This window comes from Catenulispora pinisilvae (genome assembly GCF_015356865.1).
Taxonomy (GTDB): domain Bacteria; phylum Actinomycetota; class Actinomycetes; order Streptomycetales; family Catenulisporaceae; genus Catenulispora; species Catenulispora pinisilvae.
Genome location: NZ_JAAFZA010000059.1, coordinates 1 through 50,094 on the forward strand (window position 1 = coordinate 1; position 50,094 = coordinate 50,094).

Annotated in this window: 47 protein-coding genes; 20 read left to right on the forward strand and 27 right to left on the reverse strand. The window is 70.5% G+C overall.

Annotation, left to right across the window (positions count from 1 at the left end; all coding sequences use genetic code 11):
- Window positions 1-371 precede the first annotated feature (371 nt).
- The gene (locus IZR01_RS18255) at window positions 372-1,196 is read right to left on the reverse strand and encodes an SDR family oxidoreductase (RefSeq protein WP_194924514.1); all 825 of its coding nucleotides are present in this window, start codon (window positions 1,194-1,196) and stop codon (window positions 372-374) included.
- A 63-nt stretch (window positions 1,197-1,259) separates the two neighbouring features.
- On the opposite strand from IZR01_RS18255, the gene IZR01_RS18260 reads away from it, so the two are divergent.
- Window positions 1,260-2,132: a helix-turn-helix domain-containing protein gene (locus IZR01_RS18260; RefSeq protein WP_194924515.1), complete on the forward strand. Its 873-nt coding sequence runs from the start codon at window positions 1,260-1,262 to the stop codon at window positions 2,130-2,132.
- 90 nt (window positions 2,133-2,222) lie between these two features.
- Here IZR01_RS18260 and IZR01_RS18265 read toward each other — a convergent pair whose 3' ends face one another.
- Complete coding sequence (locus tag IZR01_RS18265) at window positions 2,223-2,903, reverse strand: O-methyltransferase (protein ID WP_194897747.1); 681 nt, start codon at window positions 2,901-2,903, stop codon at window positions 2,223-2,225.
- Between the two features lie 85 nt (window positions 2,904-2,988).
- Between IZR01_RS18265 and IZR01_RS18270 the strand changes: the two genes are divergently transcribed.
- On the forward strand, window positions 2,989-3,561 hold the full coding sequence (locus IZR01_RS18270) for a TetR/AcrR family transcriptional regulator (protein ID WP_228555586.1): 573 nt from the start codon (window positions 2,989-2,991) through the stop codon (window positions 3,559-3,561).
- A gap of 10 nt (window positions 3,562-3,571) precedes the next feature.
- A complete protein-coding gene (locus tag IZR01_RS18275; protein WP_194897745.1) occupies window positions 3,572-4,153 on the forward strand; it encodes a hypothetical protein in 582 nt (193 codons plus the stop codon).
- Window positions 4,154-4,246: 93 nt separating this feature from the next.
- Here the strand turns inward: IZR01_RS18275 and IZR01_RS18280 are convergent, their stop codons facing one another.
- Entirely contained in the window at window positions 4,247-5,911 is a 1,665-nt protein-coding gene (locus tag IZR01_RS18280; protein ID WP_194897744.1) for a DUF8823 domain-containing protein, read from the reverse strand.
- 177 nt (window positions 5,912-6,088) lie between these two features.
- Here IZR01_RS18280 and IZR01_RS18285 point away from each other — a divergent pair, with 177 nt between their 5' ends.
- Window positions 6,089-6,598, forward strand: a complete 510-nt coding sequence (locus IZR01_RS18285; protein ID WP_194897743.1) for a MarR family winged helix-turn-helix transcriptional regulator — start codon at window positions 6,089-6,091, stop codon at window positions 6,596-6,598.
- Window positions 6,599-6,819: 221 nt separating this feature from the next.
- A complete protein-coding gene (locus IZR01_RS18290; protein WP_194897750.1) occupies window positions 6,820-8,106 on the forward strand; it encodes an MFS transporter in 1,287 nt (428 codons plus the stop codon).
- A 66-nt stretch (window positions 8,107-8,172) separates the two neighbouring features.
- On the opposite strand, the gene IZR01_RS18295 is transcribed toward IZR01_RS18290, so the two are convergent.
- The gene (locus tag IZR01_RS18295; RefSeq protein ID WP_194924516.1) at window positions 8,173-9,981 is read right to left on the reverse strand and encodes a serine/threonine-protein kinase; all 1,809 of its coding nucleotides are present in this window, start codon (window positions 9,979-9,981) and stop codon (window positions 8,173-8,175) included.
- Between the two features lie 128 nt (window positions 9,982-10,109).
- Window positions 10,110-11,378 (reverse strand): flavin-dependent oxidoreductase, encoded by a 1,269-nt coding sequence (locus tag IZR01_RS18300; protein WP_194924517.1) that lies wholly within the window; start codon window positions 11,376-11,378, stop codon window positions 10,110-10,112.
- Window positions 11,379-11,496: 118 nt separating this feature from the next.
- Between IZR01_RS18300 and IZR01_RS18305 the strand changes: the two genes are divergently transcribed.
- The 5 genes from IZR01_RS18305 (at window position 11,497) to IZR01_RS18325 (ending at window position 14,977) form a co-directional block, all read left to right on the forward strand.
- Window positions 11,497-11,913, forward strand: a complete 417-nt coding sequence (locus IZR01_RS18305) for a hypothetical protein (protein ID WP_194924518.1) — start codon at window positions 11,497-11,499, stop codon at window positions 11,911-11,913.
- A 150-nt stretch (window positions 11,914-12,063) separates the two neighbouring features.
- Window positions 12,064-12,981, forward strand: a complete 918-nt coding sequence (locus IZR01_RS18310) for an SPFH domain-containing protein (protein ID WP_194897739.1) — start codon at window positions 12,064-12,066, stop codon at window positions 12,979-12,981.
- 18 nt (window positions 12,982-12,999) lie between these two features.
- Window positions 13,000-13,254: a type II toxin-antitoxin system antitoxin gene (locus tag IZR01_RS18315; protein WP_194897738.1), complete on the forward strand. Its 255-nt coding sequence runs from the start codon at window positions 13,000-13,002 to the stop codon at window positions 13,252-13,254.
- Window positions 13,251-14,207, forward strand: a complete 957-nt coding sequence (locus IZR01_RS18320) for an ABC transporter ATP-binding protein (RefSeq protein ID WP_194924519.1) — start codon at window positions 13,251-13,253, stop codon at window positions 14,205-14,207. The genes IZR01_RS18315 and IZR01_RS18320 overlap by 4 nt, the downstream gene beginning before the upstream one ends.
- Window positions 14,204-14,977, forward strand: coding sequence for an ABC transporter permease (locus IZR01_RS18325; RefSeq protein WP_194897736.1), 774 nt, complete (start codon window positions 14,204-14,206; stop codon window positions 14,975-14,977). The genes IZR01_RS18320 and IZR01_RS18325 overlap by 4 nt, the downstream gene beginning before the upstream one ends.
- Here IZR01_RS18325 and IZR01_RS18330 read toward each other — a convergent pair.
- Window positions 14,955-15,968, reverse strand: coding sequence for a LysR family transcriptional regulator (locus IZR01_RS18330; protein ID WP_194924520.1), 1,014 nt, complete (start codon window positions 15,966-15,968; stop codon window positions 14,955-14,957). The genes IZR01_RS18325 and IZR01_RS18330 overlap by 23 nt on opposite strands.
- Before the next feature lie 75 nt (window positions 15,969-16,043).
- Between IZR01_RS18330 and IZR01_RS18335 the strand changes: the two genes are divergently transcribed.
- The 3 genes from IZR01_RS18335 (at window position 16,044) to IZR01_RS18340 (ending at window position 17,095) form a co-directional block, all read left to right on the forward strand.
- Window positions 16,044-16,598: a cupin domain-containing protein gene (locus tag IZR01_RS18335; protein WP_194924521.1), complete on the forward strand. Its 555-nt coding sequence runs from the start codon at window positions 16,044-16,046 to the stop codon at window positions 16,596-16,598.
- A 112-nt stretch (window positions 16,599-16,710) separates the two neighbouring features.
- Complete coding sequence (locus IZR01_RS52405) at window positions 16,711-16,845, forward strand: hypothetical protein (RefSeq protein ID WP_267254839.1); 135 nt, start codon at window positions 16,711-16,713, stop codon at window positions 16,843-16,845.
- A 34-nt stretch (window positions 16,846-16,879) separates the two neighbouring features.
- Complete coding sequence (locus IZR01_RS18340; RefSeq protein WP_194924522.1) at window positions 16,880-17,095, forward strand: hypothetical protein; 216 nt, start codon at window positions 16,880-16,882, stop codon at window positions 17,093-17,095.
- 105 nt (window positions 17,096-17,200) lie between these two features.
- Here the strand turns inward: IZR01_RS18340 and IZR01_RS18345 are convergent, their stop codons facing one another.
- From IZR01_RS18345 to IZR01_RS18365, 5 genes are all read right to left on the reverse strand, one after another.
- Entirely contained in the window at window positions 17,201-17,659 is a 459-nt protein-coding gene (locus IZR01_RS18345) for an Lrp/AsnC family transcriptional regulator (RefSeq protein ID WP_194924523.1), read from the reverse strand.
- A 97-nt stretch (window positions 17,660-17,756) separates the two neighbouring features.
- Entirely contained in the window at window positions 17,757-18,122 is a 366-nt protein-coding gene (locus IZR01_RS18350; RefSeq protein ID WP_194924524.1) for a VOC family protein, read from the reverse strand.
- 57 nt (window positions 18,123-18,179) lie between these two features.
- The gene (locus IZR01_RS18355; RefSeq protein ID WP_194924525.1) at window positions 18,180-18,725 is read right to left on the reverse strand and encodes a GNAT family N-acetyltransferase; all 546 of its coding nucleotides are present in this window, start codon (window positions 18,723-18,725) and stop codon (window positions 18,180-18,182) included.
- Between the two features lie 13 nt (window positions 18,726-18,738).
- Complete coding sequence (locus IZR01_RS18360; protein WP_194893509.1) at window positions 18,739-19,623, reverse strand: SDR family oxidoreductase; 885 nt, start codon at window positions 19,621-19,623, stop codon at window positions 18,739-18,741.
- Between the two features lie 156 nt (window positions 19,624-19,779).
- Entirely contained in the window at window positions 19,780-20,466 is a 687-nt protein-coding gene (locus tag IZR01_RS18365) for an NADPH-dependent F420 reductase (RefSeq protein ID WP_194924526.1), read from the reverse strand.
- Between the two features lie 86 nt (window positions 20,467-20,552).
- On the opposite strand from IZR01_RS18365, the gene IZR01_RS18370 reads away from it, so the two are divergent.
- Both IZR01_RS18370 and IZR01_RS18375 read left to right on the forward strand, forming a co-directional pair.
- Complete coding sequence (locus tag IZR01_RS18370; RefSeq protein WP_194924527.1) at window positions 20,553-21,551, forward strand: MarR family transcriptional regulator; 999 nt, start codon at window positions 20,553-20,555, stop codon at window positions 21,549-21,551.
- A gap of 232 nt (window positions 21,552-21,783) precedes the next feature.
- Complete coding sequence (locus IZR01_RS18375; protein WP_194924528.1) at window positions 21,784-22,872, forward strand: Glu/Leu/Phe/Val dehydrogenase dimerization domain-containing protein; 1,089 nt, start codon at window positions 21,784-21,786, stop codon at window positions 22,870-22,872.
- A gap of 67 nt (window positions 22,873-22,939) precedes the next feature.
- Here the strand turns inward: IZR01_RS18375 and IZR01_RS18380 are convergent, their stop codons facing one another.
- The 11 genes from IZR01_RS18380 to IZR01_RS18430 all read right to left on the reverse strand — a co-directional run bounded on the left by IZR01_RS18380 (window position 22,940) and on the right by IZR01_RS18430 (window position 36,964).
- Window positions 22,940-23,872, reverse strand: a complete 933-nt coding sequence (locus IZR01_RS18380) for a dioxygenase family protein (RefSeq protein ID WP_194924529.1) — start codon at window positions 23,870-23,872, stop codon at window positions 22,940-22,942.
- On the reverse strand, window positions 23,869-24,510 hold the full coding sequence (locus IZR01_RS18385; RefSeq protein WP_194893534.1) for a 3-oxoacid CoA-transferase subunit B: 642 nt from the start codon (window positions 24,508-24,510) through the stop codon (window positions 23,869-23,871). The genes IZR01_RS18380 and IZR01_RS18385 overlap by 4 nt, the downstream gene beginning before the upstream one ends.
- 11 nt (window positions 24,511-24,521) lie before the next feature.
- Complete coding sequence (locus IZR01_RS18390; protein ID WP_194924530.1) at window positions 24,522-25,208, reverse strand: 3-oxoacid CoA-transferase subunit A; 687 nt, start codon at window positions 25,206-25,208, stop codon at window positions 24,522-24,524.
- Between the two features lie 132 nt (window positions 25,209-25,340).
- Window positions 25,341-28,175 (reverse strand): carbohydrate-binding protein, encoded by a 2,835-nt coding sequence (locus IZR01_RS18395; protein WP_194924531.1) that lies wholly within the window; start codon window positions 28,173-28,175, stop codon window positions 25,341-25,343.
- A gap of 187 nt (window positions 28,176-28,362) precedes the next feature.
- Window positions 28,363-31,128, reverse strand: coding sequence for an alkaline phosphatase family protein (locus IZR01_RS18400; RefSeq protein ID WP_194924532.1), 2,766 nt, complete (start codon window positions 31,126-31,128; stop codon window positions 28,363-28,365).
- Between the two features lie 12 nt (window positions 31,129-31,140).
- Window positions 31,141-32,505, reverse strand: a complete 1,365-nt coding sequence (locus IZR01_RS18405) for an ABC transporter permease (RefSeq protein WP_194924533.1) — start codon at window positions 32,503-32,505, stop codon at window positions 31,141-31,143.
- Complete coding sequence (locus IZR01_RS18410) at window positions 32,502-33,596, reverse strand: ABC transporter ATP-binding protein (protein WP_194924534.1); 1,095 nt, start codon at window positions 33,594-33,596, stop codon at window positions 32,502-32,504. The genes IZR01_RS18405 and IZR01_RS18410 overlap by 4 nt, the downstream gene beginning before the upstream one ends.
- Before the next feature lie 137 nt (window positions 33,597-33,733).
- Entirely contained in the window at window positions 33,734-34,990 is a 1,257-nt protein-coding gene (locus IZR01_RS18415; protein ID WP_323747034.1) for an NAD(P)/FAD-dependent oxidoreductase, read from the reverse strand.
- A gap of 5 nt (window positions 34,991-34,995) precedes the next feature.
- On the reverse strand, window positions 34,996-35,346 hold the full coding sequence (locus IZR01_RS18420) for a non-heme iron oxygenase ferredoxin subunit (protein ID WP_194893522.1): 351 nt from the start codon (window positions 35,344-35,346) through the stop codon (window positions 34,996-34,998).
- Window positions 35,343-35,828, reverse strand: coding sequence for a hypothetical protein (locus IZR01_RS18425; RefSeq protein ID WP_194924535.1), 486 nt, complete (start codon window positions 35,826-35,828; stop codon window positions 35,343-35,345). The genes IZR01_RS18420 and IZR01_RS18425 overlap by 4 nt, the downstream gene beginning before the upstream one ends.
- A complete protein-coding gene (locus IZR01_RS18430; RefSeq protein WP_194893524.1) occupies window positions 35,825-36,964 on the reverse strand; it encodes a molybdopterin-dependent oxidoreductase in 1,140 nt (379 codons plus the stop codon). Before IZR01_RS18430 ends, IZR01_RS18425 begins: the two co-directional genes overlap by 4 nt.
- Window positions 36,965-37,187: 223 nt before the next feature.
- Between IZR01_RS18430 and IZR01_RS18435 the strand changes: the two genes are divergently transcribed.
- Window positions 37,188-37,712, forward strand: coding sequence for a hypothetical protein (locus IZR01_RS18435; RefSeq protein WP_194924536.1), 525 nt, complete (start codon window positions 37,188-37,190; stop codon window positions 37,710-37,712).
- Between the two features lie 41 nt (window positions 37,713-37,753).
- Here IZR01_RS18435 and infA read toward each other — a convergent pair whose 3' ends face one another.
- Window positions 37,754-37,975 (reverse strand): translation initiation factor IF-1, encoded by a 222-nt coding sequence (gene infA, locus IZR01_RS18440; RefSeq protein ID WP_194893526.1) that lies wholly within the window; start codon window positions 37,973-37,975, stop codon window positions 37,754-37,756.
- A 276-nt stretch (window positions 37,976-38,251) separates the two neighbouring features.
- Here infA and IZR01_RS18445 point away from each other — a divergent pair, with 276 nt between their 5' ends.
- Window positions 38,252-38,650, forward strand: a complete 399-nt coding sequence (locus tag IZR01_RS18445; RefSeq protein ID WP_194893527.1) for a carboxymuconolactone decarboxylase family protein — start codon at window positions 38,252-38,254, stop codon at window positions 38,648-38,650.
- A gap of 55 nt (window positions 38,651-38,705) precedes the next feature.
- Window positions 38,706-39,833, forward strand: coding sequence for an NADAR family protein (locus tag IZR01_RS53330; RefSeq protein WP_323747035.1), 1,128 nt, complete (start codon window positions 38,706-38,708; stop codon window positions 39,831-39,833).
- Between the two features lie 56 nt (window positions 39,834-39,889).
- On the opposite strand, the gene IZR01_RS18455 is transcribed toward IZR01_RS53330, so the two are convergent.
- The 4 genes from IZR01_RS18455 to IZR01_RS18470 all read right to left on the reverse strand — a co-directional run bounded on the left by IZR01_RS18455 (window position 39,890) and on the right by IZR01_RS18470 (window position 47,053).
- Window positions 39,890-40,906 (reverse strand): sugar phosphate isomerase/epimerase family protein, encoded by a 1,017-nt coding sequence (locus IZR01_RS18455; protein ID WP_194924537.1) that lies wholly within the window; start codon window positions 40,904-40,906, stop codon window positions 39,890-39,892.
- On the reverse strand, window positions 40,903-42,204 hold the full coding sequence (locus IZR01_RS18460; RefSeq protein WP_369125488.1) for a Gfo/Idh/MocA family protein: 1,302 nt from the start codon (window positions 42,202-42,204) through the stop codon (window positions 40,903-40,905). The genes IZR01_RS18455 and IZR01_RS18460 overlap by 4 nt, the downstream gene beginning before the upstream one ends.
- Window positions 42,205-42,236: 32 nt before the next feature.
- Window positions 42,237-46,262, reverse strand: coding sequence for a glycoside hydrolase family 3 C-terminal domain-containing protein (locus IZR01_RS18465; protein WP_194924538.1), 4,026 nt, complete (start codon window positions 46,260-46,262; stop codon window positions 42,237-42,239).
- A gap of 161 nt (window positions 46,263-46,423) precedes the next feature.
- Window positions 46,424-47,053: a histidine phosphatase family protein gene (locus tag IZR01_RS18470; protein WP_194893530.1), complete on the reverse strand. Its 630-nt coding sequence runs from the start codon at window positions 47,051-47,053 to the stop codon at window positions 46,424-46,426.
- 154 nt (window positions 47,054-47,207) lie between these two features.
- Between IZR01_RS18470 and IZR01_RS18475 the strand changes: the two genes are divergently transcribed.
- Window positions 47,208-47,942: an alpha/beta fold hydrolase gene (locus IZR01_RS18475; RefSeq protein WP_194924539.1), complete on the forward strand. Its 735-nt coding sequence runs from the start codon at window positions 47,208-47,210 to the stop codon at window positions 47,940-47,942.
- Window positions 47,943-47,975: 33 nt separating this feature from the next.
- Window positions 47,976-48,818, forward strand: a complete 843-nt coding sequence (locus IZR01_RS18480) for a M55 family metallopeptidase (RefSeq protein WP_194924540.1) — start codon at window positions 47,976-47,978, stop codon at window positions 48,816-48,818.
- Window positions 48,819-50,094: the final 1,276 nt, after the last annotated feature.

The following is a 50,094-nucleotide window of genomic DNA, read 5'->3' on the forward strand; positions in this document are numbered from 1 at the left end:
AGGACGGTCCCGAAGGGCCACAAAACCTTCATCTCCCGTGGAACACCACATCACGAAGCAACTACCTACACATCAGCTCCGATCCATGTTCGTGACACACTTGATCTTGCTCTTGATCTGGCTCTTGTTCCAACTTGCCGGGGTTGAAGAGGCCTGAGGTGCGGCGGGGTCGTGAACGCGAAGACCGGCAGCCAACAAACACACCCGCCACCCCGAACCCCGAACCGGCACAACCATGACCGAAGGCCGTAAAAAGCATTTAAAACCCACAACACAACCGCAACCCGGCCCGCAAACCCCAGCCCCAAAAGAAGACCCGAACCCAAAAACCCATAGGTAGGCCGGGACCGCGGTCGATCCCTCGTCGCCGGTCAGGCCTTGGTAGCCAGCTCCCGCCAAGCCTCCCAGGTCTCCATCCGCTTCCGGTACGCCGCCTCGACGATCGGATACGGGTAGGCGCCGAGGAACAGCCGAAGCGGCGGCTCCTCAGCATCCACCAGTTCCAAAATAACGTCGGCGGTCGCCCGTGGGTCCTGCGGCGCGCGGGCGGTGGCGCTGGCGCGACGGGCTTCGCGGATCGGCTCGTAGGCGGCGATCGGCTCGGTGTGGACCGCCGAGGCGGTGGACCAGTCGGTGCCGTAGGGGCCAGGCTCGACGATGGTCACGCGGATGCCGAGCGGGCCGACCTCTTGGGCCAGCGCCTCGCTCATGCCCTCCAGGCCCCACTTGGAGGCGTTGTAGAGGGCGAGCGTCGGGAACGCGGCGAGGCCGCCGATGCTGGACACCTGGAGGATGTGGCCGCTGCCTTGCTCGCGCAGGTACGGCAGCGCGGCCTGCGTCACCCATAGCGGGCCGAGCAGGTTGGTTTCGACCTGCGCGCGGGCCTGCTGCTCGGTGGTCTCCTCGACCATGCCGAACAGGCCGTAGCCGGCGTTGTTGACGACCACGTCGAGGCGGCCGAAGGTGGCCACGGCCCGGCCGACGGTGGCGACGGCCGCGTCCCGGTCGGTGACGTCGAGGGCGAGCGGGAGGATGGCGTCGCCGTGGGCGTCGACGAGGGGTTGCAGGATTTCGGGACGGCGTGCGGTCGCGGCCACGCGGTCTCCGCGCTTGAGGGCTGCTTCGGCCCAGATGCGGCCGAAGCCGCGGGATGCGCCGGTGATGAACCAGGTCTTCGTGCTTCGATCTGTACTCATGTCCTGAATCCTCCGGCGGCCGCCGATCTGCAACCAGCACCCCGGGAGGGTTAGCCTCGCACTATGGCCGCCGACAACCTCTTGGGAGACTTCCTGAAGGCCCGACGTGCGCGGATCGCGCCTTCCGGGCGGGAGGTGGCGCTGTCCGGACGGCGCCGGGTCGCCGGGCTGCGGCGGGACGAGTTGGCGCGGCAGGCCGGGATCAGCGAGCCCTATCTGACCCGGTTGGAGCAGGGCGTCGACCGACATCCGTCGTCGCAGGTGCTCCAGGCGCTCGCCCGGGCGCTGGAGTTGGACGCCGATACGGCCGCGTACTTCTACTCGCTCGCCGCGCCTGCTCCCGACCCGATGCCGGACGCCGCGCGGTCCGCGTCCCCGGGCGTCAGTCCCGGCGTCGGTCCAGGCGTCAGTCCCGACCTAAGTCCCGACCTCAGTCCCGGCGTCAGCGAGGATGTGCACCGGCTGCTCGACGCCTGGGCCGGCAGCCCGGCGTATGTGCGCGACCGGCGGTTCGACGTGCTGGCCGCCAACAAGGCGGCCCGGGCGCTGGCCTCGATGTACGAACCCGGACACAACCTGGCGCGGGAGGTGTTCTTCTCCCCCGAAGCACGCCGCCTGTTGCCGGACTGGCCGCTGATCGCCGAACAGACGGTGGCGGCGTTGCGGGCCGAGGCGGATCAGCGAGATCCGCAGACCGTGCGGCTGATCGCGGAGCTGGAGACCAGCGAGGAGTTCCGCCGGCTGTGGGCCAAGCACGACGCGCGGCCGTCCCGGGACGAGCTCAAGCGCTTCGCGCACCCGGACGTCGGGGAGCTGTCGCTGCGGCGGCAGGCGCTCACCGTCGGCGGTGCCGAACAGCTGGTCATCATCGTTTACCAGGCGGCACCGGGGAGCGCTTCCGCCGACGCGCTCGCCCGGCTGGTGTACGAACTCTGATCTACATGAGTTCTGATCTACATGAGTTCTAATCTGTATGAGTTCTAATCTGTATGACTTCTGATCTGCGTGACTTCTGATCCGCCCTCGTCACAGGCGGCAGCTGATCTCCATGCCGTCCTCGACCGGGAACGTGACCCCCTCGTACCCGTTGGCCGGATCGCGCACGTAATCCAGGTAGGGCTTCACCGATTCGAAGGTGATGTCGTCCGCGATGACCAGGGCGCCGGGAGCCAGCCGGGGTTCCAGGGCGCGCAGGACCGGGGTGTAAAGATCCTTCCATCCGTCAAGCAGCACGACGTCCACCTGCGACCCGGCCCCGTCGGCGGCCAGCGCCTCGGGGAGGGTCTGGAGCGCGTCGCCTTCGAGGACGGTGATGACGTCCCGCAGCCCGGTCTCCTCGAAGGTGCGGCGGGCCGCCTCGATCTTGGCCGCCGACATCTCGGTGGTCAGCACGCGTCCGACGCCGTTGTCGCGGACGGCCGCAGCCAGGTGCAGCGTGGAGATGCCGTAGGACATGCCGAACTCGACCACGGTCTTCGGCCGCACGGCCCGGATGAGCGTGTAGAGCAGGCGGCCGGCGTCGGCGGAGATCGGCATGTAGATCTCCGACCAGGCGTCCGCGCGCTGCTGGGAGTCGGTGTCGTCGAAGCCCTCGGGCTGCCGGCCCAGGGCCCGCTGGTAGGCGGCGTCGTCTTGCTGCGCGCGGGTGAACATGCGGTCCAGGGCTTGGGCGACGCGCGGGTCGCGCAGGGTGCTAGAGGAGCTCATGACAGCTACACTAGACGCACCGTTGCGTCTTGTCTATTGCATCCAGCCCTATCCTGGCCCCCCGTACTTCGAGGAGGTGGGCACCTTGGCACACCACGGCAACCGCCACGGCCGCAGCGAGGAGGCCCGGCGGGCGGTGCTCCGCGCCGCCGACGACCTGCTGGTGGAGAAGGGCTTCGCGGGCGTGACCATCGAGGGGATCGCCGCGGCGGCCGGCGTCGCCAAGCAGACGATCTACCGCTGGTGGGGCTCCAAGACGGACATCCTGCTCGACACGTTCCTGGAGGACGCCGCCCGGGACCTGGCCTCGCAGGAGCACGGAACCCTCGCCGAGGACCTGCGCGCCTATCTGCGCCAGCTGGCCGACTTCCTGACCGGCAACGACGCCGGCGCCGTGTTCCGGGCCCTGATCGGCCACGCCCAGCACGACGCCGTGTTCGCCGAGACCCTGCGGACCCACTACCTCGACGAGCAACGGCAGCGCGACCGGGCTCCGCTGGACCGGGCGATCGCCCGCGGCGAGCTCCCGAAGGACCTGGACATCCCGGCCGCCGTGGACATGCTGGTCGGACCGGTCTATCACCGGGTCCTGATGACCGGCGACCCGGTGGACGACGCGTTCATCGGCGAAGTGGTCGAGCACTTCGTCAAGAGGTGAGGAGCGGCTGATGGCAGTGCCGGAGGGACCGACGGGACCTGCGATCCCGGGACCCGCGATCCCAGGACCTGCGATTCCGGACGCCGTCTTCGCCGTGGCGGCCCGGGAGCGCCTGGGGGCTTTGCGCGGGGACTTCCGGCGGCAGCCGATACCGACGGCCGGGTATGTGGCGTTCGCCATCGCCAACATCCCGGTCACGCTGGCGCTGATTCCGCTGTCGATCGCGTTGGGGCGGCTGAGTCCACTGCTGGACATCCCGGCCGTCGCGCTGTTCGGGTACTACCTCTTCCTCGCGATACGCGGCATGCGCGGCCTGGGCGAATGGCGCCTGCTCGTCTTCGACGACGGCCTGATCGCGCTGCGCTCGCGGGGCCGGATCGCCGTTGTGCGCTGGGACCGCGCCGTGCTCCGGCGGAAGTCGAAGCTGATACCCACGGCCGGGCCCACGGGCTCGCGCATCGACACCTTCACCTTCGTCACGCCCGGCGAGCCTCCTGTCGTCCTACGAAGCAACTGGTTCGTGGGCGCGGCCGAATGGCGGCCGCTGATCGAAGGGCTTGTCGCCGCGGCCACGACCTCAGCAGAGCACTGAGACCGCAGCAGAGTGCTGAGACATAAACAGAGCGCTGAGACCTCAACAGGGCACTGAAATCAGGATCCGCATCACCTCAGGATCCGGTAGCCCTCAAGACCGCCGGCATCCCGTCCCCCGAGGCAGCTGGTAGTCGCCGTCGATCGTGTAGCGGCCCGGCGTCTTCACCACCAGCAGCGTCCAGTCGCCGTCTTTGCTCAGGCACGCGCCGGGCGGACCGTCGACCTGGAGCCACGGCGACCACTGCACGCGCACCGACACCGGTTCGGCGGTCGAGGGCACGTCCAGCACCACGTGCGCGGGGTCGGTGTACACGACGGTCGCCGGCGGCGAGGCCAGGGCGACGGCGTCGGTGAACTTCAGCAGCCGCCACGAGGAGTCCTGCCAGATCTGGCGCAGCCAGGCTGGATGGGAGTCGACGACCTGTTCCTCGGCGCGCGCCGAGTAGTCCAGCTGATCGGCGGACAGCACCGGGATCGCGACATAGCCGACGGCCCATTTCTGGAGCCAGTCGTGGTAGGTGGCGTCGGTGAGCCCGGCTTGGTAGAACAGCGGGTTGCGCTGCACGTCGGCCTGCCGGTTCCAGCCCCGGGCCAGGTCCGCGACGCCGACCAGGCCCCAGGACTCCCAGTGGTTCAGCATCGGGACGGCTTCCACGCGCAGGCCGGTGGCGGCCACGTCCAGGCTGCGCAGCTCGGTGACCAGGCCGGCGCCCTGCGCCTGCGAGGAGGGGGTCGGGATGCCGACGATGTCGCTGGTCACCGTCCAGTAGCCGGCGACGGCGAAGGCGACGGCCAGCGCGGCGTAGCGCAGGGGCGGCAGCCGGAACCAGGGCAGGTCGCCGCGGGCGCACAGGGCGGCGAGGAAGACCACGCTGCCGAAGATCAGCGCCAGCCGCTCCACGTTGCTGCCCAGCGGGGTGTCGATCAGCAGGGTCAGGCCCGCGCCGGCGGCGTAGAGCAGGGCCCCGACGCGCACCACGCGCCAGACCGGGGCGGCGGCCGGGCCGGAGGGGACCAGCAGGGCCGCGGCCAGGGCGCAGCCGGCGGTGATGACGATCGTCGAGCCCTCGACCGGGTCCACGCCGGCGAACGGGAACAGCAGGGCGGTCAGCAGGACCACCACCGGGCCCGGCACGCCGAGCGCCACGCCGGCCCGGCGCCGGCCGGTGAGCAGCAGGGCGACGGCGACGACCTCGACGAACAGCCCGGCCAGCGGGCTGGCGCAGACCGCGAGGAAGGACAGGACGAACGCGGCGGCGATCCGGCCCCAGTGCGGGGCGCGTCCGGTCCCGGCGGCCACCGCCGCGGCCAGGCCGAACATGAGCCCGATGGCGAAGGTGACCCGGCCGGCGGCCAGGTCGCACCACAGCGCGAAGGTCCCCCACAGCGCCACCGGCAGCGGCCAGCGCAGGCCGGCCCGGTTCAGGATGTAGGCGAGCAGGACCGCGGAGACGATGACGGACAGCACCCCGGCGGCCCGCACCCCGATCGCGGCCATCAGGAACGGGGCCAGCCAGCTGTAGGAGGCCGGGTGGATGCCGCCGTACCAGGCCAGGTCGTAGGCCGATCCGGGGTACTTCGCGGCGAAGTCGGCCCAGGACCACTGCGCGGCCAGGTCGCCACCGACCCCGGCCAGGTAGCGGGCCCAGATCACGGCCAGCACCACCGACATCAGCGCCGCGGCCCAGACCGGCGTCCAGCTCCGCAGCGCGCCCGGCGGCCGCACCACGGACTCCGCGTCTGCTCCGACAGCCATCGCCGACGGCCACCTTCCTGGACTGTTTGTACCCTGTGCCCAAGATAGTGATGGTTTGACTACTCGGCGTGGTGACACGCAGATCGGGGTGCCCGACACGAGCCGCCGGCGCGCCGCCCCCGCCGCTCGGCGCACAAAATACAACAGCACTTATAGAAGTGCTGTTACGATTGCCCCATGACCGATGAGCAGCCCTTCGAGGACCCGACCGGAGCCAGTCTGTGGCGTCCGCTCCACCTGCTGACAGTCGCCGTCGACAACGAGATCGCGCAGGTCTACGCCGAAGCCTCGATCCAGGGCGTGAAGCCGACCTGGGTACAGGAGCTGCTGCGGCTGCACCTGCACGGCCCGATGACGATCACCGAACTGGCCGAATCGGTGAACCGCACCCACTCCGCCCTGAGCCAGAAGGTGGCCGCCATGCGCGCCGCCGGCCTGGTCCGCACCACCCCGGGCCCCGACGCCCGCACCAAGCGCGTGGCGCTGACCGCCAAGGCCAAGCGGCTGGTGGGCCGACTGGCGGCGGAGTGGCGCGCCACCGAGGCGGTGCTGGCGGAGCTGGAGGCGGAGATCCCGTATCCGGTGAGCCGGGCTGTCGCGGACGCGGAGCAGGCGCTGGCTCGCAAGAGCTTCCACGACCGGCTCACCGAGCGGCTGAAGGAGGACCCGGCATGGCGTGGCGAATAGGGCGGCGGGCTCTGGCGGGCAAGGCCGAGGACCGGGAGCGCTCGGCCTGGGACGCCGCTAGTCGCGGATCGCATCCGGGCGAGTCGGGTCAGACCGTGCGCGCGGGCCGGAGCGCCGGCGGGCCGGAAGCCGAGCCGATCGAGCCGGGCGAGGACTCGGGCTCGGGCGAGGACTCGGGCGGCGGCGAGCGTGGCTCCCACCCACCGCGCCTGGCCCGCCGCATGACCGCGATGTTGGCCGACACCGCCCCGCTCCGCGAGTCGCCAGCCTTCCGGCGCCTCTGGCTGAGCGGGGTGTGCTCCAGCTTCGGCGGCCAGATGACCACGGTCGCCGTGCTGTTCCAGGTGTGGCACAGCACCGGCAGCGCCGCGTGGACCGGGGCGATCGGGTTGGCGCAGGCGGTGCCGTTGATCGCGTTCGGGTTGTTCGCCGGGGCGCTGGCCGACCGGCTGGATCGGCGCCGCTTCTACCTGGCGTGCACCGTGGGGCAGGGTGTGTGCTCGGCGCTGCTGGCGACGCAGGCGTTGCTCGGCACGTTCCCGGTGCTGCTCGTGCTGCTCGTCGTCGCCGGGCAGTCGCTGTTCGGGGCGGGCAGCGGGCCGACGTCGCGCACGTTCCTGCCGCAGCTGGTGCGCCGGGAGCACCTGGGGGCGGCGCTGGCGCTGAACCGGATCGCGTTCCAGGGGTCGATGATGGTCGGGCCGGCGATCGGCGGGTTGGTGGTCGCCGGGGTGGGGGTCGGCGGGTGCTATTCGATCGACGCCTTGTCGTTCGCGGCCGCCCTCTATGGCGCGTATCGGCTGCCGCGCATGGTGATGCGGACGGAGCAGGCGCCGCGGGCCGGGCTACGGGCCGTGGCCGACGGGCTCAGCTATCTGATGCACACCGCGCCGGTGCGCGGGGCGCTGCTCACCGACCTGGCCACCACCGTGCTGACGATGCCGATCAGCCTGTTCCCGCTGATCAACGCCGAGCGCTTCGGCGGCAACCCGCGCACCCTGGGCCTGTTCCTGGCCGCGATCGCGGTCGGCGGGGTCACCGCCTCGGTCTTCTCCGGCGCCTTCACCCGGCTCCCCCGCCCCGGCGCCGTCATGCTGCTCGGCTCCTCGATCTGGGGCGCCTCGCTGCTGCTGCTCGGCCTGGTCCCGAACGCCTGGCTGGGCCTGGGCTGCCTGGCGGTCGCCGGGGCCGCGGACACCCTCGCGGTGGTGTCGCGCAGCACGGTCGTGCAGTTGAACACGCCCAACGAGATGCTGGGCCGGGTCGCCGCCGCCGAGCAGATCGCCGGGCAGGCCGGGCCGGAGCTGGGCAACCTGCGGGCCGGCCTGACCGCCGCCGCGACGTCCGGCAGCGTGGCGCTGGTGAGCGGTGGCGTGCTGTGCCTGGCCGCGCTCGCGCTGATCGTGGTGAAGACGCCGCAGCTGCGGGAGTTCACGCGACCGGTGGCCGATCCGGAACCGGGACCGGAGCTGGAACCAGGGCAAGTGCACCCGGTCGGCGTGGCTTGAGTCAGCCGTCAGCCAGCAGCCAGCAGCCAGCAAGCGTCAGGCGTCAGGCAGAACCTCTCCGGGCCGTCAGGAACAGGGCGCCGTATTATTCGACATCCAGACCCAGTGATCGTTCGTGTTCGGATTCCCGCTCAGATCGGCGACGCTGCTGCCCGGGCTGATACACAACTCCGTACCGGGGCTGGTGTGGCTGTCGTTCGTCTGGAGCCACACCCGGTACGGCGTGGCGTTGGTATAGGACAGGATCGGTGGCGACATCCCCTGGAAGCCACGTGTACAGAACCATTCGCCGTGTTGCAGCGAGGCGTCCACGCAGCCGCCGGTGTCTCGGCCCGGCATACCGGGCTGGCTCCACCAACAGAAGTAGTGCTGGGGGCAGGTCCACGGCGCGGGTTGTGGCGGCGCGGCGGTGGTCGAGGTCACCGGCGGCGCCGGGGCGCTGGACGGCGGATGCGTGGCGACAGAGCTGTGTCCGCCGCCGCCCACCGCGGGCATCGACGACGACCCGCTCGGCGCCGGAGCGCTCTGGCTGCCGCCCGGACTCGTCGGCCCACCGCCGACCGCGCCACCGGAAGCAGCGCTCGTCGCTGCCAGGCTCGTGTCCGCCGAGCCGGGCCCGGCCACGGCAGCGGGAGCGCTGCCGGCCGAATCGCCAGACGTCACACCGGATCCGGCCGGCGGGATCCCCGCGCCACCCCGAGTCCCGGCACTCGTCCCCACGGCAGCGGGAGCCCCGGCCCGCACCGTTCCCCGGCTACTCCCGGTCCCCCACACCACCAGCGCCGCGATCAGAGCCACCGCCACCGCGACCGGGATGGCCACCGCCGGCCGGCGCACGCTCGCGAACCGGCCACGCGGCACCGGAGCGGCTTCGCCCCCGGTGACCACCCGCATCGGCGGCCCGGGCAGCACCGCGTCCACCGCCGCGCGCCGCGCCAGGACCAGGTCGGCCACCTCCGGCGGCAGCCACGGCGCCTCCCCGTCGAAGTACCACGGCGCTCCCGCCGACGGAGCACACGCGGCGACGACGGCCCGCGCGTCCGGGCGATCCTCAGGGTTCTTCCTCAAGCACGCCGCTATCAGCTCTCTGAGTCCGTCGCTGAGCTCGCCCAGGCCCGACAGATCCGGCTCGTTGTTCACCACCCGCGCGTAGAGCACCTGCGCGGCCTCGTCGCCGAACGGCGGCGTGCCGGTGGCGGCGTAGACCAGCAGCGCGCCGAGCGCGAACACGTCGGTGGCGGCGGTGACCTCGGCCCCGGTGATCTGCTCCGGCGCGATGAACGCCGGGGTGCCCACCGCGGCTCCGGTGGCGGTCAGCCGGGTCGCGGCGGCGATGTGCGCGACTCCGAAATCGATGAGCTTGGGCCCGTCGGCGTCCAGCAGCACGTTGCCCGGTTTGAGGTCGCGGTGCACGATCCCGGCGTCGTGCAGGTCGGCCAGCGCCTCGGCCAGGTGCGCGGCCAGCAGCCGGATGCAGGTCTGCGGCAGCGGCCCGTGCAGGTCCAGCGCCTGGTCCAGGGTGGGTCCGGGGATGCAGGCCATCGCCAGCCACGGCTGCTCGTCGTCCGGATCGGCGTCGATGATCGGCGCCCCGCGCTGGGAGCGCACCCGCCGGACCACCTCCAGCTCCCGCCGGAACCGGGCCCGGAACACCGGCGAATCAGCATACTGCGGCCGAATCGCCTTGACCGCCAGCGGCCGCCCCTGCCCGTCCCGCGCCAGGTACACCCGCCCGGACCACCCGGCGCCCAGCACCCCGACCAGCGGATACGGCCCGAGCCGATCCGGATCGCCGCGCCCCAGGGGACGCACCACGGCCCACGGATCGGCGCGGTCCTGCGCAGCCGGCTCGAACTCCTGATCCGGGTGCTCCACACCCCACCTCCGGGCCTCGCCTAGACACGCCGCAGGGCGGCCCCCGCCTTATCAGCGGCCTACATTGTTCACCTGTTCGCAGGTCATGTCACCGGTCTGGCTTGAGTCGGCACAGCGCGAAGTCCCGATCAGCCGCCCACCGACAACGACGCCCGCGCGTTCAGCCGCTCAGCATCAGTCCCCGTCGTACTCCCGAACGCCTCGCCGATCTCCACCAGCTCCGCCGCGCTCAGCACATCCTCGATCGCGTCGAACCCCCGCGGGGCCCGATCGGCGACCAGGTTCAGGATCCGGTCCATCGGGAACGAGCGGTTGGCCCGCACGATGTCCGCCGTCGCCGGCCGCCGTAGCGCCTCGTACGCGGCCAGCCCGGCGACCGGGTCGTCCCGGTGCTGGGCGAGCAGGTACGCCAGGTGGCGGGCGTCCAGGATCGCCTGCGAGCCGCCGTTGGACCCGATCGGATACATCGGGTGCGCGGCGTCCCCGAGCAGCGTGACCCGGCCCCGGCCCCAGGACGGCAGCGGGTCCCGGTCGACCATCGGGTACTCCAGGATCCGCGGGCTGGCGGCCATCAGCTCGCACACGTCCACACCGGCCATGTTCCAGCCCTTATAGTGCGGCAGGACGTCGGCCAGCTCGCCGGCGCGGTTCCAGTCCGGCGGCCGCACGTCCTCGGCGTCGACCCGGACCTCGGCGACCCAGTTGATCAGTACCCTTCCATGCTCGCCGCGCGGCGGGGACACCGGATACACCACGAACTTGGCGGCCCGGTTGGTCCCGGCCCACATCATCGTCCGGCCGGTCAGGAACGGATCGCCCTCGAGGCACCCGCGCCACATCGTGATGCCGCTCCACCGCGCCGGTCCCTCGTCCGGGTGCAGCTGCGCCCGCACCGCCGAGCGCAGGCCGTCGGCGCCGATGACGACGTCCGACGCGACGCTCCCCAGATCCTGACCCTCCCGGCCGCTCAGCCGGCTCACCACCCCATCAGCGTCCTGTGACAGGTCGACGAACGCCCTAGACGTCAGAACGCTGTCAGGCCCCAGCCGCTCCCGCACCACGCGCAGCAACATCGCCTGCAACTCGCCCCGGTGCACCGAATACTGCGGCCACTTGTACCCGGCCGCCACCCCGCGCGGCTCGGACCAGATCCGGTTCCCGAACACGTCCATGATGACGACCTCGGCGGCCGGCACCGCCATCGGCTCCAGTTCCGGCCCGAGCCCGAGCTCGGTCAGCTCGCGGGTGGCGTGTGGCAGCAGATTGATTCCCACCCCGAGCGGCAGCAGTTCGGCGGCGGCATCGACGACCTGGACCCCGGCCCCGAGTCCCGCGGCGTGCAGGCTCAAAGCCGTGGTGAGCCCGCCGATCCCGGCGCCGACGATCAGTATCTTCACAGTGCTCCCTCGATAGAACGATCAGCACCGGTATACCGCTCACGACGCCGCGCCGGGCGCGAAACGATCGATGGCCAGCCGCGCGCCCGCCAGCAGTTCCCCCCGCGTGGCTCCGAGGTTGGACTGGACCGACAAACCGTGCCAGACGGCCTGGACGAGCCCGGCGAGCGTGCTCGCGGACGTGGCGGCGGGCAGCTGCCACGTTCAAGCACTGCGCACGGACCGGCAGGGCTGGTCGACGCTGCGCCGCCTCAGTGAACCGCTCTACACGGAACTGGCGGCGCTCAACGCGTCCCCGCCGCCCGACACGCTCGCCCGCCAGGCCGAGCGGATCGACTTGATCATCGGGGAGACCAACCAGGGCACGGAACCCTATGGCACGTCGTTCGAACACGTACTGCAACGCCTGACACGGCAACCCCTGACACCGCAACGCCCGACAAGGCCCCAGATCCAGGTTCTGCCAGGTCAGGGCCACCTCGCCCACATCACCGGACCCGCACTGCTGGCCCGCGGCCTGGACGCTCTGGCCTGAACCACCGAACCACCACTCGGCGCGCGTCGCCCCCGAAGCACTTGCTTCGCTGTAAAAGTGATATCACTTTGCTAGAGTTTTCTTCGAGAGCACCAGCTCCCGCGAGAGCATCCAGCAGCACCTAGGCCACGGGTCCAAGGAGTCGTCCCCATGTCCACCAACCCCGCTCCACAGCTCCCCGCTCCGCAACCGTCCGGCGCGCTGGCACCGGCTGCGCCACCGGCCCTGACGGAGCGCCCCGCCTGGAACATCCCCGGCTGGGCCCCGCTGGTCCTGGCCGTCGCCGCGATCGTCGTCACCATCGCGGTGCGCGGCGCCGCCCCGGCGGTGCACGCCGTCCTGATCATCGCCGCCGTGATCCTGCTGCTCGGGCTCACCCCGGTCGCCCCGGGCCGGGCCCGGGTCATCGCGCTGTTCGGCCGCTACGACGGCACGGTCCGCACCACCGGCCTGCGCTGGGTCAACCCGATGACCACCCGCCGCCAGGTCTCCACCCGGGTCCGCAACCACGAGACGGCCACGCTGAAGGTCAACGACGCCGACGGCAACCCGGTGGAGATCGCCGCGGTCGTGGTCTGGCAGGTGCGGGACACCGCCGAGGCCGTCTACGCCGTCGACGACTTCGTGCAGTTCGTCGGCATCCAGGCCGAGACCGCGGTCCGGCACACCGCGACCAGCTACCCCTACGACGCCCGCGGCGAGGGCCAGATCTCACTGCGCGAGCACGCCGAGGAGATCACCTCGCAGATGTCGCGGGAGATCGCGGCCCGGGTGGCGCTGGCCGGGATCGAGGTCGTCGAGTCCCGGATCACCCGGCTGTCCTACGCCCCGGAGATCGCCCAGGTCATGCTGCGCCGGCAGCAGGCCGAGGCGATCGTGGCGGCCCGGCAGCGGATGGTGCAGGGCGCGGTCGGGATGGTGCGCGGGGCGTTGGAATCGCTCGGCGAGGAGAACATCGTCGAGCTCGACGAAGAGCGCAAAGCCACGATGGTCAGCAACCTGCTCGTCGTGCTGTGCAGCGAGCAGGCCACGCAGCCGGTGGTCAACACCGGCTCGCTCTACCACTAGGAAGGCGCCCGTCCGCCCATGGCCGACCGCAAGCAGATCCTGTTGCGCCTGGACCCGGCCGTCCACGACGCTTTGGCCCGCTGGGCCGGGGACGAGCTGCGCAGCACGACCGCCCAGATCGAGTACGTGTTGCGCCAGGCCCTGTCCCAGGCCGGCCGGCTGCCGTCGAACGTCGGGAAGATGCCCCGGCGCGGACGCCCGCCGAAACCGGCCGAGGACGAGCCCGGTTCGAATGACTCGAATGACATGAACGACCCCGAGGAGGGGCGATGACCGCCACGATGGACGACCCCGTACTCGTCGTCGACAAGCTCACCAAAACCTTCGGCTCCCGCACCGCCTACTCCGACGTCAGCTTCAGCGTCGGCCGCGGCGAGGTCTTCGGCTTCCTGGGCCCGAACGGCGCCGGCAAGACCACCACGGTCCGCAGCCTCGGCACGCTGATCACGCCGACGTCCGGCAAGGCGACCGTGGCCGGGCTGGCGTTGACCGCCGACAACGCCGTCGAGATCCGCAAGCGCATCGCGATCATGACCGAGGCGCCGGGCCTGTACGGCCGGCTGTCGGTCACCGAGAACCTGAAGTACTTCGTCGGGCTCTACCATCTGTCCGACGGCGAGCAGCGGATCAAGAAGGCGCTGGACGCCGTCAACCTGACCGACCGCGCGCAGGACATCTGCAGCAGCCTGTCCAAGGGCCTGCGCCAGCGCGTCGGCCTGGCCCGGACCCTGCTCAACGACCCGGAGATCCTGTTCCTGGACGAGCCCACCTCCGGCCTGGACCCGGTCGCCGCACGCGGGGTGCACGACCTGATCACCGGCCTGCGGGACCGCGGCGTCACGATCTTCTTCACCACGCACCGGCTGGCCGAGGCCGAGGCGCTGTGCGACCGCGTGGCCATCTTGAACACCACGCTGCGCACCATCGGGCGGCCCTCGGAACTGCGCGAGCAGCTGTTCAACCGGGGCCTGGTCGTGACCACCGCGACCCCGCTGGCCGATCCGGCCCGGGTGTTCACCGGGCTGCCCGGCGTCGAGGGCTGGGAGCCGGACCCGGCCGGCGGCTACCGCCTGGCTGTCAGCGATCCGGCCGTGGCCGCCCCGGAGGTCGTCAGGGCCCTGGTTCACGCCGAGGCCGACGTACTGTCGGTCGGGGAGTCCCGGCACTCGCTGGAAGACGTCTATCTGGAGCTGGTCAACGAGGACGTGGAGGCGAACCAGCGATGAGTGCGATCAGAGCGATCCAGGCGGTGCGGTCCGGCCGCATCGACAGCACCCGGGTGCGGGCCGTGGTCCGCAAAGAGGTGACGGACTACCGCCGCAACCGGTTCGTGCTGGGAACGATGACGGTCCTGCCGATCCTCTTCCTGGCCAACCCGATCATCAACATCTTCACCGCGCCGACCAACGTCTCGCACACCGCGCTGGACGCCCGGGTCGGCTCCACGATGCTGTTCCTGCTCCTGGTCCCGGTCATCCTGCCGGCCACGATCGCGGCCACGTCGATCGTCAACGAGCGCGAGCAGGGCACCCTGGAGCCGGTGCTGACCACCCCGGTCCGCAGCGAGGAACTGCTCATCGGCAAGGCCCTGGCCGCGCTGATCCCGGCGGTGACGATCGCCTACACGATGCTCGGCATCTTCCTGCTGATGGTGAAGCTGTTCGCGCACCAGCAGGTCGCCGACGTCACCCTGGAGGGGCCGCGGATCCTGGCCCAGGTGCTGTTCATCCCGCTGCTGGCCGGCTGGGCGATCTGGGCCGGGCTGGCGGTGTCGGTGCGGGCCAACGACGTCCGGGTGGCGCAGCAGTTGGGGACGCTGGCCAGCCTGCCGCCGCTGGCGATCACGGCGCTGATGGCGTTCAACGTGATCACGCCGTCGTTCCGGGTCGCGGTGCTGTTCGCGGTGGGACTGCTGCTGCTCGACGTGCTGGCCTACCGGCTGATCGCGCCGATGTTCGATCGGGAACGGCTGATCACGGCCCGGCGGGCGAAGTAGGGCGGGGGTCGTCTCGGCGGGGGTCGCCGGGGTTGTCCTGGCGCGGGTCGCCGGGATCGCCGGGATCACCGAGGTCGCCAGGGCCGCTGGGGTCGCCGGAGTCGCCGGGGTCGCCCTGGCGGGTCTCAAGGAGCGCATCGAGCAGCGCCTGCGCGAGCCCGGTCGGCGGTCGGCGGCCGGGCACGACCGCGCACAGGTCCCGATGGATCGGCGGCGTGATCGGGATGGCTTTGATCCCCGACGATCCGGCGGGGATCGCTCCCGGCGGCAGGATCGCCGCCCCCGCGCCGTGCCGCACGAACTCCACCAGGTACTGGAGGTTGACCACCTCGGCGACGATCCGCCGGGCCAGGCCGGAGTCGGCGCAGGCGACGGCGATCTGCGCCTCCATCCCGGAATCGAGCCGGTAGGCGACGAAGTCGTGGTCGGCCAACACCGGATCGCCCAAGCCGATCTCGGCGGCGCCGGCCAGCGGATCCCCCGCCGGGACGGCCAAGACCAGCCGATCGCGCCCCAGCCGGACCCGGGTCAGCCGGGAGTCGACCGGCCCGTCGACGAAGGCGATGTCCAACTCGGCCTCGGCGACGGCGCGCGCCAGGGCACCGGCCGCGTCGTGCGTGAGCCGGACGGTCACCGCCGGATGACGGCGCCGGAACCCGGCCAGCGCGGCCGGCAGATCCACCACGCCGAAGGTCTGGATCGCGCCGACGTGCAGCCGGCCGTGCAGCACCCCCCGCACCCCGGCCACCGCGTCCCGGCCGTCCTGGACCGCGGCCAGCGCGCGCCGGGCCGCGGGCAACAGCGCCTGTCCGGCCGCGGTCAGCGTCACCCGGCGGTTGTCGCGCACGAACAGCGCGTCGCCGAGCTCGTGTTCCAGCGCGGCGATGGCGGCGCTCAGCCCGGACTGGCCGACGTGGACGCGCGCCGCGGCCCTGGTGAAGTGCCGCTCTTCGGCGACCGCCACGAACTGCTCCAGCTGCCTGAGCTCCATGTATCGATCCTAGCGATGCACATCAGTGACAACATCTGTTGGACCGATGATGCGGCCCGCAGTGACGCTGGACCCATGACGAACCTCGCTCCCGACCACCGCAGCCCCGACCATCGCCCCCCAGGCCATCGCACCGGTGACCACCGCGCCCCCGACCCCCACCAGCCGGTCCTGATCCGCGCCGCCGAAGCCGAGCGCGTCCCCTTGATCGGCCACGTCCTGCTGGCCGACGCCGACGCCACCGGCGGGGCGCTGAGCTCGCACCGCGTCGAACTCGCCACCGGCGCGAACGGCGCGGTCCCGCACCACCACACCGCCTCATCAGAGCTCTTCTACATCCTCGACGGCCGGCTGGACGTGCTGGTCGGCACCGAGGTCCACACCGCCGACCCGGGCGACCTGCTGGTCGTCCCGCCGCACCTGGACCACGCCTTCGCCGCCCACCCCGGCTCCCCGGCCGAGGCGCTGATCGTGATCACCCCGGGCATCCAGCGCTTCGATTACTTCCGGCTGGTACAGCGGACGCGGGCCGGGCAGGAGCCGGCCGGGACGCTGCTCGCTTCGCAGGAGCGGTTCGACACGTACTTCGTGGACAGCCCCGCTTGGCAGGCGGCACGGGAGGCTGGGTGAGGCGAGGGAGGCTGGGTGAGGCGAGGGAGGCTCGGTGAGCCCCCGAGTGCGGGGCTCACAGGTCGACCGGCTACCGTTACGGCGATACCGACCTGCGAAAGGCATGAACCCCATGGCGTCGAAGAAGGCCCCGGCTCAGCAGAGCAGCGTCAACATGAGCTATGTCGGCGCGAAGGAGATCACCCTGATCTTCCTCGCGATGATCGTGCTGGCCGGCGCCGCGGCGGCGTTCGCGCTACTTGGCTGACCATCCGGGGATTCAACTCTGACGGGAGTGGACCATGGAAGGCATCATCGGCAAACGGATCCTCCGGTGCTCCGACGGGCACCTGTTCATCTCCTCCGAGTCCTCGCGCCTACTGCTGTCGCTGCACTTCGGCTCACGGCGGCTGATGAAGTGCCCGGTCGACGGCCGGCTGCGGATGATGTCGAACGTCGAGTCCAAGGACCTCCCGGAGAGCGAAGTGCTGCGGCTCATCGCGGAGAACGGCGGCTGAGGAGCGGACCGGCCGTTCCCCCGGCGGCCACGGGCCGAAAGCCCGCGCGGGAGCCGGCTCGCACCGACCGGCGCCGCGTACCGGTCAATCCGGCAGCCGCTCCGATCAGTCCGGCAGCCGCTCCGGCACCGCCTTGTGCACCTGCTTGAAGATCACCGAGGTCCGGAACCCGGTGACCTCACGCCGCTTGGCCAGCCGGTCGGCCAGGAACACGTGCAGCCGGTCCAGGTCGGGCACGCCGACGTGCAGCACGAAATCGTCCCCGCCGGACAGCACGAACGTGCTCAGCACCTCCGGCAACCCGGAGGCGAACTCCGAGAACGCGTCGATCACACTCCGACTCAGCGGCCTGATCTGCACCGCGACCAGCGCCTGCACGCTGCGGTTGAGAGCCGCGGTATCGATCTCGGCGTGATAGCCGCGGATGACGCCGCGCCGAGTCAGAGACCTGACCCGCTCCAGGCACGTCGACGGCGCGACGCCGAGCGCGCGGGCCAGTTCCCGGTTCGACTGCCGTGCGTCGGCCTGGAGGAGGCGGACGATCTCCGCATCGAGCTGATCCATGGTCCGATCCTGGCAAAGTCCGGCCGCCGGTGCCGCCTGCGCCTGCTAGCCAATTAGCCAGTCGGTCAGTCGGTCAGTCGGTCAGTCCAGCAATCCATCAGTCGGTCAAAGACTTCTTAGGCCGCAGCACACAGAACTCGTTGCCCTCCGGATCAGCGAGCACCACCCACGTCGCGTCAGGCCCCTGACCCACATCGACCCGCTGCGCGCCCAGCGCGATGAGGCGCGCCACCTCGGCATCGCGGTCGTCGGGCACCAGGTCGATGTGCAGCCGGTTCTTGCCTGCCTTCTCCTCCGGCACCGCCAGGAAGCACAGCCCGGGGTAGGTATCGGGGTCGGCGCCGACCACCGTCTCGTCCTCATCCTCGATCAGCACCCGGTAATCGAGGGCGGCGGCCCAGAACCTACCGAGTGCGGCGGGATCGGCGGCGTCGACGCTGATGTGGTAGATGCGGCTGGGCACGTGGTGCGCCTTTCGTCGGAGGCAGGGCGTGGCAGACGGGGACAGTGAAGCACACCCCTACAACAGCCCCGCGATCCCGGCCTCCGCCCAAGCGATCCGCAGCTTCCCCGGCGTCCCGACCAGCTGTCCCGGCGCCTTACCGGACGCCTCGACCAGCGCCTTCTCTACGTTCGTCCCGCCCATCGCGGCGTAGAAGCGCTGCGCGTCGTGGTTCTGCTCCAGCACCCACAGATACATCGCCTGCCTCCGCGCACGTTCCGCCACCGCTGCCGCGGCCCGCCGCACCAGCGCGCCGCCGACGCCGGTGCGCTGCCGGCCGTGCCGGACGTGGAGGTTGTCGACCAGGCTGCCCCAGCGTTCGTCCTCGTCCAGCACCAGGTGCAGGAAGCCGGCCGGGCCCGCCTCGTCCTCGGCCAGGACGGTCAGGGTTCCGGCCGGGGCCGCCAGCCGTGCCGACCACACCTGCTCGCGGTCGGTGAGGACGTCGCCGTCCAGGTACGCGTCGGAGTAGGCGCCGCGGTAGTGGCGGCGCCAGCTGGCGGCGTGGAGCTGCGCGACGGTCGAGGCGTCCTCGGTCAGGGCCGTGCGAAAGGTCAGTGCCACGCTGAAGTGGATATCACGTCCCGAAGTAGTGCCCCTCGTCCAAATCCGCGATCAGCCCCGGCCGCACCGGCGCCCACCCCAGCGTCTGCCGGGTCAGCGTCGCGGACGCGGGCTGGTCGGTGGCGAGCAGCGGGCCGAGGAAGCCGAAGTCCTCGGGTGGGAGCGCGGCGGTCGGGACGTTCAGGTGGCGTCCGATGGCCGCGGCGATGTCGCCGGTCGGCACGCCCTCGTCGCCGACCGCCTGGAGCACCGAGCCGGCCGTGGCCTTCTCCAGCGCCAGGCGGAACAGGACTGCGGCGTCCTTGACGTGGACCGCCGGCCAGCGGCTGCCGCCGTCGCCGACGTAGCCGGAGGTGCCGCGCTCGCGCGCCAGGCCGATCAGGCGGGCCACGAAGCCGTGCTCGTCGCCCGCGCCGTGGACCGAGCGGGGAAGGCGCACGACCGAGGGCCGGACGCCGCGCGCCGCGAAGTCCAGGGCCACGCGGGCGTTGGCGTCGCGGCCGGCCGCGGGGGTGTCCGGGGCCGCGGAGTCGAGTTCGGTGGCGACGCGGCCCGGGACCGCCGGCGTCCCGGACGTCACGACCAGCGGCTTGCCCGAGCCCTGGAGCGCGCCGCCGAGCGCCTGGATCGCGGTGCGGTCGGCGTCGATGGCGCCCTGGAAGTCGCTGAAGTCGTGGATGAACGCCAGGTGGATCACGCCGTCGCAGCCCTTGGCCGCGGCGGCCAGGGTGTCCGGATCACCCAGCTCGCCGCGCACCGCCTCGGCCCCGGCCGCACGCAGCGCCGCCTCCGACGCGTCGGAGCGGGCCAGGCCGAGCACCTGGTGCCCGGCCGCCAGCAGTTCCGGGACGACGGCCGAGCCGACCCAGCCGGACGCGCCGGTGACGAACACCCGCATGCGAGACCTCCCGATCCGGACCCCTGTGGACGCGATCAGGCTAAGCACGGCCGCGTTGCGCGGGCGCGCCGAGCGCCGCCAGCCGTGCGATGCGGGCGGGGCTGGCGGCGGGAGAACAGTCATCTAGGGCATTAGGGCATTAGGGCTTGAGGGTTCTCAGCCCTCGTCCGAGTGCTCCGAGTAGTCAGGCGTAGCGGGCAAAGCCTGCCCAGCCCGCAACGCAGCCACCGCCAGCTCCGCCTCAGCAGGCCGGTACTCCTCCCCATACAAAGCCCCCGCGCGCCGGGGCGCCTCCATCGGCCCGGCATCCGCCAGCCCGCCGAGGTCGGCGACGGCGAAGCCGGCGTCGTCGATCAGGCCGGCGACCACCTGCTTCGCGTCGGCGTCGTCGCCGGCCATGAACAGCACCACCCGCTGCTCCGCCGGGCGCCCGGCCTCGCTCGCCTGGAACGCGGCGGTCAGGGTGTTGAACGACTTCACCAACCGGGCGCCGGGCATCCGCCGCTGGTTGAACTCGGCGGCCGTCTGGCCGTCGGGCAGGGTCTGCGAGCCCTCGCGGCCGAACTGGTTCGTCGTGTCGATCACGATCTTCCCGGCCAGCGGGCCGGCCTCGGCCAGCGCCGCGTCGACCTGCGTCCACGGCACCGACAGGAACACCACGTCGCCGAACGCCGCGGCCTCGGCGACCGTCCCGGCCCTGGCGCGCTCGCCCAGTTTCGCGGCGTCGGCCTCCAGCCGTGCCTGGTCCCGGCTGAAGGACAACAGCACCTCGTGCCCGGCCGCGACCCACAGCCGCGCCGCGTTGCCGCCGATCCGGCCCGCTCCGATGACACCGATCTTCATGACGCCTCCACCCGTTCGGAAACACCCTGCAAATTAGCTTGGGCCCAAGCTAATGCACTAAGCGGTATCAGGGGTAGAGTCAGGCCGTGGGTACGAAACCGAGGCCTAAGCCCAGGCCGGGGCTGGATTCGGAGCTGGAGCCGGAGGCCGGGCCGGAACCCGGGCCGGAGCCGGAGCGGGAGCCGGGGCCGAGCCAGCCGGCGGCGCACGGCGAGGCCGCCGCGGACTCCGTCGACCGCCTCCTCGCCTCCTGGAACGAGACCAGACCCGACCTCGACCTGTCCCCGGTGGCGATCTTCGCCCGCGTCAACCGGCTGAACCGCACCTTCGACGCCGAACTCGAGACCACCTTCAACGAGCACGGCCTGAACGCCGCCGAGTTCTACAGCCTCGTCACCCTGCGCCGCCTCGGCGAGCCCGACGGCGTCTCGCAACGCCGCCTGATGCGGGCCCTGAACCTCAGCTCCGGCACCATCAGCACCCGGGTGGACCGCCTCGTGGAACGCGGACTGGTCACCCGCGACGTGGATCCGGCCGACCGCCGCAACAGCCGCGTCGCCCTCACCGCCCAGGGCATCGCGCTGTTCGAACGCGTCACCCCCGCGCACATCGCCACCGAGAACCGGCTGCTGGCCGCCCTGGACCCCACGCAGCGCGATCAGCTCATTGATCTCCTCCGCGCACTGCTGGTCTCGCTGGAAGGCACGAACCCCGAGCCCACCTTCCCGCGCCTGGGCTTCACCCTGGCCCCCGCACACGTCACCATGGCCATCCGCCGGGCAGCCGGCCTGCCGGAGACCGTGGGCCTGATCGTCCGCGCCGTCGAGCCCGGCGGCCGGGCCGAGCAGGCCGGGACGATGGTCGGGGACGTGCTCACCAGCGCCGACGAACAGCCGCTGCGCTCGATCGCCAGCCTGTACGCGGCCATCAACAACGCCGCCGAGAAGGGCGTCCTGCCCCTCGGGGTGCTGCGCGGGGAGAAGACGCCGGCCACCCTGCGGCTCGACATCGGCCCCCGCCCCGGCGACCAGCCGCAGCCCACTGACATCGCGCCTTCTCCGCGGGTGCAGGAACACCAGCTTTAGGCGATTGCCGCACAGGTTCCTGCACAGATTCCTGAACAGGTTGCTGGACAGGTTCCTAGGCAGGCACCTGGACGATTGACCGGCCGCCGCCCCGGCCCACCGAACCAAGTTCGCCGGCGGGCGATCGCGGCCGGGGATTCCGGCCGTTCGTTCGGCAAGGGTCCGTTCGACCTGCCGGATGCCCGAAGGTGGGGTCACCAACACGGTCGTTCGTCCGAGAGGCGGTCCTCCCATGCCCGGTTCCCCGCAGTGGCCCCACCACGAATCCGTCGTCATCAGCAGCGGCGCGCGCACCGGCCTGCCGGTCATCATCGCCGTCCACTCCTCGGTGCTCGGCCCGGCCGGCGGCGGCTGCCGGATCTGGCGCTATCCGCGCTGGCAGGACGGGCTGGAGGACGCGCTGCGCCTCTCGGCCGCGATGACCGCCAAGTTCGCCGCGGCCGGGTTGGCGTGCGGCGGCGGCAAGACGGTCGTCGCGCTGCCGGAAGCGTACGACCTCACGCCGGATCGCAAGCACGACCTCCTGTCCGACATCGGCGACGCCGTCGAGGCGCTGGACGGCCGGTACGCGACCGCGCCGGACGTCGGCACCTCGGCCGAGGACATGGTGGTGATCGGCGAGCGCACCGGCCACGTCTTCTGCAAGCCGGCCGAGCACGGCGGCAGCGGCGGCTCCTCCCCGGCCACCGCCGACGGGACCCTCGCCGCGCTCCGGGCAGTCGGCGCCCGGCTGGGCGGCGGCACAGCGGACGGGACCGACGGCACCGGCGGCACCGGTCCGCTACGCGGCCTGCGGCTGGCGGTCGTCGGGTTGGGGAACGTCGGATCACGGCTCGCCGATCTGCTCTCCGAGGCCGGCGCCGAACTCCTCCTCAGCGACATCGACCCGGGCAAGCGCAAGATCGCCGATCGCCTCGGCGCGGCGTGGACCGAACCGCACGAGGCGCTGACCGCCGAGGTCGACATCGTCGTCCCGGCCGCACTCGGCGGAGTGCTGACCGAGCAGATCGTCCCGCAGCTACGCTGCCGCGCCGTGGTGGGACCGGCGAACAACCAACTGGCGCTCCCACAGGTCGCTGATTCCCTCCAGGCACGCGGAATCGTGTGGGTCCCGGACTACATCGCCAGCGCCGGCGGCGTGATCCACGCCGTCACCCTGGAGCTCGATAAGCGCACGGAAGACGAGGCGCGGCAACGGGTCCGCGGAATCGAGCACACGGTCGCCGGGCTGTTGCAGGACGCTGACAGCCGCGGGGTGACGGTCGCGGCGGTGACGGAGGAGTTGGTGCGGGCGCGGCTGGCGACTGGGGATCGCGGGTAGGGGCTGTCTGGGTTCGGATCCCTTTGGAGGCCGGAGTTAGCAAGCCGGGTTACGGTTGATTTGTCGCTCAAAAACCAATCTCCTCCGGAGCCAACACCAAATCGAACCCCATCCGCGTCCAAGCCCCGGCACCATGCGACCCGTCCGGGGCCGGCGTGTCCCGATAGTGCCCGACCTCGACCACCAAGCTGGCCTTCACTCCGAACACCGCGTCGTTGCCCAGATATGGGTCGCCCGCGACGAAGATGTGGGTGATCAGGGTCCGGTAGCCCGGTGCGGTCACCTTGAAGTGCAGGTGGGCCGGGCGCATGGGGCCGCGGGCGGTCGCGGTGAGGAGGTCGCCGACCGGGCCGTCGTGGGGGATCGGGTAGGGGGTCGGCAGGACCGTCCAGAAGCGGTATTCGCCGTGGTCCCCCGCGCGTAGCCAGCCGCGGGCCGCGGTGTGGCCGTCGGGGTACTGGACGTCGTAGAAGCCGTCTTCGTCGGCGCCCCAGATGTCCAGGCGTGCGCCGGGGATGGGGCTGCCGTCGGGTGCGAGTACCTGGCCTGAGACGTAGCACGGTGTGCCGGCTGCGCCGTGGGCGAGGTCGCCGCCGAGCGGGATCTCGGGGGCGCCGTCGACGAAGAAGGGGCCGAAGACGGTTGCCTCGGTGGTGCCGGGGGTCTTCGGTTCGTTGATCGCGACGGTCAGCATCGACAGGCCGAGGACGTCGGACAGCAGGATGAACTCCTGCCGGCGGTCGTCGGTGATGTGGCCGGCGCGGGTCAGGAAGTCGATGCCGGCGTCCCATTCCTGCTGGCTGAGGCGGACGTCGCGGGCGAAGGCGTGCAGGTGCAGCACCAGGCTGTCCATGATCTGGTGCAGCCGGGGGTCGGCGGTCTTGGCGAAACTGGCCAGCACCTCGTCGGTGACGGCCTGCTCGCGGTCGACGTCCGGCTCCTGCTCGCGGTCGCCGTCCGGCTCCCGCTCCCGGTCGCCGCCCGGCTCCTCAACGCTCATGCCTCATCCCTCCCCGGCTCGGCGCCGGTGAACCCGCTCAGCGGGACCTCCAAACGCCCCGCCAACTCGTCGATTCCCATGCCGAACGTCTCACGGACCACCACGCCCCGCGCGCCGAGGTCGAACACCGCGTGGTCGGTGTAGACCCGGTCGACGCAGGCCAGCCCGGTCAACGGATACGTGCACCGGGGTACCAGCTTGGGCTCGCCGCTCTTGGCGAACAGCGTCATCATGACGAACACGCTCCGGGCCCCGATCGCCAGGTCCATCGCCCCGCCGACGGCCGGGATGGCGTCCGGCTCCCCGGTGTGCCAGTTCGCCAGGTCCCCGGCCGCCGAGACCTGGAACCCGCCCAGCACGCAGATGTCCAGGTGGCCGCCGCGCATCATGGCGAACGAGTCGGCGTGGTGGAAGTACGACGCCCCGGGCAGCTCGGTCACCGGCGCCTTGCCGGCGTTGGTGAGGTCGGGGTCGATCTGCTCGCCGTGCGCCGCCGGGCCCATGTTCAGCATCCCGTTCTCGGTGTGCAGCACCACGCCGGAGTCGGCGGCCAGGTGGTCGGCGACCAGCGTCGGCAGTCCGATGCCGAGATTGACGAACGCCCCGCGCGGGATGTCGCTGGCGACCAGCGCGGCCATCTGCTGCTTGGTCAGCACCCGCGCGCCTCCCGCCACACACGATCTTCCAACACCCGGTCCACATAAATGCCCGGCGTCACCACGGTCTCCGGATCGATGGCCCCGATCTCCACGACCTCCCGTACCTGCGCGACGACCAGCGTCGCGGCCGTGGCCATCACCGGCCCGAAGTTGCGCGCGGTCTTGCGGTAGACCAGGTTGCCCATCCGGTCGGCCCGGTGGGCGCCGATCAGCGCGGCGTCGCCGCGGATCGGGTATTCGAGCACGTGCGTCCGGCCGTCGATGACCCGCGTCTCCTTGCCCTCGGCCAGCGGCGTCCCGACCCCGGTGGGGCAGTAGAACGCCCCGATCCCGGCGCCGGCGGCCCGCATCCGCTCGGCCAGCGTCCCCTGCGGCACCAGCTCCAGCTCGATCTCGCCGGCCCGGTAGAGCGCGTCGAAGACGTAGGAGTCGGACTGCCGGGGGAAGGAGCAGACCATCTTGCGGACCCGGCGCTCGGCGAGCAGCGCCGCCAGGCCGGTGTCACCGTTGCCGGCGTTGTTGGACACGATCGTCAGATCCGCGGCGCCCTGCCGGATCAGCGCGTCGATCAGCGTGACCGGCATCCCGGCCATCCCGAAGCCGCCGACCAGGACCGTCGCGCCGTCCTGGATCCCGGCCACGGCCTCCTCGGCGTCGGCGCACAGCCGCGCGGTCATCGGTAGCCCTCGCTCACGCCTTCACCGTCGCACCTTCACCGTCACGCGTTCACCGTACACAGGGAAACGGCGAGGGGCCGGTCCGTGACTGCGGATCAACCGGCCCCTCGCCCCCCTGCAGAACGCTGCCCCTCAGCTGGCGTATACCTGCAGTTCGGAAAGCTGGCCCGCGGGCCAGCCGGTGTTGGCTGTGAACGTGAGTTTCAGGTAGCGGACGCCGGCGGCGGCGAAGGTGGCGCTCGCCGTGTTGCCGCCCGCCGGGTCGAACGCGTAGCCCTGCGCCGGGACGAGCGTGGTGTAGTTCGTGCCGTCGGTGCTGCCCTGGATCAGGATCGTCTGGGTCCGGGCACTCCACGAGCTCGGCGGCGGCAGGTCCATGACCACCCGCCCCACGCTCTGCGCCGGGCCCAGGTCGACCTGGAGCCACTGCGGGAACGCGTTGTTCGTGCTCTCCCAGTACGTCGAGGTGTTCCCGTCGACCGCGTTGCCCGGCGCGTAGCCCTGGTTGGAGCCGCTGGCCGTTGCCGGCCGGTTCAGCGCCAGGTTCGGGTCCGGGTTCCCGCCGGAGGACGCCGCCAGCGTCAGGTAGTTGAGGTTCCAACCGCCGGTGTCCTGGTTCAGCGTCAGCACCTGCTGCCCGGCCGGCAGCGTGACGGAGGCCGTCACCGTCTCCCAGGTCTGCCAGCCGCCGGTGGCCGGGAGGTTCACCGCACCGGACAGGTTCGTCCCGGAGGCGTCCGACAGGTGCAGGGCACCGGTGACGGCCGACGGTGCCGACACCCGGAAGCTGACCGTGTAGCTGCCGGCGCTCGCGACGTTCACCGTGTACCGGAACCACTGCCCGGCCGAGGTCCAGCCGAGGTCGTCGCCGCCGCCGGTGTCGGAGGTGGCTTCCAGGTCCACGCCGTCGGCGCGATAGGAGTTCGCGTTGCCGTTGGTGGAGGTCACGCGGTAGCCGACGCCCTCGCCGCCGGTGTCGTAGTTCTCAGCCTGGATCGTGCCGGGCACCGCGGCCGGGGTGCCGCCGTACGGGCCCTCCGGCGTCCCGCCGCCGCCCTGCCAGCTGTTGCCGCTGACCGAGGCGGTGAACCCGCTGGAGTTGTCGATGTACGGCTGGAACCCGCTGCCGAGCCCGGTCACGGTATTGCCGGTGATGGACGCCGAACCGCTCGGGGCCGGGTAGAACGGCGGCTGGACCACGATGCCGTTGCGCCACGGCGAGGTGATGGTGTTGTCGGCGAAGGTGCTGTTCGTGGACTGCGAGAAGCCGGCGCCGTCATAGAGCGAGTTGCTGATCGTGTTGCCGGTGGCGTCCACGCTGTCCACCACGCCGGTGTTCTGGCCGTCGCCGCCGTTGCCGATGTGGAAGGCGGGCTGGCCCTGGTTGTAGGCGTCGCCGCCGGAGCGCACGACCACGTTGCCGGACACCGTCGCGCCGTGCAGGTCGCTGCCGTTGACGCCGAAGCGGCCGGCTCCCAGGCCGATGTAGCGGGCGGTGTCGCTGATGTAGTTGTCCTCGACGTGGTGTCCGCTGCCGCCGTAGATGCCGATGCCCTTGCCGCCCCACGGCGCGATCAGGCTGTTGTTGGTCAGCGTCACATTCGACATGGCGGTGTAGGTCGTGGAGCCGTTGTAGGCGACGGAGTTGATCGCCATCGCGTCGTCGCCGGTACCGCGCACGAAGTTGTTGGTGGCGGTCAGGTTGTTCCCGACGGTGCCGGTCAGCGAGACGTTGTTCAGGTTTATCCCGTCGGCCCACTCGGCGGTGACCCGGCTGTTCTTCACCGTCCCGCCGGTGCCGGAGGCCCAGAACCCTGATTCGGTGTGCTGGTCCCACATCCCGTCGGCGACCCAGTTCGTCCCGGTGGTGTCCATCGCGCCGCCGTCGCCGCCAATCGTGCCGCGGCTGGTGGCGTCGGAGTCGACGTGGAAGTCCTCGACGGTGCACGAGGTCACGGAGAACACCGCGGCCAGCGGCTGGCTGTTCGGCAGCGGCACGTCCCGGTAGATCGTGGTGTACCACATGCCGGCCCCGGCGATGGTGATGCCGGTGGCTTGCAGGCCGGTGGTCCCCTTCAGGTAGAACGTGCCCTGCGGGATCCACAGCGTCTTGTTCTGCGACTGCGCCTGGTTGATGCAGTTCTGGATCGCGGCGGTGCTGTCCTGCGCGGCCGGGTCGGCGCTGCCGTTGGTCGGGGCGTCGTCGGCCACCGCGCCGCAGCTGGTGATCGAGATCGAGTTCGCCGGCTGGGCGATCGGGGCCGGCGGGTTCTCCACGTCCGCGACGTCCACGTCGTAATAGGAGGCGTTGTTAGCCGAGTCCTTCACCAGCGACAGGGTGCTTCCGGCGGCAATCGGGGCGCCGGTGACGAAGGTGTGGGACTCGTCCCAGAAGACGCGCGGGTCGCCGTCGGCGGGGTTCTTGTCGTCGCTGTTGTTGTAGTTGGTGCCCTCGTAGATGTAGGTCTGCTTGGAGTTGAGGTTCAGCGCCTGGCGGAAGACGCCGTCCACGTAGAGGTCGAGGGTCGAGGTGATGCCGCCGCCGCCCGGCGCGTCCGGGATGCTGGCCCGCACGTTCAGGAAGCTGATCGGCGCTCCCGTGGTGTTCGTCCACCGAACCCCGGCCCCGGTGGCGGCCAGGTGCACGTAGGCGTGGCCGGACGCCTCCAACGCGGCGCTGGAGTACTCGGTGGTCGGCGGGGCGGTCAGGCTGACCGTCGATGCGCCGCCGAGCAGCGTGCCGGCCTCCGCCTCCAGACTGGTGAAGCCCTGATTCGCCCCGACCGAAGCCGCGGCGGGCTTGACGACGGCAGCGGGCCTCACGGCCACGGCGGGCTTCACAGCCGCGGCGGGCTTGGCGGCGGCGCTGTCGTGGGGCGCCGCCAGAGCAGTCACCGGAGCCAAGACGAGGGCTAGCGGGAGCAGGCGCGACAGATGGCCTCTTGCGGTGGCGGGACGTTGTCTCATCGGAACTCCTCGACACGGGAATCCATGCGTGGGCCACCGTATAGACGCTACGAGCACACCGCAAGAGTTTGATGAAGTTGCGCAAAAAGCTAATACACCGTCCGCAAGAAGGAACTGAAGGCGCCCGGCCGGAAGAACCGGCCGGGCGCCTCGTGCAGCGCGGAGCTACCTGTTCACAGGCGGCGGATCAGTCGTCCGCACCCGGCAGGAAGGCACCGGGGACGTCGTTCGGCGCGAAGATCTTGCTGTCCCCCGGGTACGGCTTGGTCCAGCCGGTGGTCTGGTAGTACGTGTACCGGTTCATCTGCTCCGGATTCGCGAAGTCGGGCTCGGCGTTCGGACCGGTGAACCGCTGCACCGAGGCCCACGACTTCCACTGCGCCGCGACGGCGGTCTGGGAGGCCGGGACCGCCGACGCCGCGGCGCTGGCCTGCGCGACGGACGCGGTCGTCTGGCCGCCGGGGACGTTCGAGCCGCAAGCCGGCTGCTGCGGCAACCCCAGCGTCAGCGACGTCTGGTTCGGCACCGCGTTGAACGGCGCGAGGTTCGGCTTGTTGGTGAACGCGGTGGTCATCGGGGTGGCCGCGGAGTCCATCTGGTTCATCGGGTGGATCCCGAGGATCTGCTCGATGGTGCGGACCATGGTGACCTGCGAGTAGTAGTGCGAGTCCACGGTGTCGTGGTTGGCGTAGGGGCTGATCACCTGGACCGGGGCGCGGTGCCCGTCCACGTGGTCCAGCCCGGCCTGCGAGTCGTCCTCGACCACGAAGATGGCCGAGTCCTTCCAGTACGGGCTGTGCGAGATGGTGTCCACGATCTGGCCCACCGCGAGGTCGTTGTCGGCGACCTCGGCGGCCGGGCTCGGCGGGCCGCCGGTGTGGTCGTCGGACAGCCAGAACATGTTCAGGTTGGCCGGGCCGTTCTTCTCGAAGTCCTGCTTCCAGACCTGGGCCTTGTACACGTCCGGCACCGACAGGTCGAACAGCGGGAAGCCGGGCACCGAGACGCTGTTCAGCGACGGGATCGCCGAGCCGGTCTGGATCGGGTACTGGCTCGGGGCGCCGGTGGCGGCCATGGTCTGGGCGTCGCAGTAGTAGTCCTGCCACGTCGCGCCGACCGGCTTGTTCTCGACCGACTGGAACTCGCCGTAGTCCTTGACGCTCTTGCCGGCGGCCTGGGCCCCGGTCCAGATGAAGCCCGACTCCTGGTGGCCCAGGACGTCGTTCTCGGTGTCGTAGCTGCGGGTGTACTCACCGGCCGAGGACTCGGTGTACTCCGGGTCGTCCGACTGCATCAGCCAGTTGTGACCCTCGGCGGAGTTCGTCGCGGTGTCGTAGAAGTTGTCGTACAGACCGAACTGCGTGGCCAGCGCGTGCTGGTTCGGGGTGACGGCCTGCCCGAACTGGGTCAGCGTCGGGTCGCCGTCGCCCTGCGACATGTCGCCGAACAGCTGGTCGTAGGTCCGGTTCTCCTTGACGATCAGGAACACGTGCTTGATCGTCGACGGGTCGCCGATCTTCGCCGGGATCGCCACCGGCTTCTTGTTCTGGGTGCTCTTGTTGTCCGCGGCGTACTTCACCGAACCGGGCGTCCAGCCGTTGTACTGGAAGACCTTGCCGGTGTAGGCGCGGATCTGCTGGTCGCTGGGCAGCGTGAAGCGAGTCAGGCTGCTGGTGGTGTCGTGGGTGTTGTGGCCGGCCGCGACGGTCGGGCGCAGGGCGTCCACGCCGCGGGTGTTGGCCACCACGATCTGGTTGCCGACCGTGGCCACCTCGGCCGGGAAGTAGTCGGTCGGCAGCAGGCCGACGTAGCTGGCCGACTGCTGCGCGGAGGTGAAGCGGTAGACCGCGACCGCGTTGGCCCGGCCCAGGCTGACCAGCAGGTGGCCGTCCTTGGTCAGGGAGATCGCGTCCGGCTCGTAGCCCACTGACGCTTCCGGCCACGGCTGGGTCGCGATGGTCTGGACGACCTTGTCCTTCTTGGCGTCGATCACGGACACCGAGTTGGCGGTGGTGTTCGCCACGAACACCGTGTCGCCGGAGGCGTAGACCGCGGTCGGGTGGGTGCCGACGGTGATGCTGCCGACCTTCGCCGCGGGGTTCGCGGTGTCGATGACGCTCACGGTGCCGGTGGTCGAGGCGCCGGTCGCCGGGTCGGCCGGGACCTGGGTGCCGTAGGAGTTCATGGTGGTGTCGCCGGGCTCGGCGGCGCGGCCGCCCTCGTTGCTCACGTACAGCTTGCCGCCGACGAGCACCATGCCGCGCGGGGCGGTGCCGGTGGTCCAGGTCTGGGTGATCGCGCCGGTCGCGGCGTCGATCGCGACGACCTTGTTCTGGCCGTTGACCGCCGCGTACACGGTCGAGCCGTCGGCGGAGAAGACGGCCTTGGCCGACAGCGCCTGCTGCTGGCCGGACGCCGGGATGTTGACGTCGACCGGATTGGCCAGGGTGCCGTCGGCGTTCACCGTGAACTTCGTGTAGCCGTTGGCCCGGCCCATCCACAGCGACTTGCCGTCCGGGGAGTACGTCGGCGAGGTCTGGCCGACGTCGTTGCCGCTGATCGCCAGGCCCACCCCGGAACCCTTGCCGACCACCTGCTGCACCTGGTAGCTGCGCAGGTCGATGATGACCAGCGCGCCGGTGCCGTCGGTGACGGTGGCGGCCACGTGCGTGCCGTCCGGGCTGGCCGTGGCACCCATGATCTTGCCCTGGTTCACCACCAGGCGGGTGCCGATCGGGTTGATGTACTGGTCGGAGGCGATGACCTCGCCCTTGTTGGTCAGCTGGCCGACCTGCTGGTGGCCGAGCTGCGACGTCGAGGCGGCACCGACCCCGGCGGTGGTGACCACCAGGCCGACCGCCAGGATCGCGGCCTTGGACAGCCGGCCGCGGTCCAGACTGACCGAACGCTGGAAGGCGTTCGGCTTGTGCACCTTGCGGCGCGCTACTTGCATCGAGTGATTCCTTCAGTGAGTGGGAAGCAGATCGACATTGCCGTCGAACTGCCACAGCGGATTCGGCACATCCCCACCTGGGGTGGCAATGAGGAAGTAGCCGTTTACTTCCTGCGGCCCATCGCCGTCGGCGATGTAGCGCCCGTTCGCAGTCACATCGAGTTGGTAGTACGACGTGCCGGTGAGCGTGACCCCCGGCACGTGCCAGGTCACGGTGCACCGCCAGTCGTTGCCCGCGCCTTCCTGGGCCCCGTGGCCCTCGGTCTTCAGACAGGACGCGGCGGCCTGCAACTGCGCCTCGGTGACCGGCGGCCGGTGCATCTGCGCTTCCTGCAGGCGATACAAGTGGGCGAACGCGGTGGCCACCGACTGCTGGACCTTGTCCTGCGCGATACCCGAACCGCCGGCCCCGCTCGTCGCGGCGACCACCCCGGTGGTGACGGCGAGCAGCCCGACCAGCGGGAGCACGCCGAGGGACACCACGCGGCGGCCGGCGCCGTCGTTGGTCAGGTTGGTGAAGTCCCGGCGCAGGAACAGCAGGTAGGCCAGGACGGTGGCGGCGACGGCCCACACCAGGGCGACGACGATGCCGATCAGCAGGGGCCTGAGTTGCTGTGGATCGGTGAACAGCCCGTTCCAGGAGATGAAGGCGTAGCCGGGCAGCGCCAGTCGGACGGCCACCGGCAGCGGCAGCATCTGCGCCAACTGCATGCCCAGCGCGACCAGCATCGGCAGCAGCAGGCCCATCGGGGACCGGCCCAACGCGATCGAACCGAGCAGCCCGATGGCGACCAGCGCCAGCGTCGGTGCCAGCACGCACACCCAGGCCAGCACGACCTTCCCGGCCGCGTCGCCGCCGCTGAGAGTGTGACCGTCCAGGCCGATCAGGGGCTTGTTCCCCTTGGCCAACAGCCCGCCGACGATACTGGAGACGGCCAACCCGGTGACCAGCAACAGGATCACGGTGAGGCTGGCCACGGCCTTGGCGACGAAGATCCGGCGGTGCGACCGGATGGCGATGATGAGGTGGCGCCAGGTGCCGAGCCGGTCTTCGGAGGCGAAGACGTCACCGGCGACGACCGACGTGAGTAGCGGCAGCGCCCACGTCCCGGCGAACCCGAGCGCCACCAGCGGTCCGGCCCAGCCGGTGGCGTGCATCCAGCGGCCGAACAGGGTGTCCGAGGGCAGCGTGCTCTGCTGGTCGATGGCGAAGACCAGCACCGCCGGGCCCAGCCAGCACAGCAGGATCAGCAACCGCACTCGCCACGCCGAGAACTGCTTGACCAGCTCGAAGCGCAGGACCCGGCCGACCGGGACCGGCCGCGCGACCGGGGGCGCGGCTTCGGACGCGGGGGCTTCGGCGAGGGTGGCGGTCATCGGCCGGCCTCCTGGGGGTTGTGCTCTGGGTGGTGCTCTGGGTTGTGGGCGGGCTCGGGCTGGAGCTCAGGCTGCTGTTCGGCTTGCCGCTCGCGCTCGGGCTGGCCTTCGGCTTGTTGCTCGGGCTGGCCTTCGGCTTGTTGCTCGGGTTGGAGTTCAGGCGGCTGCTCGGTCAGCGCCAGGAACGCCGCTTCCAGCGGCGACACGACCGGCGCCAGTTCCCGCACCGCGATATCGGCCCGGACGACCTTCGCGACCAGCGCGTCCAACGCCGCCACCTGCGCGCGGACCACGAGCACGTCATCCCCGCGCGCGACGGCGTCGGAGCCTTCGATGACCTCCACGCCCGGCGTCTCCCGCGCGACCGCGCGCGCCGCCTCCGGGTCCGAGGTCCGCAACCGGTAGTCCAGTTCGCGATCCTCAGCAGAGAGCTTGTTCAGCGGCCCGGAGAAGACCACACGGCCGGTCGCCAGGATCGTGACCTCCGAGCACAGCGCTTCCAGGTCGTCCATCCGATGGCTGGACAAGATCACCGTCGCGCCGTCGGCCACCAGCCGGTTGAGCACACCGTGCACCTGCTTCTTGCCGGACGGGTCCAGGCCGTTGGCCGGCTCGTCCAGCACCAGCAGCTTCGGCCTGGTCAACAACGCCGCGGCCAGGCCCAGGCGCTGCCGCATGCCGAGCGAGAAGCCCCGCACCTTGTCATCGGCGACCGTGGCGAGCCCGACCTCTTCCAGGACTTGGTCGATGTCAGCGATGCGCGCGCCGCGGGGACGCAGCCCGGCCAGCGCCGCAAGGTTCTGCTTCGCGGTGAGCGTGGGATACAGGCCCGGGCCGTCGACGAAGCCCGACACGCCGTCCGGTGCGGCCAGCGCGCGCCCCACTGGGTCCCCAAGTATTTCCAGAGAACCCGAATCGGCCACCGCCAGGCCCAGCAACAGCCCGAGCAGCGTGGTCTTCCCGGCCCCGTTCGGCCCGACCAGACCGTGGATCTGACCTCGGGCCACGTTCAGATCGACCTGGTCGAGGGCGACGATGTCACCGAAGGTCTTCGTGATCCCCAGACCCCGCACCGCGACGGCGTTCTCCATGCGCTCCTCTTTCAGCCAACGCTCATGTGGCGGTTCAGGAGCCTAGGCCCGACGCGTGGCCTCCGGGCGTCGCAGCGGTTGAATGGTTGAAGAACAGGAGAGGACCGGCGGACTAAGATGTGAATGTGCTGTCGCCGCTACGCGCGGGCGACCAGCAGCCTGCGCAGATCAACCCCTTCATCCGCCAACCGCACCGTATCGAGCGGAATCCGGCGGTCGATCATCCGCTGGGCGGCCCGGATGTCGAGCGGGCGGTCCAGCGAGACGGCGCCGACGCAGAATCGGTCGCGGACGTAGAACACCGACCCGGTGCCGCCCTCGATGTCGCCGCGCACCACGGCCTCAGCATCCGGGTCGTAGAGCCCTGCCATCTCCAGGTGGGTGCCGTAGCGATCGGTCCAGAACCACGGCGTGCGGCGCGGTTCCGGGGGCTGGCCGAGGATGGCGCGCGCCGCGGTCTCGGCGGTGCGGCGGGCGTTGTCCCAGTGTTCTGAGCGGTGCGGGGTGCCCGCGACGCGCGCGATGTCGCCGATGGCGTATACGTGGGGCGCGCTGGTCCGCATCTCGGCGTCGACCAGGACGCCGTTGTCGACGTCGAGTCCGGCGTCCTCGGCCAGCTCGACGTTCGGCACGATGCCGATGCCCGCCACGATGACGTCCACGTCCAATTCAACGACCGCGTCCACCTCCGCGTCCACGTCCGCCGACACACTCGCGCCGGTGGACAGCACGACCCGGCCCGCCTCGATGGCGAAGACGCCGCCGGACACGACGGTGACGCCGTGCGCCGCGTGCTGAGCGTGCAGCGCACGAGCGGCGTGCGGCCCGATCGCGTGTGCCATCGGCAGCGGGCTCGGATCCACGAGCGTCACGTGGCAGCCGTGCCGCGTCGCCGTGGCCGCGACTTCCGCGCCGATCAGCCCGGCCCCGGCGATCAGGAGCCGGACGCCGGGCGAGAGCCGGTCGCGCAGCGCCTCGGCGTCGGCGCGGGTGCGCAGCACCGTGGCCGTCTGCCCGCCGGGGACCGGCAGCCGCCGGGCCCGGCCGCCGGTGGCCAGCACGAGCACGTCGGCGACGAGCGCGGAGCCGTCGGCGAGTTCCACGCCTCCGGTGCCGGCGTCGAACGCCGCGACCGGGACGCCCAACCGCACGTCGATCCCCTGCGCCAGGTACCACTCGGCGGGCTGCAACGAGATCTGGGCGGCGTCGCTGGCACCGGCCAGGAACTGCTTGCTCAGCGGCGGCCGGTCGTAGGGGTGGCAGGGTTCGTCGCCGACCATGGTGAGCCGGCCGGTGAAGCCGCCGGCGCGCAGTGCCGCACACAGGCTGACCGCCGCCAGGCCCGCGCCGATCACCAGGACGTGGTTGGGGAGCGGCCCCGGCCCGGAGCTCACGCCGCTCATCCGGCGTCGACCGGCGACTGCCCCGGCGTCAGCCACACCCGACCGTCTTTCACCTCGACCTGATGCGTCCGCGCGTTCCGGGTCGCCGGCAGGCAGGTGACGGCCCCGGTCTTCAGACTGAACCGGCTCTGGTGCAGCGGGCACTCGATCTCGCCGTCCTCCAACCACCCCTCGCCGAGCGAGGCCTTCTCGTGCGGGCAGGTGTCGTCCAGGGCGTAGTAGGCATCGCCGTCGCGGAAGACCGTGATGGCGTCCGACCACCCGGTGGCCTTCGCCGGGATCGTCTTGGCGTCACCGTCGCCGAGTTCGTCGGCGGCGAAGACGTCCAGGGGCTTGTGCTCGCTCATTTCGTGGGCTCCTTCGGGGTTCGGCGTCGCACGATCCGTACGACGATCAGCGTGGCCGCGCCCGCCCAGACGACGGCGAGCACGGTCCACAGGCCGGTGGCGTAATTACGGGGCAGGGCCGAGGGCAAGGTGGCGTCGCGGCCGAAGCCCAGGACCGAGGGCAGCGCGATCATCACGATCAGCGCGGTCGCCAGGCAGGTGCCCTGCACGATCGGCCGCGCGAGGACCGGCACGACCTTGCCGATCAGCCACCCGACGGCCAGCGACAGCGGCAGGACCAGCACCAGGACGCCGAGCGTCACCTCGACCACGAACTTCAGATACGGCGACGTGCTCAGCTCCGCCGCTCCCCCGCCGAACAGCGCGAACCCGATCATCGCCAGCCCGGCGAGGACGAACCCGCGTCGGGCCCAGGCGGTGCCGCTCATATCCGGCTTGTTCTTCAAGCCCTTCATTCCCTTGACGCCCTTCAAGCTCGTCACGCGGCGCTCCCGACGACCAGCCGGCCCAGCCACTTGGTCTGGAGGACCCCGGGCCGGTCGGGAGCGATCAGGCGGCACGGATAGCCGTGGTCGATGTGCAGCGGCTCGCCGCGCAGCCGCAGGGCGATCAGCGTGTGGGGGTGGTGCGCGTGCGGCGGATCGACGACCGAACTGGCGTAGCGGCTGCCCTGTTGCAGCGAGACGACCGTGACCTGGCTGCCGTTGTCGCCGCCGACCATCTTCACCAGGTCGCGCAGCGGCACCCCGGTCCAGGACGCGGCCGAGCTCCAGCCTTCGACGCAGGAGATCGGCAGCGTGGCAGTGGTCTGCTTCATCGCGGCCAGTTCCGCCATGCTCAGTTGGACGGTCCGCGCCGGTCCGACCACCTCCAGCCGCCAGTCGGGATCGGCGGCCACGGTCCGGACGCCGGCCTCGGTGGCCGAGGCGTTCACCGGCAGCCCTTGCGGCCCCACGCGCGGGTCCCGGTCGGCGAGCACTGAGACCCCGGCCAGCGGACGCAGCGTCTCCCCCACGGTCGCCACCGTCACCACCGCCGACGTCGCGGCGACCGCGCCGAGCAGGCCGCGCCGGGTCAAGCCGGTCGGCGGCTTGCGCAGCGGACGCACCGGGGCCGACAGCGCGCGCCGGACCACCGGCAGCTTCACGCCGACGTGGACCAGCAGCGCGCCGACCGCGATCCAGGCGGTCCAGTAGTGCAGGTCGGTGAAGAAGAAACCCATCGCCGAGTACCAACGGGCGATGTTCAGCACGCCGGAGGTGACCTGCACGATCGCCGCCGCCACCAGGACGAGGACGCTGATCCGCTCGATCAGCTGGGCCCAGTCCTTGACCCGGGTCCACTTCTTGACCGTCGGCAGGTTCAGCAGCCGCGGGAAGACCGACCAGAGCTTGGCCGCCAGCAGCGGGATCGAGGCCAGGCCGGTCGCGACGTGCACGCCCTGGGTGACCCGGTACAGCCACACCGGAGTGGCGGGCCACCAGAACCACGAGGCGGGGTGCTGGATCTCGTGGCTGAGGAACCCGGTGAGGAAGCAGACCCCGAACATGGCGCCCAGCCAGACCCCGAGCTGGCTGGTCAACCTGGGGCTCCGGAGTGTGGAGGGGAACGCCTTCATGAGTGCCAGGCTAGGGAGCGGGGTCGTCCTGGGCGCGCCGAAATCCGGCAAATCGGTCTTACGGAAGAGTGACGGCTTGCCGCGCCACCCCGGCGGCACCCCGGCGACATCCCGCCGCCCCGACACGCCGATCATCCAGAGGTTGGCTTCCCACGGGCCGGTCAGAGGCTAGCGTCTACAGTCACAAGCCCTTTCGGCGGCTGGCGGTGACGGGAGTTTCGAGATGTCCGGTTCCCAGGTCGTCGGCCTGGTCTTCGCGGTCGCCGTGGTGGTCGGCGCCTGCTTCCTGGCGCTGGTCCTGGTGCGGGTCACCGAGCTGCTGCTCACCGTCAAGGGCACGCTGAGCACCCTGACCGCGGCCGCGCTCCCGCTGCTCGAACAGGCGGAGCAGGCCGCGAAGACCGGCAACGAGGGCATGGTGAAGGTCGCCGCCATCACCGACAACATCCAGGCGGTCACCGACGACGTCTCGGCCGTCGCCGCCACCGCGGGCGCGGTCGTCGGCGGCCCGATGGTCAAGACCGCCAAGTACAGCCTCAGCGCCCGCCGGATCATCACCTCGCGCCGCGCCCCCGACCGTGCCAAGCAGGTCAAGGCGGAGCTCGCGGCGGAGCGTCGGGGACGACGGCGCGGCGCGCGGTCCGCGGCCCCGGACACCGCCACGGCCACCGCCACCACCACCACCACGGCCACAGCCACAGCCACAGCCACAGCGACGGACAAGCGTCGGTCACGTCGGAAGTCGTGACCGAGGCTCGCCCTCAGCTACCGCGAAAAGTACCGACCGCGCTAGTTCCGATAGCGGAACACGATGCGCCCGCGTGTCAGGTCGTACGGCGACAGCTCCACCAACACCCGGTCTTCCAGGTTGATCCGGATGTAGTTCTTGCGGACCTTGCCGCTGATGTGCGCGAGCACCCGGTGCCCGTTCTCCAGCTCCACGGTGAACATGGCGCTGCGCAGGCACTCGATGACTTTGCCCTCGACCTCGATGCCGTCTTTGCTCTTCATCGGAGTCTCCTTCCGGGAGTCCTGATTCTCAGGCGCTCCCGGGCGACGCCGAACGTCAGCCGCCGGACCGTGGACGACGGGGGGGAGCACCCGTGGGTGACTGTGTTCACGGGTCTCACCTCCTTACGACGACATCACGGCCGGTCGTGACCGTAACAGCGGTACGCCGCCCGGCTCAAATCCTTTTCCCGTCAGGCGCGATCCCAGAAGAAAGCGCCCTGTCGCTGATGAACCGACAGGCCAGCGGCACGCGACCACACTCGAAAGGGAACAGCTATGCCCGACCACGACTACTCCACCGCCCTGGAAACAGCGGCGCGGCTACTGGGCCGGCGCCTGGAGCCGTTCCTGGAACCCGGTCCAGCCGAGCCCGCCAACAGCGCGGACTTCACCCGCCTGGCAACCTTGCACACCTTCGGCGACGCCTGGACCCGCACCGACGTGCTCGACGTCCGCACCCGGGCACTGCTCTCGGTGACGATCGCCGCCGTCCTGGGCACCCTGGAACCACTGCGCGGCCAGCTGCGCATCGCCCTGAACAACGGGGTCAGCCCCGAGGAGATCGTCGAGACGTTCATCCACATCGAGGCCTACGCCGGCGCCGCCCGCGCGTTCGAGGGCTACCAGATCGCGGTGCAGGTGTTCGAGGAGGCGCGCCGGCAGAGCCAGGGGTGACACGCACCGCTAACCCAGTCGCCCCGCGCCGGCCCCGCTCAGTACCCTGACGCCCGTGGCGATACACAATGCAACCTGGCGTGACGTGGACGGCGAGCGCATCGTGGGCACCTGGCGTCCCGCGTTCATCCGCAACGGCCGCAGCTACTTCCTCACCGACCTGCTGATCTACGCCGACGGCATGGTCGACTGCTGGGGTCTGGAGACGCTGGAGGGCTTCGCCGACAAGCTGGCGTCCGAATGGGTCGTGACCGACGTGCCGGAGGACACCCGGGTATCGGCCCACCACCTGGGCTCCTGGAAGATGACCGACCCGCACCTCGCCCTGACCCCCGAGATGCTGCTCGGCGAGGTCCGCGACACCGTCGACGACCTCAACCGCCGCCCGAACTCCACCGCCCGCTGCCTCGCCGCCCTCAACATTTTCCTCGCGGACCCGACCGAGGCAAACCGGAACGCCGCCCGCGAAGCCTACGAGGCAATCCCCGAACACCTGCGCCACTACGCACTCGGCGACATGGACAACAAGGACCATCCGCTGAAGGCGCTCGTGTACGGGGTGGGCAGCCAGATCGAGCTGTGGAGCGGGGAGGCACTGGACGTCACCGAGGAAACACTCGCCTGGGCCCGCGACTACTTCGCAGAACGCGAACAAGCACGCCAGGAGTACGCGAACAAGAAGCCCGCGGACGGCCCCACCGAACCGGTCGAGACCAGCATCCTCATCGAGGAGCGAATCTTCCCTCGCGGCTGGCCCGAGGACCCCGGCAAAATGGTTCTCCGCAACGAGTGCCCCGCACCGATCCTCATCGGCGACCACACCTACCCCACGGTCACCCACGCCTACTGGGCCCTGGCAGTCACCGACGAGCAGCGCCGCACCGAAATCCGCACCGCCGAACGAGCCTACGACGCCCGCAAGATCGCCGAGAGCTCAGCCCGCCACGAGAACTGGCCCCAGGCACGCGTCGCCATCATGACCCGCCTCCTGCGCGCGAAGTTCCAGCAGCACCCCGACTTCGCCGAGACACTGCTGGCCACCGGCGCCACCCGCCTGATCTACAACGAGGGCGGCTCGACCTTCTGGAGCCAGCACGGCCGCGACGGCCGGAACTGGATGGGCCGGCTGCTGGAGCTGATCCGTTCCGAACTGGCCGCGGACAAGCTGGACATCTCCATTTAGCTATGGCGGGGGGATGTTCGGATTGCAGACTGGCCCGGCGCTGGCGTAGGCCCACCCTATGAGGCCGCCGCCCCCTGGCTGAAAGCCGCGTCGAACGAAGCCGCCGGCGGCTCGATCCTCGCCAGCCCCCGCACAAACGCCAGCGCCTCGGGCGCGCCGACCAGGCGGTCCATGCCCGCGTCCTCCCACTCGACGCTGATCGGCCCCGCGTACTCGATCGAGTTGAGCATCCGGAACACCGGCTCCCACGCGACGTCGCCGTGCCCCGTCGACACGAAGTCCCAGCCGCGCCGGGGGTCACCCCACGGCAGGTGCGAGCCGAGCCTGCCGTTGCGGCCGTTGAGGCGCTTGGCCGCGTCCTTGCAGTCCACGTGATAGATACGGTCGCGGAAGTCGTAGAGGAACCCGACCGGGTCCAGGTCCTGCCAGACGAAGTGGCTCGGGTCGAAGTTGAGTCCGAAGGCCGGGCGGTGGTCGATCGCCTCCAGGGTGCGCACCGTCGACCAGTAGTCGTACGCGATCTCGCTGGGGTGCACCTCGTGGGCGAAGCGCACGCCGACCGAGTCGAACACGTCCAGGATCGGGTGGAAGCGCTGCGCGAACTCCTCGTACCCGGCCTCGACGACGTCGGCGGACACCGGCGGGAACATGGCCAGCAGGTGCCAGATCGGCGAGCCGGTGAAGCCGACGACGGTCTGCACGCCGAGTTCGGCCGCCGCCCGCGCGGTGTCGGCCAGCTCCGCCGCCGCGCGCTTCCGGACGCCCTCGGCCTCGCCGTCGCCCCAGATCCGCGCGGGGAGGATGTCCTGGTGCCGGCCGTCGATCACGGCGTCACACACCGCCTGGCCGACCAGATGCGTGGAGATCGCGTGCACCTGAAGGCCGTGCTCGGCCAGCAGGGCTTTGCGACCGGCGACGTAGCCGGGCTCGCTCAGCGCCCGGTCCACCTCGAAGTGGTCGCCCCAGCAGGCGATCTCCAGACCGTCGTAGCCCCAGTCCGCGGCCAGCCGGCAGACCTGCTCGAACGGGAGGTCGGCCCACTGACCGGTGAACAGGGTGATCGGCCGGGTCATCGTGTCCTACTTTCTTGCATCGATCCTGCTTCCATCGATTCTGTTGGTACAGCAGTCCATCCGGACTTGTTCCGAGCACTGTCCTCCACCGCGGCCAGCACGCCCTGCACGTAGAGCCCGTCGGCGAACGACGGCGTCGGCGGCCTCCCGGCGGCGATCGCCTCGACCAGGTCCCGCTTCTGGTTCACGAACGTGTGGTCGTAGCCCAGGCCGTGGCCCGGCGGCCACCACGCGTCCAAGTAAGGATGCTGCGGTTCGGTCGCGAGGATGCGGCTGAAGCCCGCCCCGGCACTGGGCATGCCCGAGGCGTCCGCACCAGAGCTACCCTCCCCCGCGCTGTCCCCAGTCGCGTCGTAGAACTGCAACTCGTTCATCGCCTCGAAGTCGAAAGCCACGCTGCCCCTCGACCCGTTCACCTCGATCCGCATGGCGTTCTTCCGCCCCGGCGCGAACCGCGTGGCCTCGAACGTCGCGATCGCCCCGCCCTCGCAGTCGGCGAAGAAGACCGCGGCGTCATCGACCGTCACCCGGCCCCGCTCGCTCCCGGCCGCGCCGCTCAACCCGGAGGCCGACGTCGCCAACGGCCGCTCCTGGACGAACGTGCGAGTCAGGGCACTCAATCCGGTGATCCGCTTGCCGGTCAGGAAATGGGCGAGGTCCACGATGTGCGCACCGAGGTCGCCCAGCGCCCCGGACCCCGCCTCCTCCTTGCGCAGCCGCCACACCAGCGGGAACTCCGGATCATTGATCCAGTCCTGCAAGTACACGGCCCGCACATGCCGGATCTCGCCGATCCGGCCCTGAGCGACCAGATCGCGCGCCAGCGCCAAGGCCGGTGTGCGCCGGTAGTTGAACCCGACCATCGACTGGACTCCGCGCGCCGCCGCGTCCCGCGCGCCGGCCGTCATCGCCCGAGCTTCCTCCAGCGTGTTCGCCAACGGCTTCTCGCACAGCACGTGCTTACCGGCCGCGAGCGCCGCCAAAGCGATCTCGGCGTGCAGCGCCCCGGGCGTGGTGATGTCGATGACGTCGATATCGTCCCGCTCGATCAGGCTGCGCCAGTCGTCGGTCGCGGACTGCCAGCCCCAGGCCCGCGCCGCCCGGTCGACGGCCTCGGCGTTCCGGCCGGCGATCGCGGTCAGCTCGGGCACCAGCGGCAGTGCGACGGCCCGCCCGACGGTCTGCCAGGCCAGCGAGTGCATGCGGCCCATGAAGCCGTGGCCGATCAGGCCGACGCGGAGTGTCCCGGGCCCGGTGTTCCCGGCCGCAGGCCCGGTACTCCCGGCCGCGTGCACCACGTTCCCGCCTTCGTGCACGGCGCTCCCCTCGCTCACGATCCGGCCGCCGGCATCAGCTGCGCCTGGTTGAACTCGGCGACGTCCTTGTTGTCTCCGATACCCCCACCCCACTGGAGGTAGCCGTTCCGGACGCCGCTGTCGACGTTGTTGAGCATCGTCGAGATGGAGAACACTGAGTTGGCCGTCGGCTGCAACGAGGTGAGGTCGCTCCACGGGATCGCGATCTCATAGAGGGTCGTGTGGGCCGTGTCGTCGCGGGTCACATGCACCTGAGCGTCGGTCACGAGCCCCGCACCCTGCGACGGGCTGATCCACCGGTACAGCTGGGAACCGGCCGGAGTCAGTGCGGCCCCGTATTCGTAGTGGCCTTCGAGCGAGTCATTGCTCGTGGAAGTCGACGATCCCGGGATCCCGGAGGTGGCCGACACCTGCAAGCTGTCGCCCTTCCAGATATCGCCGGCGGTGTTGGTCTGGGAGAACGCGGCCTCGGTCATATCGGCGGTGACGTAAAGGTTCTTAGCGTCCCAGTCGAACCACATCTTGCCGGACAGATAGGAGTCCCCGCCGTAAGGCAGCGAGCCGTCAAGCGACCCCCACGTCCCGTCCGCGCTGGTCGACAGGTTCACATACGGGCCGTCCTGCACATCGGCGACCGTCCACGAGCTACCCAGGCTCTTGTTGACCACCGGCACGAACGTGACATGTCCGGTCAGGTTCTCCGAGGACAGCCCGCCGGAGATGACGCTGCTGACCGTCAGCGGGTAGATGGTGGCGAAGCTGATGCCGGTCACCGGCACCGTCACCGTGGCCGAGGCCCCGGCCGCGATCGTGGCGCTGACCGGCGCGGTGCCGGACAGGCTGCCGAGCTGCCACTTCACCCCGGTCACCGAGGTAGGCGTGTCCGAAGGGTTGTTCAGCACGACCTGGAGCGATCCGGCGGCCGGGCTCGTTCCGGTGATGACCGGCGTGGCCTGTTCCGGGGTGGCGCCGGAGGTCACCGTGACCGGGCCGACCGAGGTCTGGGTGTCGGGTCCGGCGGCACCGGTGAAGGAGGTCGTGGCGTCCAGCTCCGTCTGCGTACCGGGGCTGGCGCCGGCCGGGATCGCGACGCTCCAGCTGGCCGTCACCTTCTGGCCCGGGGCGACGCTGGGCACCGTCACCGGTGTGGTGGCGGTCGCGGTCCAGCCGGTCGGGGTGGTCAGGCCGAGGCGCAGCTCGCGGACGGCCTTGGAACTGGTGTTGGTGAACGTCTCGGTCGCGGTGGTGGTGGTCGCCGGCTTCACGATGGAAGGAGCCTGCAACGCGAACAGGTCCTGCACGACGATCGGGGCGGTGCCGGTCACGCCGTTCACCGTCACCTTGATCGTCGCCGCCCCTGGCGCGTGCATGGTCACGATGCCGGAGGGGCTGATCGTGGCGACGCGCGGGTCGCTGGTGCTGTAGCGGACGTTCGCGTGGGCGAGGTCCACGAACGACTGGTCGTTGTTGACCGCCTCGACGATGTTGGCGGCCGGAGCGTGGTTCTGTTCCAGGGCCGAGTTGGTGTCCGGCGCAATCCACGGGTTGGCGGCCGTCAGGTCGAGCGTCTGGCCGGCGTTGAAGACCACCTGGTCCGGCTGGACGGCGACCGACTGCACCCGCGGCGTCATCGTGCCGCGCACGTCCACGGTGCCGGAACCGGCCGCGGTCGCCGAGTCCGGGCCGACGCGGAACTGGTACGCGCCGTCGGCGACGACCTGCTTCAGGCTGTTCTCGTCCCACTTGCTGAGGCTGGAGACCTGGACTGACAACGAGATGTGCTGGCTCTGGCCGGGCTGGAGGTTCTTGGTCTTCTGGAAGCCGGCCAGCTGCTCGCGGTTCGTGTCGCCGGCCCCGGCGCCGGGAAGCGCGGCATAGAGCTGAGCGACGGTGGTCCCGGCGACGGAGCCGGTGTTGGTGACGTCGAAGCCGACGTGCACGGTCCCGTCCGCGCTGGCCTTCTCCGGACCGACCTGGACATGGGAGTACGTGAAGTCGCTATAGGACAGGCCGTAGCCGAACGGGTAGGTCGGGGTCCCGGTGAAGTACTGATAGGTCCGCCCGAGTCCGCCGGTCTGCGACGGCGTCAGCCCGTAGTTGTCCATCGGTGCCAGCTGGTTGTCGCCCGCGTACCAGGTGAAGTCCAGGTGCCCGGCCGGGTTCTGCTGGCCGAAGAGCACCTGGGCCAGCGCAGTGCCCTGATTCTCGCCGTTGTAGCCGCTGAAGACGATCGACGGGAAGTCCTTCTGCGCGGCCTGGATGTCATACGGGCCGTCGGCCTGCATCACCAGCGCGGTGCGCGGGTTGCCCAGGGCCGAGACCTGGCTGATCAGCGAGTCGTAGTTGCCCGGCAGGGCCAGGGTGCCGCGGTCGTTGGCCTCGTCGGCGACGCTCATGTCGGAACCGGCGAACACGATCACCAGGCTCGCGGTCTTGATCGCGGCCTGGGTCGCCGCCGAGCACGCGGCCGGGGTGGTGGCCTTCGTCGAGGTAGCGCAGTCGTCGAAGGTGACGGTGGCCGACGGGTTCGCGGCCTTCACCGCCGCCGTGATCCCCTGCACCGCGTTCGTCTGGTGCGTCGGCTCGCCGGAGTAGCCGCCGAGAGTCACCTTGTTCGCCAGGTCTCCGACGATGACGATATCGCCGGTCTTGGCCGGATCCACCGGCAGCAGCTTGGCCGACGTGCCGGACACACTGCCGTTCTGTAGCAGCACGATGTCGTTCGCGGCGACCTTCTCAGCGAGCGTCTGGTGCGCCGGGGACTCGATCTGGGCCTTGGTGATGTTCGTGTAGCCGACCCGGTTGGCCGGGTCGAACTCGCCGGTCTGCATGCGCACCGTGAACAGCCGGGTCAAGGTGGCGTCGACGACGCCGTCCGAGAGCAGCCCGACGTCGATGGCCGCGCTGATGTTCTGCGGGGTCATCTCGCCGCCGGAGCAGTTGAGCTGGGTGCCGGCCCGGATCGCGAAGGCCTGGCCGCCCGCGGCCGCCGAGATCTGCTTGCCGGTGGCGCTGTTCGTCCAGGACGTGCCGTTGCTGGTCCAGCCGGGCGGGGCCCAGCCGTGCGAGGCGGCGCCGTAGACGTCGCCGATCGCGCCGCAGTCGGAGGTGGTGTAGCCGGAGAAGCCGTAGGTGGCCTGCAACAGTTCGTCGACCGTGTAGGTGTCGGCCGGCGACGGCGTTCCGTTGACCGCGTTGTAGGAGGTCATGATCCCGGACACGTGCGCGTTCTGCACCAGGGACGCGAACTGCTTGGTGTAGTAGTCCCGGATGTTGGCGTCGGTGGTGTCGGAGCTGCCGGTGTGCCGGCTGTCCTCGACGTTGTTCAGGGCGTAGTGCTTGGCGGTCGCCGCGACCTTCAAATAAGGGGTCTGCTGCTGGCCGGTGATGGTCTCGCCCTGGTAGCCGTCGACGAACGCGCCGGCCATCGTGGAGGTGAGGTAGGGATCCTCGCCGAACGACTCGTTCGTGCGCCCCCACAGCGGATCCCGGTCCATGTTGACGTTCGGCGCCCAGAACGTCAGCGCGCCGTAGTCGCTCGCGGCCGGGCCCAGGTTGTTCTGCCCGGTCCCGAACAGCGACTTGTCGTCGAAGCCGCGCACCTCGTCGGAGACCGCGGTGGTCTCCTGGTAGGTCAGCTCCGGATCCCACGACATCGTCGCGGCGAAGTTCACCGGGAAGCTGGTCGCGTGCACCCCGCCGGCGACGCCGCCCCGGTTCTCATCGGCGCCCAGCGTGTTGACGCCGTGCTGGCCCTCGCTCCAGTACGTGTACTTCTGCACCCCCAGCCGCGGGATCGCCGGCGCGCTGTTGGTCTGTAGCTGCGCGACCTTCTCTGGCAGCGTCATCCGCGAAACCAGATCCGCGGCGCGTTCGGCGAACGAGTAGTGCGTGTTCAGGTAGATCGGCTGCGCGGACTGGGCGGCCGGCGCGTCGGCCGGTGGGGTGGCCTGCGTACTCGCGTACGCGGCGGCCGGCACCATGGCCAGGGCGAGTGCGGTGCACAGCAGCGTGCGGACTGGGCGCATCATGGGATGCATATAAAACCCACGCTGTTATCGGGGGCAAGGTTGTCCGTGAACCTTTCCCGTGCAGGCCGCTGATCTGCGAAGACGCCACCTCATACACGACTGGATAAAGCGTGGGACGGCACGGATTGGCAATTAAGTGGGTTACCGTCGCTCGCCGAGACGTCTGGCGGTCAGGAGCCGAGGTGGCGAGTATCGCCGAGGCTGAGGACCTGACGGTTGTGATAGAAGTCGTCCTCGCGCAACGTCGTGATACTGCCCGACCGCACGCGAAAACTCACCGACCCCAGCGCCGCGAACGGCATCTTGATCCACGCCGCGACGACGAAAGTCAGCGCGAAGCCGTGGGTCACGATGATCTGGTACTCGCAATCGCGCGCAAGGATCTCCGCCATCGCCGCGTAGACACGCTGCGCGCATTCCCCGCGCGTTTCGCCGCCGCGCATGCCCTCGTAGTGCCCCATCCGATCCCCGGTGGCCGGCGGCGGGACGAATCGCCGGTCCAGCCACTGCTGAGGCCGCCCCTCCGCTTCCCCATAGGACTTCTCCCGCAACCGCCGGTCCATGATGGTCGTGACGCCGAGCGCGTCGGATACCTTCTCCGCGGTCTGCTGGGCCCGGAGCAAGTCCGAGGAGATCACCTCGACGTCGGCACCCTCGGGGATCTCCGCCCGCAGCACCCGGCCGATAGCCGCGGCATCCCGTCGGCCGGCCGGCGTCAGCTGCGAGTCGTACCAGCCGCCGACGAGCTTATCGACATGGTGGGTCGCTTCGGTGTGGGTGACGGCGTAGATGGTGCGCATTAGATCAGTCTTCCACCATGCTTTCCACCGCTATCGCCACTGCCGCTGCCACCGCCACCGCCACCGGCACCGCCATCGGCAGCAGGCGCGATTGTCAGTGGCGACGGCTATGGTCGGGATTGAAGGCATCAACCAATGGTTTGAGAGGTGTGCCATGGCCACGTTCGTACTGGTCCCCGGTTTCTGGCTGGGCGCCTGGGAATGGGACATCGTCGCGGAGCGCCTGCGCGCGGCCGGCCACGAGGCGCATCCGCTGACCAGGCTGGGGATCGGCGAGCGGGCCGCGGAGGCGACGCCGGAGACCGGGCTGCGGGACGAGGTCGCGGACATCGTCGGCTACCTGCGCCAGCACCGGCTCAGCGACGTGGTGCTGGTCGGCCACAGCGGCGGCAACATGCCGGTCACCGGCGTGGCCGACGCGGCCCCGGAGCTGATCACCCGGCTGGTCTACGTGGACACCGGCCCGATGCCGTCCGGCCAGGGCGCCATCGAGTTCAACCCGCCCGCGGCCCAGGCGGCGCAACGGCAGCTGGTCGCCGACGAGGGCGCGGGCTGGCTCCTGCCGGTCCCGACCTTCGACGCGGCCGCCGATCCGGTGAACCTGGCTGGGATCAGCGAAGCGGACCTGGAGCGTATGCAGACGCTGGGGACCCCGCAACCGTTCCGGACCGTGACCGACCCCCTGGAGCGGCCCAACGACAAGCTGCCGGTCCCGGCATCAGGCATCTGCTGCACCTTTACCCCGGAGCAGATCACCGAGCTGGCCGGCGTCAACCCGATCTTCGGCCTGATGACCCAGCTGGAGATGCACCCCCTGCCCACCGGCCACTGGCCGATGCTGTCGCGGCCGGACGATCTGGCCGCGCTGCTGGGCGAGATCGGCAAGTAGCGCTCGGAACCGGACGCCGGGCAAGGAGCCGCAGTGAAGATCTTCATCTCCTCGGACATGGAGGGCACAGCCGGGGTCGTGAACTGGGACCAGTGCCGGCCGGGCCAACAGGACTACGAGCACTACCGCGAGCTGCTGCAAGAAGAGGTGAACGCGTCGATCGACGGCGCGAACCTGTCCGGCGGCCCACACGAGTTCCTGGTCAACGACTCCCACGGCCGAATGGCAAACCTGCGGCCGGAGCGGCTGAGCGGCCGGGCCTCCTACCTGTCCGGCCACCACAAGCCGCTCTACATGATGCAGGGCCTCGACGAATCCTTCGACGCCTGTTTCTTCGTCTCCTACCACGGCTCGGCATCAGCCGAACCGGCAACGCTGTCCCACACCTACAACCCAGCCGCGATCGCAGAGGTCCGGCTCAACGGCACGCTGGCCGGGGAGTCCGGGATCAACTCGCTGGTCGCCCACGGATATGGGGTGCCGGTGGTGTTGGTGACCGGCGACCAGACGACGGCGCGGGAGCTTGAGCCATTCTGGCCGCAGGCGCAAGCCGCAGTGGTGAAGCAGTCGGTCTCGCGGTTCGCGGCCAAGAGCCTGCACCCGGCAAGCGCCAGGGAATTGATCGCCGACCACGCGCGGCAGGCCATCGACTCCCTGAGCGAGGCGTACGACACGCCGACCGCCCGCATCGACACCCCGGCAACCCTCACGGTCCGCCTGCGCAACCCGGATCTGGCCGAGATGGCGACGTGGCTGGAACGCGTTGAGCGCGACGATCGGGATCCGACCGTCGTCCGGATCGAAGACGACGACCCGATCCGCCTCTACCGCACCTTCATCACGCTGGTCATGCTCACTCGCGGCATCGCCGAATGAAGCAGAGGCGGCATCGCGAGTGAAGCGGCATCGCGAGTGAAGCGGCATCGCGAGTGAAGCGGCATCGCGAGTGAAGCGGCATCGCGAGTGAAGCGGCATCCAGCATGACCCGCTGCTTAGGCGGCGGCGCGGGGTTTCTTTTGGGGGGCTGGAGTTTGCGGGCCGGGTTGCGGTTGCGCTGTGGTTTTTAGAAGCTTTTTATGGCCTTCGGTCATAGTTGTGCCGGTTCGGGGTTCGGGTCGGCGGGCGGGTTTGTCAGCTGCCGGTTCGCGCGTTCACGACCCCGCCGCGCCTCAGGCCTCTTCAACTCCAGCAAGTCGGAACAACAGCAGATCAACAGCAAGATCAAGAGCCAGATCAACTGCAAGATCAAGATCAAGAGCCATGGTGAAGGGCCGGCGCCTCCGGCGGGGGCTCTCGGCTCCCTCGGGGAACTGGCGCTGCTCCATAGGGTGGTCCGGTCAGGGCCCTGCGCTGGCGGTTTGTGAGGTGGTGCGGTCCGTTCCCCACGGTCGCGTCGTCAGCCCCAAGGGGTACAGCGCCGGTGTCCGGGAGTAAAGTCCGCGCCGTTGCGGTCAGACCTGCAAGCTGCGGTTTTGATAGCGCGAACTTGACTCCCGGCCACCGGCACTGTAGGCAAAGCCCTGCCGACGCGACCGAGGGGAACGAACCGAAAACCGACCGGAAGAATAGCAATCGAAGGGCCCGTAGACGCAGCTTAGCGATGCGGCTGCCGGTGAGGGCGTGGCGGCGGGCCGGTGGTCAGTTGGTCGAGAACATGCCCGGGTGCAGTATGCGGTAGAGCGGACCGGCAGCGCTCGCAGCAGCCAGCCGCCGACTGCCGACATCCCCCGGCGCGCTTGCTATCCACCAGCATCGGCCTTGGCGGCCAGGCGAGCCCGCGCCCGCGCCCGCATCTGCACTCGCACTCGCCAGCCTAGAATGCGCACTCTCGGGACTGCCGCGCTGCCAGCACCTGGACCGGCAGCCGAACTCGCCGAGTCGCCGGTACCGAACCACCGGTTTTGTACTTATCCGGTCGGTTTTCGGTTCGTTCCCCTCGGTCGCGTCGGCAGGGCTTCGCCTACAGTGCCGGTGGCCGGGAGTCAAGTTCGCGCTATACAAACCGCAGCTTGCAGGCCCGACGTGACGGCGCGGACTTTACTCCCGGACACCGGTGCTGTACCCCTTGGGGCTGACGACGCGACCGTGGGGAACGAACCGCACCACCTCACAAACCGCCGGCGCAGGGCCCTGACCGGACCACCCTATGGAA

Bases quoted from the DNA above. Each gene is read 5' to 3' on its own strand.
- IZR01_RS52405 (WP_267254839.1), top strand. From the start codon at position 16,711: ATGGCGTCGAAGAAGGCCCCGGCTCAGCAGAGCAGCGTCAACATGAGC.
- IZR01_RS18325 (WP_194897736.1), top strand. From the start codon at position 14,204: ATGAGTGCGATCAGAGCGATCCAGGCGGTGCGGTCCGGCCGCATCGAC.
- IZR01_RS18405 (WP_194924533.1), bottom strand. From the start codon at position 32,505: ATGACCGCCACCCTCGCCGAAGCCCCCGCGTCCGAAGCCGCGCCCCCG.
- IZR01_RS18410 (WP_194924534.1), bottom strand. From the start codon at position 33,596: ATGGAGAACGCCGTCGCGGTGCGGGGTCTGGGGATCACGAAGACCTTC.
- IZR01_RS18275 (WP_194897745.1), top strand. From the start codon at position 3,572: ATGGCAGTGCCGGAGGGACCGACGGGACCTGCGATCCCGGGACCCGCG.
- IZR01_RS18360 (WP_194893509.1), bottom strand. From the start codon at position 19,623: ATGCGGGTGTTCGTCACCGGCGCGTCCGGCTGGGTCGGCTCGGCCGTC.
- IZR01_RS18380 (WP_194924529.1), bottom strand. From the start codon at position 23,872: ATGAGCGTTGAGGAGCCGGGCGGCGACCGGGAGCGGGAGCCGGACGGC.
- IZR01_RS18320 (WP_194924519.1), top strand. From the start codon at position 13,251: ATGACCGCCACGATGGACGACCCCGTACTCGTCGTCGACAAGCTCACC.
- IZR01_RS18280 (WP_194897744.1), bottom strand. From the start codon at position 5,911: ATGGCTGTCGGAGCAGACGCGGAGTCCGTGGTGCGGCCGCCGGGCGCG.
- IZR01_RS18395 (WP_194924531.1), bottom strand. From the start codon at position 28,175: ATGAGACAACGTCCCGCCACCGCAAGAGGCCATCTGTCGCGCCTGCTC.
- IZR01_RS18375 (WP_194924528.1), top strand. From the start codon at position 21,784: ATGCCCGGTTCCCCGCAGTGGCCCCACCACGAATCCGTCGTCATCAGC.
- IZR01_RS18290 (WP_194897750.1), top strand. From the start codon at position 6,820: ATGACCGCGATGTTGGCCGACACCGCCCCGCTCCGCGAGTCGCCAGCC.
- IZR01_RS18330 (WP_194924520.1), bottom strand. From the start codon at position 15,968: ATGGAGCTCAGGCAGCTGGAGCAGTTCGTGGCGGTCGCCGAAGAGCGG.
- IZR01_RS18310 (WP_194897739.1), top strand. From the start codon at position 12,064: ATGTCCACCAACCCCGCTCCACAGCTCCCCGCTCCGCAACCGTCCGGC.
- IZR01_RS18285 (WP_194897743.1), top strand. From the start codon at position 6,089: ATGACCGATGAGCAGCCCTTCGAGGACCCGACCGGAGCCAGTCTGTGG.
- IZR01_RS18455 (WP_194924537.1), bottom strand. From the start codon at position 40,906: ATGACCCGGCCGATCACCCTGTTCACCGGTCAGTGGGCCGACCTCCCG.
- IZR01_RS18260 (WP_194924515.1), top strand. From the start codon at position 1,260: ATGGCCGCCGACAACCTCTTGGGAGACTTCCTGAAGGCCCGACGTGCG.
- IZR01_RS18345 (WP_194924523.1), bottom strand. From the start codon at position 17,659: ATGGATCAGCTCGATGCGGAGATCGTCCGCCTCCTCCAGGCCGACGCA.
- IZR01_RS18265 (WP_194897747.1), bottom strand. From the start codon at position 2,903: ATGAGCTCCTCTAGCACCCTGCGCGACCCGCGCGTCGCCCAAGCCCTG.
- IZR01_RS18315 (WP_194897738.1), top strand. From the start codon at position 13,000: ATGGCCGACCGCAAGCAGATCCTGTTGCGCCTGGACCCGGCCGTCCAC.
- infA (WP_194893526.1), bottom strand. From the start codon at position 37,975: ATGAAGAGCAAAGACGGCATCGAGGTCGAGGGCAAAGTCATCGAGTGC.
- IZR01_RS18465 (WP_194924538.1), bottom strand. From the start codon at position 46,262: ATGCATCCCATGATGCGCCCAGTCCGCACGCTGCTGTGCACCGCACTC.
- IZR01_RS18340 (WP_194924522.1), top strand. From the start codon at position 16,880: ATGGAAGGCATCATCGGCAAACGGATCCTCCGGTGCTCCGACGGGCAC.
- IZR01_RS18420 (WP_194893522.1), bottom strand. From the start codon at position 35,346: ATGAGCGAGCACAAGCCCCTGGACGTCTTCGCCGCCGACGAACTCGGC.
- IZR01_RS18385 (WP_194893534.1), bottom strand. From the start codon at position 24,510: ATGGCCGCGCTGGTCGCCAGCGACATCCCGCGCGGGGCGTTCGTCAAT.
- IZR01_RS18400 (WP_194924532.1), bottom strand. From the start codon at position 31,128: ATGCAAGTAGCGCGCCGCAAGGTGCACAAGCCGAACGCCTTCCAGCGT.
- IZR01_RS18335 (WP_194924521.1), top strand. From the start codon at position 16,044: ATGACGAACCTCGCTCCCGACCACCGCAGCCCCGACCATCGCCCCCCA.
- IZR01_RS18445 (WP_194893527.1), top strand. From the start codon at position 38,252: ATGCCCGACCACGACTACTCCACCGCCCTGGAAACAGCGGCGCGGCTA.
- IZR01_RS18390 (WP_194924530.1), bottom strand. From the start codon at position 25,208: ATGACCGCGCGGCTGTGCGCCGACGCCGAGGAGGCCGTGGCCGGGATC.
- IZR01_RS18255 (WP_194924514.1), bottom strand. From the start codon at position 1,196: ATGAGTACAGATCGAAGCACGAAGACCTGGTTCATCACCGGCGCATCC.
- IZR01_RS18365 (WP_194924526.1), bottom strand. From the start codon at position 20,466: ATGAAGATCGGTGTCATCGGAGCGGGCCGGATCGGCGGCAACGCGGCG.
- IZR01_RS18475 (WP_194924539.1), top strand. From the start codon at position 47,208: ATGGCCACGTTCGTACTGGTCCCCGGTTTCTGGCTGGGCGCCTGGGAA.
- IZR01_RS18430 (WP_194893524.1), bottom strand. From the start codon at position 36,964: ATGAAGGCGTTCCCCTCCACACTCCGGAGCCCCAGGTTGACCAGCCAG.
- IZR01_RS18470 (WP_194893530.1), bottom strand. From the start codon at position 47,053: ATGCGCACCATCTACGCCGTCACCCACACCGAAGCGACCCACCATGTC.
- IZR01_RS18435 (WP_194924536.1), top strand. From the start codon at position 37,188: ATGTCCGGTTCCCAGGTCGTCGGCCTGGTCTTCGCGGTCGCCGTGGTG.